Origin of the sequence: Qipengyuania gaetbuli (genome assembly GCF_020171365.1) — a bacterium.
Lineage (GTDB): Bacteria > Pseudomonadota > Alphaproteobacteria > Sphingomonadales > Sphingomonadaceae > Qipengyuania > Qipengyuania gaetbuli_B.
Genome location: NZ_JAIUZO010000002.1, coordinates 1,677,490 through 1,732,503, shown reverse-complemented (window position 1 = coordinate 1,732,503; position 55,014 = coordinate 1,677,490). Strand labels below are relative to the sequence as shown.

Below are 55,014 nucleotides of genomic sequence, written 5' to 3'. Positions count from 1 at the left end.
CCAAGGCTGCTTACGACAAGGGCACCGAAATGACCCAGGACGTCGTCGAATTCCAGAAGGGCAACCTCGAAGCTCTCGTTGCTTCGGGCAAGATCCTTGCTTCGGGCATGCAGGACATGGGCCGCACCTACGTCGAGGAAGCCAAGTCGGCTGCCGAGACTGTCCAGGCCGACGTCAAGAAGTTCGCCGCCGTGAAGTCGCCGACCGAGCTGTTCCAGCTCCAGGGTGAAATCGCTCGCCGCAACTTCGACGCCATGGTTTCGACCACCTCGAAGAACACGGAAGCCATGGTCAAGCTGGCCAACGAAGCTTTCGCTCCGCTGTCGAGCCGCTTCAGCCTCGCAGCCGAGAAGGTTCGCAAGGCCGCCTAAGGCACACGGACTTCAACCCGCCGGGCACTCTCTCCTCTCTCCCTCGCCCGGTGGTTGGACAGGACGGGTCGGACGACATCACTGTCGTCCGGCCCGTTTCCTTTTTTGCGATGCCCGAAGGCCGCATTTCGACGTTTTCTTAACCCGCGGGAACGCACAGGCATGCTCGCGCCTTGCGAATACGCCAATCGATACGATATTGCCGCTCGACCATGACCAAACCGATCCTCACCTTCCCGATTTTCGCCGCACAGGACGGCGATGACCCGCGCGAGGGTGACGGACAGGTCGGCATCGCGACCAAGACCCGCGCCAAGCCGAAGAAACCCAGCCAGTACAAGGTGCTGCTGCTCAACGACGACTACACGCCGATGGAATTCGTCGTGATCGTGCTGAAGCGTTTCTTCCGCATGGACATGGAAGAGGCGACCCGCGTGATGCTGCACGTCCACCAGAAGGGCGTCGGCGTATGTGGCATCTTCCCGTACGAGGTCGCCGAAACCAAGGTGAACCAGGTGATGGATTTCGCCCGCGAGAACCAGCACCCGCTCCAGTGCACGCTCGAGAAGGCGTGATCCGCCCTTCCCGCGCACGGGGGCATGACGCGCGCGATTTTTCCCGCTAGAGCCGCCCGACCCGCCAAGCAGACGGACCGCGCGTGTTCAATTTCATCCCCGCCATCGACCGCTACATTTTCCGGCTGGTAGTCGTGCCGATGCTGGGCGTGTTCGCGCTTGCCGCCTCGCTGCTCACGCTCGACAAGATGCTCCGCCTGCTCGACTTCGTCGCGGTGGAGGGCGGCCCCATCGGCGTGGTGTTCAAGATGCTGGCGACGCTGGTGCCCGAATACGCCAGCCTCGCGATCCCGCTGGGCCTGCTGCTCGGCATCCTGCTGGCATTCCGCAAGCTGGCGACGACGAGCGAGCTCGACGTCTTCCGCGCCGTCGGCCTCAGCTACGGCCGCCTGTTACGCATCCCCTTTCTCATCACCGCCTTCCTGATGGCGGTAAACGTGGCGCTGGTGTTCTTCGTGCAGCCAGTCAGCCGCTTCACTTACGAACGGCTCGAATACGAACTGCGTTCGGGTGCGCTGGGCGCATCGATCAAGGTGGGCGAGTTCACCACCCTTGCCGACCGCATGGCACTGCGCATCGAGCAGAGCGAGGACGACGGGCGCAAGCTGATGGGCATCTTCGCCCGCGTTTCCAACACCAAGGGGCAGGTTCTCTCGATCTCCGCGCAGGAAGGCGCTTTCCTGGCGACCACCGACGATCCGGATACGATCATCCTGCGCCTGACCAACGGCACGATCGTGCAAGATACCGGCAGCCAGACGCCGCGCGTGCTGACCTTCACTCGCCACGACTTGCCCATCGACCTCCCCGCAATCGAGGAATTCCGCGACCGCGGCGAGGACGAGCGCGAATATATCCTTCCCGAACTGCTCCGCATCGGCTGGGCCGACAACCAGACGGAGACCAAGCGCGATGCCAGCCAGGCAAGCTTCAATTTCCGCCTGGTCGAGGTGGTGATGATGGCGCTGATGCCCTTGCTGGCCGTATCACTGGGCATTCCGCCCAAGCGATCGACAAGCGCGCTGGGCGTCTTCCTGTCGATCATCATGGTCGTCGCCTACCACAAGATAAACCAGTACGGGGAGGACGTCGCCGCGCTGGGACTTGCCGATCCGATCCTGGCGCTGTGGGGGCCATTCGTCGTCTTCGCTGCACTGATATTGTGGATGTACTGGCGCGTGGCCCATGTCCCGGGCGGACAGGCCATCGGCGCGCTGGAGAACTGGTTCGCCAAGATATCTAAGCGCATCGGGAAGCTGTTCCGCAGGCGGCGGAGGCCGCTGATCGACGATCCCATGACGGCGGAGGGCTGAGACCATGCAGCTCGCATTCTTCCCCTCGCGTACGCTGACGACCTATCTGGCCAAGCTCTTCGTGGTTCGCATCCTTGCGGTGCTGATCATGCTCGTGCTCGTCCTCATGATGCTCGACCTCCTGTCGAACAGCGGCAAGATCCTGGCGGTAGAGGGGAACGGGCAAGGCGAACTTCTCACCTATGCCGGCCTCAGGATACCGCAGCTGATCCAGCGCTTCCTGCCTTATTCGGTTCTGCTGGCGACGCTGATCAGCCTCGTCACGCTCAACCAGAACAGCGAGGTCATCGCGATGAAGGCTGCGGGCCTGTCGGCCCACCAGGTGCTGGCCCCGCTGCTGCTGACCGCAGCAATCGTGGGAGGAGCCAGCTTCGTCTTCAACGAGCGCGTCGTCACCCGCGCAACGGCCACGCTAAAGGCGTGGGAGGCGGCGGAATACGGACCTATTCCCGAGGAATCGAACGTCCGCGCCAATGTCTATCTGACCGACGGCGAGAACGTCCTCACCGCAGCGCAGCTGGCGGGGTCCGGCAACGCAATCGCCATGCGCAAGGTCACCTGGTACCGCCGCAGCCCCGAAGGCGCGATCATGGAACAGGTTGTCGCCGACCGCGCAACCTATGCCGCCCCCGGCTGGAAGCTGGAAGACGTGGAACGTTTCGAGGTGGCCACCGCAACCTCGCGCAAGGAAGCCGAATTGCTCGTCGGCGAAGGCCTCACGCCTGACCAGATCGACCTCGCGCGGATCGATCCCGACGCAGTCCCTTTCTGGGAACTGGGCGCCTCGATCGACGCCTACGAGGAAGCCGGTCGCCGCACCGGGGAATTGCGCGCCAAGTGGTGGCACAAGCTTTCCGGCCCGCTTTCGTCCTTCCTCATGCCGCTGCTCGGCGCAGTAGCTGCGTTCGGCCTAGCGCGATCGGGCCAGCTGTTCCTGCGCGCGATCATCGGCATGGCGCTGGGCTTTGCCTATTTCGTGGTCGACAATGCTGCATTGGCGATGGGCAGCTTCGGCGGCTACCCGCCTTTCCTTGCCGCCTGGGCACCGTTCTTCCTGTTCCTGCTGATCGGCGAGACCCTGCTGATCCGCACCGAGGAATGAGCGACTTTTCGATCAGGCTCGCGCGGGTCGAGGATGCAGCACATCTTCCCGAGATCGAACTGGCGGCCGGCAGGCTCTTTCTGGACATCGATGGATTGTCGGGGGTCGCTGGCATGCACGCTATCCCCGCAGAGAAACAGGCTTCGCTGATCCGCAAGGGGCACTCCTTGGTCGCGGAGGCTGAAGGGCGTCTGGTAGGTTTCATCTCGACCGAACCGTTCCGCCGCGAGCTGCATATCCGTGAATTCTCGGTCCACCCGGACATGCAGCGACAGGGCGTCGGCTCGGTCCTGTTGCGGGCGCTTGGTATCGACGCGCGTAACAGCGGTTTCGTCTCACTGACGCTTACCACCTTCGTGGACGTGCCATGGAATGCCCCCTTCTACGCCCGCCACGGGTTCGAGACGGTCAGCGACCTCGATGCGCATCCCAGGCTCAAGGCGGATATCGAGCAGGAAGTCGCCCACGGCCTCCCGCTAGACCGCCGCTGCGCGATGATACGGTTTCTCGGATAGGCGGGAACCGCCACATTTCCGGCGCATTGATGCCCGAATGTCGCCACAAAGGAGATGTGACATGAAGAAGTTCGCAATCCCTGCCCTCGCTGCCGCCCTTGCCCTCGGCGCCTGCGCCGAAGCCAATGCGCCGGAAGCCGAGGACACTGCCGCTGCTGAAGGCACCGATACCACGGTCATCCAGCCGACCGCGACCGAAACCGTCGTGGCCGAGCCGGCTGAAGGTGAAGAAGGCTCGAGCCTGACCATCGACGGCGCCGATGTCGACGCCACCATCAGCGAAGACGGCGTGAAGGCCGAAATCGACGCCAACTAAGCGTTTCACAAAGGGTCGCAGACCCGTGACAGCGAAGGGCCGCCCCCATCTACCGAGTGGGGCGGCCCTTTTGTTTTGTCCCGTGAAGGAAAGCGCCTAGCGGCGGCCCATCGTGCTGCGGGCGATGCGGGCCACGAGCACGCCCATGCCGGAGTGGTTCGCGCCGTGATAGGTCGAGCTTTCGCCCAGTTCGCGCGCCAGGCGGCGATGCGCCTCGGGCAGCGAGTGGTAGGGCATCGAGGGCATCAGGTGGTGCAGCGCGTGATAGCGCAGGCCCACCGGCGCCCAGATCTCCGCAATGAAGCCGGGCGGCGGCACGTTGACGCTGTCGAGGAACTGGGCCGTGACGGTCATCGCCTCGCCCTCGTTCTCCCACAAGTGCGCCACAAGCGTCCGCAATTGGTTCAACAGCGCGACGGCCGAGGCCACGCCCAGCGCAAGCAGCAGCGGCTTCCAGCCAAATGCGAAAACGCTGCCGATCAGCATCCAGGACCAGACGAACCCGCCTGCCTCCTGCAGCAGGACGCGCGGTGCAAGTTCGCCTTCGGGTGCGCGGCGGCGGAAGTCGGGATTGATGGCGAGCGCACTGGCCCGCTGCCAGGTCAGACGGCGGATCGCAGGGATAATTGCACCAAGCGGCACCAGCACAGCGAAACGGATCAGCAGGGCGACCGGCGCGAGGATGGCAATGACCACGAAGAGCGGCAGGCTCCACGGCTTCATGAGGGCCAGCGGCAGATATTCCGGATCCTCGATCGTGCCGTACTGCGTGCGCTTGTGGTGCAGCGTGTGCACCTGTTCGTACATGAAGGACGGCGTCAGCATGGGAATGCCGACGAAGAGGTTCCATGCCGCGCGGAAGCCGGGCAGCGCACCGTTCCGGAAATGGGAAATTTCGTGGATGAACAGCAGCGCGCGGTAGAGCGCGAGAACGGAAACTACGGCCAGCGCGACAGCGACAGCGGTGTTGTTCGCCAGGATCGCCCCTGCCAGCGCGGCATAGCCTGCCACGGCAGAACCGACCATGTCGGTCCAGTAGATGGCGGCGCGGTGATCGGCGATATCCTTGGTGAGGTCGCGTGCAGCGCGCAGCATCGCCTTGTCGTCGGCGATTTGCGAATGCCAGCCGCGGCCATCGCGCAAGGGCGCGGCACTATCGGCAGAAATGGTCTGTTCGGCGTTCATGATCGGTTTTCCTGGGGGTGCCCTTAGTCGAATGGCGCGAAAAATGACAGTCTCACCTCTCGATCATAGTGATCGGGCGCGCGCGATTCCTTGACAAAGATCATATGCCATACGCAGGGCTAACCCCCGCTGAACAAGGGACCGGATGCGTGGCAGACCAGAATATCGTGATCGAGGAAGCGAATGGCAAGGCGGGGCGGGCAGCCTTCGTCGACCTTGGGCGGGAATTCGCGGCCAGTGTGCCGCATTCCGTACCGCAGATCCGCTCGGAACAGCTGGAGCTGATCGACCCGGGCAAGAACCCCTTCTTCGGCCACGCCAGGGTGCAGCTGTTCATCGCCTACCGCGCCGGCAAGCCGGTGGGGCGCATCGCGGCGCATATCGACCATCTGGCGCTGGAACTTCCCGTGGAACAGGGAATGGGCCCGGGCACGGGCATGTTCGGCTATTTCGATGCCGAGGACGAGGCGGTCGCCAATGCGCTGCTGGAACGGGCGGAGGCATGGCTGCGCGACAAGGGCATGACGCGCGTTATCGGCCCGATCTCGCTGTCGATCTGGGAAGAACCCGGGCTGCTGGTCAAGGGCCACGACCATTCGCCCATGATCATGATGGGTCACGATCCGGCGCACTACCAGCCGTGGATCGAGGGTGCGGGCTACGGCCATGCCAAGAGCCTGCTGACCTACGATCTGGACATCTCGAAGCCCTTCCCGCCGCTGATCCAGCGCATCGTCCAGTCGGGCGAGCGTAACGAGCGCATCCGCATCCGCCCGGTCGACAAGTCGCGCTGGCCGGAAGAAATCCGGCAGGTCCTCGAAATCCTCAACGACGCCTGGTCGGACAATTGGGGCTTCGTGCCCTTCACCGAGGACGAGATCGCCTATGCGGCCAAGAAGCTGAAGCCGGTCATCAAACCCGAACTCAACATGCTGGCCGAACTCGACGGGCGCCCCGTCGCCTTCATGGTCGTGCTGCCCGACATCAACGAAGTGCTCTCGCGAACCGGCGGCAAGCTCTTCCCCTTCGGCTGGTTCCACCTGCTGCGCGCGCTGGGCAATCCGAAGGGCCTCGGCATGCGCGTCCCGCTGATGGGCGTGCTCAAGGAATTCCAGAGCTCGCGCCTAGCCAGCCAGCTGGCCTTCATGCTGATCAGCAAGATCCGCGAAAACGCAAACGACCTTTACGGCTCGACCCGCGGCGAGATCGGCTGGATTCTCGACGACAACAAGGGGATGATCGCCATCGCCGATGCGATCGAGAGCAAGATCAATCGCGAATACGTGATCTACGAAAAAGCGCTCTGAGCTTTCCGCGCGTTGCAATCAGGCAACGCGGACGAAGAATGGTCGGAAAGCGGGAACTCACTCCCCCGCGCTGCCGTTGATTCCGAAAGGCGCGATCATTGCGCCTTGCCTACAGGATCGACTGCAATCGCCCGCACCAAGCCATCGAGGAAATCCCTGCCCGCCCACGTGTTGCTGGTGGAGGACGAGGCCGTGCTCGGCATGCTGATCGAGGACGCGCTGCGTGCCGCCGGCGTGGCAGAGGTAGATACCTGCTCCACCACCGACAGCGCGCTTGCCGCGCTCAGGCGCAAACAGCCCGATGCGATCGTGCTCGACGTGCACCTCGCAGACCGGGACGATGGGTGGGCGATCGCGGAACTGGTCAAGACGCTGGGCCCCGACAGTCCGCGTATCATCTTCTCGACCGGGCAGCCGGAGGATATTCCGGCCAACATCGCCGAGATGGGAAGCGTGCTCGAGAAACCCTACGAACCGGCAGTGCTCGTCGACCTGCTCTCACAGCCCGAAAAGCGCGGCGTGATCTCGCGATTGCGCGGCGCGCTGCGTCCCAGCTGATCCGCCGGAACCGCCCGGCCTTACCTCTGCAGAATTCCCACTCGCTCGTACGGGCAAGAAAAAAGGCCTCCGCTCACGGGGAGCGAAGGCCTTTCGGGATCGTATCACCAGCCGCTTGGACGGGAGGGGGGTCTCGGCGGTGACATAGGAGAAATGTCCGGACGGGAAGGTAGTTCCCTGCGACGAAAAATTTTTTTCGCGTGTCAGATGAAGGGCCTGACCGTCTTTCCGGACAAGTCGAAATCGGCGAATTCGGCAGCCTTCTCCATGTCCGGCACGCAGATCTCGCGCGAGCTCCACTGGACCAGCCCATCGCGGTCCAGCGCGCGGATGGTGCGATTGGTATGGACGAGCGATAGCCCGAGCATATCGGCGATCTGGGTCTGGGTAATCGGCATGGCGAACTTGTTGCCTTCGCGCGCAATGCCAGTCGCCAGCGCTCGGTCGAGCAGCCAGACGGCAAGGAACACCACACGCTCGCGCGCGCTGCGTTGCCCGAGCGAGACGAGATGGCCCTCCAGCGCGCTTTCCTCTTTGGCAGCCAGCCAGGTGATGTCGTAGCCGAGCCGGGGATGTTCCTTGATCAGCGCGACGAAATCATTGCGGCGGAAACGGCAAAGGCGCAGCGGCAGGATCGCCTCGACCGAATGGCTCACGACATCATCGAAAGCGCCCTGCAGGCCGATGAGGTCGCCCGGGAACATGAAGTTGACGATCTGCCGCCGCCCGTCATCCAGCGTGAGGAAACGGATCGCCACCCCTTCCAGGATGGTGAAGAGGTAATCGCAGCTTTCCTGTTCCTGCAGCACGGTATCCCCGCGCTCGAAACGGTATTCCCCGGTCTTGATAGTCTGGATGTAGTCCAGCTGCCGCTCTTCCAGCGGTCGCAGCCCCGGACAATGCTGCAGGGGACACTCCCTGCACGCATAAGGTTTCGCTACTTCAAACATCCCGGCTCTCCCCAGCAACCAGAATTCCATCGAGCGCCCGCGGTTCGTTGATTTCCCGGCTCGGTGCTTTTTGATCGGAACGCGGATTTTTCCTGCGTCGGAATAGGAACCACCATCGCAATGGGACGTTCCATGCGCGCAAACCACGGAAGGGGTTATATGTCGCTTGGTGATCAAATCGCGAAAAATCTGCCTTACCTGCGCCGCTATGCGCGCGCGCTGACCGGCTCGCAGGCAACGGGGGACGCATTCGTCCGTGCCACGCTGGAAGCCGCCCTGGCGGACGACCAGCTGAAGGCTTCGCTGGAAGGTGGCCGGGTGCCGCTCTACCGCGCGTTCAACAAGGTCTGGGCCAGCGCTTACATGGATGTGCCCGAGCCGGTCGGTGAAGGTCATGAAGGCGCTGCGCAGGACCGGTTGAAGTCGATCACCCCGCTCAACCGCCAGGCATTGCTGCTGACGACGCTGGAAGACTTCTCGGTCGAACAGGCCGGCGAGATCATGGACCTCGCTCCCGACCAGATCGAACGGCTGGTGCAGGAAGCGGTCAGCGAAATCGACCGCGAAAGCGCGACCAGCGTGCTCATCATCGAGGACGAGCCGCTGATCTCCATGCAGCTCGAAGACCTCGTGACCTCGCTCGGCCATGAAGTGTGCGGCACCGCTGCCACGCGCACGCAGGCACAGGAAGTCGTCGCCCAGAAGACGCCGGGCCTCGTGCTGGCCGATATCCAGCTGGCCGACGGCTCCTCGGGCCTCGACGCGGTGGACGACATCCTCGCCATCGACAGCGTGCCGGTGATCTTCATCACTGCCTATCCCGAGCGCCTGCTGACCGGCGACCGTCCCGAACCGACCTACCTGGTGACCAAGCCGTTCCAGGAACAGACGGTGCGTGCCGCCATCAGCCAGGCCCTGTTCTTCGGATCGAGCCGCCCGCTGGGCTGAATCGCCAGACACTAAACGAAGAGGCCGCCCGGACCATCGTCCCGGCGGCCTTTTTCGTGCCTGCGATCAGGTGACGGGCTTGATCAGTGGCCCTTCTGCGGGGGCGGGGCGCTGCGCAGCATGAATTCATTGGGTTCGCGCACCGGGACCAGCAGCTTGCACCGCACGCCGGTCGGCAGGAATTCCAGCTCCACCGGATGGCGCAGTTCGTGGGCGACGATCTTCTCGATGAGGTCGGTACCGAACCCGCGCTTCTGTGGCTCGGTCACGCGCGGACCGCCGCTTTCGGACCAGTCGATCCGGGCAAGCCCTTCGTTCACCAGCGTCCAGATCACGGTGACCTTGCCGCCTGCACGGCTCAATGCACCGAACTTGGCGGCATTGGTCGCCAGTTCGTGGATCGCCAGCCCCATCGACAGCGCATCATTGGGGGCAAGTTCGACATCCGGCCCTTCCATGACGACCGTGTGGTCCTCTGCATTGGCATAGGGTGCCAGTTCGACCTCGATCACCGAACGGATCGGCGTGGTGCCCCATTCGGACTGGGTGAGCAGGTCGTGGGTTGCCGACAGGGCGCGGATGCGGCTGTCGATGCCTTGCGCGAACTCGTCCAGATTATCCGCCCGCCGCCGGGTCAACGACACGATCGACAGCACGTTGGCGAGCGTGTTCTTGACGCGGTGGTTCAGCTCGCGGGTCAGCGAATTGCGGATCGAGTTCTGTTCGGCGAACCATTCGAGCGAACGGCTGTCTTCCTGCGCCTGCTGGGTCAGCAGGCGGGCGACGACCAGCAGGAGGCTCGCAACCGCGAGGCCGAACAACAGCGTGATCATCGAAAGTGGAGAAAGGACATCTGCCGCGCTGGACTGGACGACAAGCAGCATCTTGCGATTGGCCAAGTCGATCTCGCGCTCGACCGAAGGCACGTCCTGCTTCCAGCCCGGCAGTTCCGCCATCAGGTCGCGCTTGTCGGCACCGATGTCGTAGAGCCGGACCCCGGTTTCGTCATCGCCGACGAGGTCCGCCGCCGAGGCGAGGAACTCGCCTGCATTGAAGGGGCTGTAAACGAATCCCTTGAGCACGCGGTCGGTGATGCCGCCGTCGAACACGGGCATGTAGATGAGGAAGCCCGGTTCCTCCACGCCGCCTTCCTGCACCAGCACCACGTGGCCGGTCGCTGTGGGCCGCGCGGTCTTGGTCGCCTCGTCCAGCGCTTCACGGCGGACGGGCTCGGAATACATGTCAAACCCGAGCGCACGGCGGTTCCGCAGCGTGTCGGGCTGGAGATAGAGCACCGGGACGAGCTGCGAGCGCGGCTGGTCGACGATGCTGGGCGTGATCCTCACACGGCTGACGCGCCCATCGCTCAGCAGGTCCTCGGTCTTCACGATTTCGCTGGAAGAGATAGCCGGAGCCCAGCCGATGCCTTCGGCGCCGCGGTAATCCGCATCGAGCCGGAGTTCGGTGACGAATTGCCGGAAGCTGTCGCTGCTGACCTCGCCTTGCGAACTGAACAGCGCTGCAGCCGCCCTGAGGAATGCAGAATTGGAATAGGCGCGCCGCTCGATCGCGGACACCATCGACTGCGCCTTGCGGTTGAGTTCGGCCTCTTCGCGGACAGCCTGCCCGCTCTCTATCGCGACGACGCTGACGAAGGTGACGGCCGCAACCAGCAGGAAGATGGCGAGGGGCACCATGCGCGGGTAATCGACCAGCCACCGCCGGCGCCGTCCCCTGCGCAGAATCCTGTTCTCTTCCAGCATCCGTCCCCGAAGGCTCACAACCTGTGATGCTTTATATCCGCAAGGGGCTGTAAGGTTCCTTCGGAGCGGAATTCCAGCAAAAAAGCGTTCCAATCGTGGAACCTGCGCGCCTTCACTGCGTTAGCGGTGCACCAAAGGGATCGTTATGCTTATCCGCCCGGGCGCGCCCCGGCGCGCGATAGGGCAAGGCAAGGACGAATTTTAGACACGATGACCTCTTCAGCATCTTCCGACAATCAGGGCGGGAAGGCGAAACCGCAGGGCGAAAAGCAGCCCGAGTGGGCCAACGGCCTGCGCAAGCTGTACGATTCCGTCGTCGACGAGCCCCTGCCCGACGCCTTCAAGGACCTGCTGTCCAAACTGGACTCGAAGGACTGATGGGGGCCGAGAAACGCACGGCCTCCGAGAAGGCCGACTTCAAGCGCGAACTGACCGAGGTCGTTCCGCACTTGCGTGCCTTCGCACGTGGCCTGTGCGGCCGTGCGGACATGGCCGACGACCTCGTCCAGGAAACTCTGCTCAAGGCCTGGGCCGCGCAGGACCGCTTCCAGCCCGGCACCAGCATGCGCGCCTGGACCTTCGTGATCCTGCGCAACGCCTATCTCACCGACATGCGGCGCAACCGCTTCCGCGGCGAATATGACGAGACGGTCGCCGAACGCGTCCTGACCGCGCCTGCCGGACAGGAAGAGCCGATCCACCTCGCCGACATGCACCGCGCGCTGCTGACCTTGCCGCCGGAACGGCGCGAGGCGCTGCTGCTGGTCGGTGCCGGCGGCTTCTCCTACGAAGAAGCGGCCAATATCTGCGGCTGCGCCGTGGGCACGATCAAGAGCCGCGTGGGCCGCGCCCGCGCAACGCTCAACTCGATGCTGCAGGAAGGCTCGATCCCGAGGCGTTCGCTCGACGACGATACCGCGCACCGCGCCATCCTCGAGGAACTCGACGATGTCGCCGCCGGGCTCGGCGTCGCGGCGCGCAGCTGACCTCGCCTTACGACCCGCTTGCCCGGCAACCCGCGTCGCGGCAGATAGACAGGCGATGAGCGAGAGCGAACCCGACAAGCGGCCGCAAGAAGGCCCTGCAACGCCGCACCATATGCCGCGTTACGCCTTCGCGCAGCAGGAACTGCGCCTGATTTCCGCGCTGGTGCTGATCCTAGGTGCGGGGCTGTTCCTCGCCTTGCCCTTTGTCCTGTCGATCGGGTCGGTCGTGTTCCTGCCGGTGGTCACCGCGGTCATCCTGACCGTCATCCTCTCACCGCTGGCGGACAAGCTGAACGGCTGGGGCCTGCCCAACGCGCTCGCATCGCTGGTTTCGCTGGTCGTGTTCTTCGCGATTTTGCTGCTCGCGCTCGCGCTGATACTGCAGCCCGCGATCACGCTGTTCGACGAGCTGCCCGCGCTGGTCCAGCGCGTGGGCGAACGCTTCCTCGAATTGCGCGAACGATTCTCGTGGATCGAGCAGATCAACCGCCAGCTGGTCGAGCTGGTCGAGCGTGACGGCCAGCCGCGCGAAGTGGTTCTGGCTACGCCCAGCTACCTCGAGGAACTGGCCTTTGCGACGCCGACCGTCATCATCGAGGCGATCCTGACGCTGCTGATGGCCTATTTCATGATCGAGGCGCGCGTGCGCCTGCGCCAGAAACTGCTGTTCGGGCGCACCAGCTTCGGGTCGAGCATCAAGGCCGCCCGCGTCATCCGCGAAGTGCAGGACCGGGTCGCCGCCTACATACTGACCGTTGGCTGGATCAACGCGTTGGTCGGCGTGATAGTCGCGCTCGGGGCATGGGCACTGGGCGTCGATGCGCCGATCATGTGGGGCGGCCTTGCCGCGATCCTCAACTTCCTGCCCTATATCGGGCCCACCGTGATGGTCGGCCTGCTCGCCCTGTTCGGGATCGGCACGGCGGACACGGTCCTGCTCGGCCTCGTCCCCGCGCTCGCCTATCTCGGCCTCCACACGATCGAGGCCAATGTGGTGACACCGTCGATCCTCGGCGCGCGGTTCACCATGAACCCCGTGCTGATCCTGATCGCACTGTCCTATTTCACCTGGATCTGGGGCGCGTTCGGCGCGCTACTGTCGGTGCCCATCCTGCTGATGCTGACCGCATTGTTCGACCATGTCGGCCGTCCCAATCTCGTCGGCTTCATTTTCGGCGAGCCGCTATTCCCGGGCAGCATATTGGGCGAGGAAGACCACACCCCCGAAAACTGAAAGGCCCGCCGCGCATCGTCAGCGCAGCGGGCCATCTGTCTCAGCCTTGTGGCTCAGCTCAGGAAGGATACTTCCAGGTGCTGCCGCGCGACAGATTGTCGTGCGCGAAGCTCCAGTTAAGCTTGCCGTTGACGGCTTCGAGATATTCCGGGCGGGCGTTCTGGTGATCGAGGTAATAGGCGTGTTCCCACAGGTCGATCACGAGCAGCGGATTGACGCCGTCCTGGTCGGCCAGCGTGTCGCCGTCATGGGTTTCCTCGATCGTCAGCTTGCCGTCCTTTTCGGCCAGCCAGACCCAGCCGCTGGCAAAATGGCCGGTGCCGCGTTCCTTGAGCTTGGCCTTGAGGTCGGCAACCGAACCGAAAGCGGCTTCGATCATGCTCTTCAGTTCGTCGGAAATCGAAGTTTCCGAAGCAGCCATCGAATGCCAGTAGAAGCCGTGGTTCCAGCTCTGCGCGGCATTGTTGAAGAGGCCCTGGTTGCTGCCGCGCGCGGCAGCGATGACGTCTTCGAGGCTCTTGCCGGCAAGATCGGTGCCTTCGATCGCGGCGTTGGTCTTGTCGATATAGGCCTTGTGGTGCTTGCCGTGGTGGTACGACAGCGTGCGGGCCGAAACCGCCGGTTCCAGCGCGGTGTCGTCGTAAGGCAGGTCGATCAGCTCAAAAGCCATGGATGGTTCCCCTTTTGGTGTCCGTGTTCGTTTCGCGATTTACCCAGCCAACGCATGGGCGCGCGGGTGGTTGCATAGCGGCTGGGAAAATCCGCGCCATGGCTTTTATTCCGCGCCATTCGCGGCCAAGACGTTAGCGCAAAGAAACGGAGCGCAAATTCAATGGCACGCAAGTTCTTCGGCACCGACGGCATCCGCGGGCGGACCAACGAAGGCGTGATGACCGCGGCCACCGCCATGCGTGTCGGCCAGGCGGCGGGCACGCATTTCCTGCGCGGAGGACACCGGCACCGGGTGGTAATCGGCAAGGACACGCGCCTGTCGGGCTACATGATGGAAAGCGCGCTGGTGGCCGGCTTCACCAGCGTGGGCATGGACGTGGTGATGACCGGGCCGTTGCCCACCCCCGCCATCGCGCTGCTGACCCGCGAAATGCGCGCCGACCTCGGTGTCATGATCTCGGCCAGCCACAATCTATACGAGGACAATGGCATCAAGCTGTTCGGTCCAGACGGCTTCAAGCTGTCCGACGAGGCCGAGGCGGCGATCGAGCTGCTGCTCGAACAGGAGCCGCTTCTGGTCCAGCCCGACCGCATCGGGCGCGCCCGGCGGATCGACGATGCGCGCGGGCGCTACATCCACGCGATCAAGCAATCGGTCGCCTCCGACATCCGCTTCGACGGGCTGAAGGTGGTGGTCGATTGCGCCAATGGCGCGGCCTATCAGGTGGCCCCCTCGGCCATCTGGGAACTGGGCGCGGACGTGATCGCGATGGGCATCGAACCCAATGGCACCAACATCAACCAGGGCGTCGGCTCGACCTCGCTCGATGCGATCAAGGCCCGCGTGGTCGAGGAGGGCGCGGATATCGGCATTGCCCTCGACGGCGATGCGGACCGCCTGATCGTGATCGACGAGAAAGGCCAGGCGGTCGACGGCGACCAGATCATGGCATTGATCGCGACCCGCCTCCACGCCCGCGGCGACCTCAGGGGCGGCGGCGTGGTGGCGACGGTGATGAGCAATCTCGGCCTCGAACGCTACCTTCAGACACAGGGCCTGACGCTGGAACGCGCCAAGGTCGGCGACCGCTACGTGCTCGAAAAGATGAAGGAAGGCGGTTTCAACGTCGGCGGTGAACAGTCGGGCCACATGATCCTGCTCGATCACGGGACCACCGGCGACGGCACGGTTGCGGCGCTGCGCGTGCTTGCCAGCCTCGTACGCTCGGGCAAGCCGGCCAGCGAATTGCTGCACGTCTTCGACCCCGTACCCCAGCTGCTCAAGAACGTGCGCTATTCCGGCGGCAAGCCGCTGGAAGCCGACAGCGTGAAGCAGGTCATCGCGGATGCGGAAAAGGAGCTGGAAGGCACCGGCCGCCTTGTCATTCGCCCCTCCGGCACCGAACCGGTCATCCGTGTCATGGCGGAAGGCGACGATGCGGCGCAGGTCGAACGGATCGTCGACCGGATCTGCGATGCGGTGAGGGAGGCCGTCTGATGCTGGAAATGCGTCCCGATTGCGAACGCTGCGGTGCCGATACGCCGGCAGATGCGCCCGGCGCCTTCATCTGCAGCTTCGAATGCACGTTCTGCGCGGACTGCGCCGAGGCGCTCGACGACCTGTGCCCCAATTGCGGAGGCGAGCTGATGGATCGCCCGACCCGCGCGCGCAAGCTGCTCGACAAGTTCCCCGCCTCGACCGAGCGGAAGTCCAAGGGATGAGCGGCGCCCCGCCGCGCGTGCTGACCATTGCCGGCTCCGATCCTTCAGGGGGCGCCGGCATCCAGGCCGACATCAAGACCATCACCATGCTCGGCGGCTATGCCATGAGCGCGATCACCGCCGTGACGGCCCAGAACACCACCGGCGTGCAGGGGGTGGAGGTTTTCTCGCCGGACTTCGTGATGCAGCAGGTGGAAAGCTGCCTGTCCGACATCGGTACCGATGCGATCAAGATCGGGATGCTCGGCTCACCCGAAATCGCCATGCGCCTTGCCGAAAGGCTCGACACCTTTTCCGGCCCCATCGTCTTCGATCCGGTCATGGTGGCGACCAGCGGGTCCGAGCTGGCAAGCGCGGAGACCGTCAATGCCTTCGGCGCGCTGATGGATATCGCCACCGTCGTCACGCCCAACCTGCCCGAACTCGCGGCACTGACGGGCCGCGCCGACATTCCCGACGACGAGGTCTTCGACGCCGCGCGCGTCCTGGCGGAAAAGCACGATACGGTGGTGCTGGCCAAAGGCGGCCACGGCGAAGGCGACGAAGTGCTGGACCGCGCCGTGTCCTCGACCGGCAAGCTGGCGAGCTTCGGCCATGCGCGCATCGATACGCCGCACACCCACGGCACGGGCTGTACGCTGTCGGCGGCGCTTGCGACCTTCCTCGCCTACGGCCAACCGACGACGCACGCCATCAGGCTGGCGCGCGGCTTCGTCTATGCGGCAATTGAGAATGCCCCGGGCTTCGGCGCAGGCTCCGGCCCGCTCGGGCACCAGGCGGTGCGCAAGCTGGGCTAGGCCTGCCTCAGCAGCCGAGGTTGTAGAAGTCGCAGAGGTATTCCCACGCCTCTTCCGCGGTTTCGCACCAGCGGAACAGCTCGAGATCCTTCTTCGAGATCGTGCCTTCTTCCGCGATGGCTTCGAAGTTCACCACCCGCGTCCAGAAATCCTTGCCGAACAAGAGGATCGGGATCGGCTTCATCTTGCCGGTCTGGATCAGGGTCAGCAACTCGAAGAATTCGTCGAACGTGCCGAACCCGCCCGGGAAAACGGCCACCGCCCGCGCACGCAGCAGGAAGTGCATCTTGCGCAGCGCGAAATAGTGGAAGTTGAGCGACAGATAGGGCGTCACATACTGGTTGGGCGCCTGTTCGTGCGGCAGGATGATGTTGAGGCCGATGGATTCCCCGCCCGCCTCGCTCGCACCGCGATTGGCCGCTTCCATGATCGAGGGGCCGCCGCCCGAGCAGACGACGAACTGGCGCTTGCCGTTCTCGATGATCGACTTTTCCGTCGCCAGCTTCGCCAGCTTGAGCGCCTCGGTATAATATTTGGACTTCGCCACAAGGCTCTCGACCACCTTGCGGTCTTCCTCGGGCAGGTCCTTCGCGCCTTCGAGCGCGGTTTCGACAGCTTCGGGCGGGGGGATGCGGGCGCTGCCGTACATCACCAGCGTCGAGCCAATGCCTGCCTCGTCGAGAATCATCTCGGGCTTGAGCAGTTCGAGCTGGAAGCGGACCGGCCGCAATTCCTCGCGCAGGAGGAAGTCCTTGTCCTGGAAAGCGAGCTTGTAACTGGGGTGTTCGGTCTGCGGCGTGTGGACCTCGAGGCCCTTCTTCTCGAACTTGGCTTCCTGTTCGGCCGCGTAGAACTTGCGGTCCTGGATGCCGCGCTTTTGCTTTTCTTCTTCTGTCATGACGGGCGCAGTAGGCCCCGCCGATGAAAGCGACAAGTCATTGAAGAAAGGAAATGGCAGGGGTGACAGGATTCGAACCCGTGGCCCTCGGTTTTGGAGACCGATGCTCTACCAGCTGAGCTACACCCCTGCAGCCGAGGGCGCGCATTAGTCGCTCTGTGCGCTGCTGGCAAGCCGCGTATCGCATGGAAATGCAAACTGCTAGGATGGTCCCTGCCATGCATGCCCCCGTGCCCGAACTGATCCCTGTCGAGCTGCTGCTGCACGCCTATCGCAGCGGCATCTTCCCCATGGCCGACCACCGCGGAGACCGCGAGGTGTACTGGGTCGAACCGCGCGAGCGCGCGATCATCCCGCTGGGCGGCTTCCGTTTCTCCAAGAGCCTGCGCAAGGTAGTGAAACAGGACCGCTTCCGCGTGACCTGCGACCACGATTTCCGCGCGGTCATCGCCGCCTGCGCCGAGCCGCGCGAGGAACACGCGGAAAGCTGGATCAGCTACCAGATCGAATCGAGCTACATTGCGCTGCACGAGGCAGGCCATGCCCATTCCATCGAGGTGTGGGACGACGGCGCGCTGGTCGGCGGGCTCTACGGCGTGGCCTTCGACCGGGTGTTCTGCGGCGAGAGCATGTTCAGCCGCACCGACAATGCCAGCAAGACCGCGCTGGCCTGGCTGGTCGCGGCCATGCGCGAGGCGGGTTATGCGCTGCTCGACTGCCAGTTCATGACTGACCACCTGGCAACCATGGGGGCGGTGGCCCTGCCCCAGTCGGCCTATCTGGAGAAATTGCGCGAGGCGCGCGGTCCCGCGTCAGGATCGATACCGCGGGCCGTGGCCGCGGCGAACGCTCATTCCTCGCCCGGGAATTCCATCGCGCAGTCCTTGACCCAGATGTCGTAGATCGGGTGCTCGACCACGTTCAGGCTGGGCGAGTTCTTGAACAGCCAGCCCGAAAAGATCTTGCGGAACTGGTTCTCGCTGCCCCGGTCGAGGACGAGGACCTGCACGAAAGCGCCGGTTTCCTGCGACATTTCCCACGGCGCGGTGCGCTCGCAAGCCGAAAGGCGCACGATCACGCTGCCCACGCGCTGCTGCTGGCCGGGCTTCAGTTCGAGCTCGCGGGTCTCGTTGTTACGCTTGTTGAGCAGGCCGATCGTCGCGACCCGGTCTTCCATCGGCGTGCCGATCGCGGCTTCAGCGGCGGCTTCGACCTTGGGCAGTTCGACGCGCTTCAGCTCGTCGGGAATTTCAGTGCTGACAGCTTCCGGCTCGGGCGGGTCCTGCGAACAGGCAGCCAGCAAGGCCAGGCTGCAAAGGATCGCACCGGCGCGGAGCACGATCAGGCGTCCGGCGACCAGGCTTCGTAATCGCCGACGGCGGCGGCGCGCTTGCCGCCGCGTTCGAGCGCGCCCTGCGGACGGTATGCAGAGGCGGTGCCGGTGGCATTCGGCGTGTAATCGGCTTCCCAGATGCGCGGCGCGGGCAGGAAGCTTTCCGGCACGTCGTCACCCGAACCGTGCAGCCAGCCGTGCCATTCGGCCGGCACGCGGCTGGCATCGTTGGTGCCGGCGTAGATCACCCAGCGGCGTTCGCGCTGGCCTTCGCCGCGCTTCTTCGAACGGTAGTACTTGTTGCCCTGCGCGTCGGTTCCGACGTGTTCGCCGTTGCGCGAGGACCACAGCATGGTGCCGATGGTGGCACCGTCCCACCAGGTGAAGATCTTTCCGAGTACGCTCATGGCCGCGCGCCTAGCCGATTCCCGCGCGTGCGCCAAGCGCGCGCATGCGGGAAATCGCCTACCATTCGACGAGATCGCCCGGCCCGATGCCGAGTTCGGCCGCCAGGCCGCCGCGGATTTCCAGCACGCCGCTGGTGAGCCCGTCCGAATAGACCGATTCGAGCGAATAGGGTTCGGTCATGGCGGCGATGTTGAGGATGCGCCCGTCGGTGCCGATGAAAATGATGTCGAGCGGCAGCGGCGTGTTCTTCATCCAGAAGCTGCGCGCGGTCTGCGGCACGCTGGGGAAGATCATCGCAGCATCGTCGGGCAGTTCGGTGCGGAACATCAGCCCCTTGCCCTGCGCCTCGCGCGAATCGGCCAGTTCGGCGCGGAAGACGTGCTTCACCTTGCCCTTGGTCACGGTGACCGGGATGATCTTGAGGCCGGAGATCGGATGCACTTCGTCCTGCGCCTGCTGCGAGGCCGAAGGTGCCGGCTCGTTTGCCGTGCCCTGCTGGGCGCAGGCCATCAGCGCCAGCGGGAGTGCACAGATCAGCGCGGAGCGGAATTTCATGCCGTATTTCCTGTAGTTGGGCCCGGTTATTCGCCCTCTTCGAGCCATTCGTCGAGAGCGCTTTCGTCGCGGGCGGACAGTACCGCCTGCGCATGGGCGAAGGTGTGGCCTGCACGGACCATCGCCGCAAGCTGCTTTTCGCGCCGCTTGTGGCGCTCTTCCACCGGTTCGTCTTCGTGGCCGACACCGAAGGGGCCGAATCGGCGCCGCCTGGCAAGCGATATGGCCGCCTGCCGCGCCTCGCGTTCGGCCGGAGCGAGCTCGTCGCGCAGCCCCTCGTCGAGACCCGCCGACCGTAGCGTCTCGTCCACCCGCCGTGCGCCATAGCCGCGGGCGAGCAGGCCGCTGGCCTTCATTCGTCCGAACCCGCGATCGTCGACATAGCCGCGATCGACGAATTTCCCGACCAGTCCATCAACATCGGGGCCTTCATCGCCGTCCCAGCCGCGTTCGCGCAGCTTGCGATTGAGATAGGTGCGCAGCTTGCCCGCGCTGGTGGCGAACCGCGCGACATAGGCCAGCGCGAGATCGTTCAGGCGCGTGCGGTCGAGCGGTTTGGGCGTGCGACGACTTCGCCGCGATGTTGCGTTACGTTCAACCATCGGCCATATTCGTGCCACACTCCTTATCGAATGGAAAAGCTCGATAACGCGCCGGCTCGGGTTGCACGGCGTACGGAACAATGGGGATGGCCGCAAGGCACTGACTTTTCACGGGAATCGTAATAAAAATGACCGACGCCGCATTGACGCCGACGCCCAATGACTGCGACCTGCCGAGGCGCAGGGCCGATTTCGACACCTTCAACGAGGCGGTCGATTACGCTGCGCGCAGCGAAAAAGGACTCAATTTTCACGATATGCGCGGCGACCTCGTGCGCCCCTATCCCTTCAGCGAGATGCGCGAAGACGCGCTGAAGTTCGCGCGCCAGCTGGTCGCTGCCGGCATCGGCAAGGAAGACCGCGTCGCGCTGATCGCGGAAACCTGCCCCGAATTCGCCGCCCTGTTCTGCGCCTGCACCTATGTCGGCGCCTGGCCGGTCCCGCTGCCCCTGCCCACCGGCTTCGGCGGCAAGGAAGGCTATATCGACCAGCTGTCGGTCCAGCTGCAGAGCAGCGATCCCAAGATGCTGATCTATCCCGGCGAGATCGAGGAGATGGCGCAGGCCGCTGCCGAACGGCAGCGCTGCGAAGGCCAGAGCTGGCAGGACTTCAGCCAGCGCCCCGACCCGGAATGCGAACTGCCCGAAGCCCGGCCCGACGACATCTGCTACTTGCAGTATTCGTCCGGCTCGACACGCTTCCCCACCGGCGTTGCGGTCACCCACCGCGCGCTGCTGCACAATCTCTTCGGCCATTCGACCGGCGTGGACCTCGGCGTCAACGACCGCGTGGTCAGCTGGCTGCCGTGGTACCATGACATGGGCCTCGTCGGCTGCCTGCTCTCGCCGATCGCGAACCAGGCATCGGTCGACTATCTCAAGACCGAACACTTCGCCCGCCGCCCGCTGGCGTGGCTCGACCTCATCAGCCGCAACAAGGGCAACACGCTCAGCTATTCGCCGACCTTCGGCTACGACATCTGCGCGCGCCGCATCTCCAGCCAGAGCCACGTGGGCGACCGCTTCGACCTGTCGCGCTGGCGCACGGCGGGCAATGGCGCGGACATGATCCGCCCCGACGTGATGCAGAGCTTCGTCAATGCCTTTGCGCAGGCCGGTTTCAAGGCCAGCGCCTTCACGCCCAGCTACGGCCTTGCCGAAGCGACGCTGGCGGTCACCGTCATGCCGCCTGGCGAAGGTATCCGCGTCGAACTGGTCGAGGAAGAACGCCTGTCGGGCCGTCCGCGCAATCTCGACAATCCGGCGCGCTATCGCGCCATCGTCAATTGCGGCAAGGCCCTGCCCGGCATGGAAGTCGAAATCCGCGACGAAAACGGCAAGGCCAAGGGCGACCACCAGATCGGCAAGGTCTGGTGCCGCGGCACCAGTGTCATGCATTCCTACTTCCGCAACGAGGAAGCGACCAACGAGTGCCTCGTGGACGGCTGGCTCGACACGGGCGACATGGGCTATCTTGCCGATGGCTACCTGTTCATCGTCGGCCGCGCGAAGGACATGATCATCATCAACGGCAAGAACCTCTGGCCGCAGGATATCGAATGGGCGGTCGAACAGCTGCCCGGCTTCAACCACGGCGACATCGCCGCCTTCTCGATCGAGACCGAGAACGGCGAGGAAGCGCCTGCCGTGCTGGTCCATTGCCGCGTGTCCGATCCGGAAGAGCAGGTCCGCCTGCGCGACCAGATCGCCGACAAGGTTCGCGGCGTCACGGGCATGAGCTGCGTCGTCGAACTGGTTCCGCCGCGCACGCTGCCGCGCACCAGCTCGGGCAAGCTCAGTCGTGCAAAAGCCAAGCGGCTTTACCTCGCCGGCGAAATCCAGCCGCTCGACCTGGCGGCCTGATTCAAGGCGATCCGTCGCAATTCAACGTGCTGTCCTGCGATGGCACCTTGAAACTCGTGTTATAGAGACCTAATACAGAAGGAAATCTTCTGGGAGGCCTCTTGTAGTTCCATGAGTGACGAAAAACCTCAGGCAGCCGCCGCTCCGTCCGCAGCCAAGCCCGCCGCCACGGCGACCATGGCTCCGCCCGAATTCGACCTGACGCCGCCCGATCCGGTGCCGGCCGTCGCGCCCGAGAAGGCCGCCGGGCTCGTTCCCGTGTCGGACGAGGTGAAGAGCAAGCTCGAAACCAAGGTCGACGGCTTCGTCGCCGACCTCATCGCGCAGGACGCCAATTCGCCCGAATTCGGCAAGAAGGTCGACCAGCTCACCAACATGGGCCGCAAGGAAATCATGGCGGCCGCCGGCATGTCCAACCGCTTCCTCGACCGCCCCGTGCGCGCGATGGACAAGGACGAAGGCGTGGGCGCCAACCTCGCCGAACTGCGCCGCGTGGTGGAAGATCTCGATCCGGGCAAGCGCGGCAAGCTGTCGGGAACGCGCAAGTTCCTCGGCATCATTCCCTTCGGCAACAAGCTGACGAATTATTTCCGCTCGTACCAGAGCGCGCAGACGCACATCCAGTCGATCCTCCTGAACCTTGCCAGCGGCAAGGACGAGCTGATCATGGACAATGCCGCGATCGACGTCGAACGGCAGAAGCTGTGGGAGGCGATGGGCAATCTGGAACAGATGATCCACATCTCCAACACGCTGGACCAGAAGCTGGAAGAAAAGGCCGCCGAACTCGACGCGACCGATCCGGCCAAGGCCAAGGCCGTGCGCGAGACTGCGCTGTTCTATGTCCGCCAGCGCACGCAGGATCTGCTCACCCAGATGGCGGTGAGCGTGCAAGGCTATCTCGCTCTCGACCTCGTCAAGAAGAACAATGTCGAGCTGGTGAAGGGCGTCGACCGCGCCAGCACCACCACCGTCGGCGCGCTGCGCACGGCTGTGACGGTCGCGGAGGCGATGACCAACCAGCGCCTCGTGCTGGGCCAGATCACCGCGCTCAACGAAACGACTGCCGGCATCATCGACTCCACCAGCACCATGCTGCGCGACCAGACCGGCAAGATCCACGAACAAGCCGCCGCCAGCACCATCCCGCTGGAAACGCTCCAGCGCGCCTTCCAGAACATCTACGACACGATGGACGAGGTCGATGCCTTCAAGCTGCGCGCGCTCGACAGCATGAAGCAGACCGTGACCCTGCTAACGAGCGAGGTCGAGAAGTCGAAGGGGTATATCGCACGCGCCGAAGGGCAGGCCCAGGCGCAGAAGCAGGTCGCTGAAAGCGGCCTGCTGAGCATCGAGGGCTGAGGAGCGAGCCTTGGGCGACCTTACCCGCGAAAGCCAGCGCCTGATCGAAGAAGGCCGCCGCCTGCGCGATGACAACCGTTCCGGCGGTCGTCACCGCCGCACCGTGTCCATCGGCGAAGGCTCGGCCAGGGAAAAGCGCAAGCACCTGATGACCAAGGCGCGCAACGTGGTCATCGCCCTGTTCGCCCTGTGGGTCGGCATGGGCGTGCTGGGCCTGATCGTCGACGGCATCGGCTTTGCCGGCATCATGGCCCTGATCGTTGCCAGCGTCGTCGCGGTCGGCATCTTCGGCAATTATCCCAAGATGAAGGTCCCCAAGCGCGCCGAGATCAACAAGGGGAATGTCCAGCAGATGGTCGCGCGCACCGAGCTGTGGCTCGAACACCAGCGCCCTGCCCTGCCCCCGCCGGCAGTAAACCTCGTCGACCAGATCGGCGTGCAGCTCGACGGGCTCGGCTACCAGCTCGACGGGCTCGACCAGAACCACCCCAAGGCGCGCGAAATCCGCAGCCTGGTGGGCGAGCAATTGCCGGAAATGGTCGACAGCTATCGCAAGATCCCTGCCCACCTGCGCACCGAAAAGCGCGCCGGCGTGACGCCCGACGAGCAGCTAACCGACAGCCTTTCCAAGATCAGCGGTGAAATCGATTCGATCACGCGCCAGCTGGCCGAAGGATCGCTCGACGACCTGGCGATCAAGCACCGGTACCTCGATTACAAGTTCGGCAGCGGTGCCGAGACCAGTCCGCAACTGGAGCACAAGAGCTGATGCGCGTCCCGATCGCCCACGAACTTCCCAAGGAGGAAGTCCGCCGCCGCCTGTCCGACCACAGTCACGAAATCGCCGAGGTCGTGCCCGGCGGCATGGCCGACGTGACCGTGTCATGGGCCAACGAGGACACGATGAACGTCGATGTCACGACCATGGGCCAAACGCTCAAGTCGCGCGTGCTGGTGGAAGACAACCAGGTCGTGTTCGAGGTGGATATCCCGCTCGCGCTGTCCTTCGTCGAACCGATGATCAAGGGCGCGATCAAGAGCAAGGGCGAGAAGTTGCTCGCCCCGCCCAAGGCCTAGACGCCACTCCTAGTTGAAGAACCGCTGCTGGTAATAGAAGGGCGCCGATACCGGCTGGCCTTCGGCATTGCGCGCGGGTTCGAACCGCAGCTGGTCCAGCGCCAGTCGGCACACAGTCGCATCGGTTTCCGGGAACGGGCTGGCGCGGTAGATCGAACAGGTCACTGCGCGGCCTTCCGCCGACACGGTCAGCTTCACGATCACGGACTTCCCGATCCGCGCCTCGCGCCCGCCGGGCGGGACGGGAAAGGCACTGGCGTCCGTGATCGCACGGACCAGCACCGGCTTCGTCGCAGCGACGCCGCCCTGCCCGCCGCCGCCGCGTCCCGCACCCGTGCCAAGACCGCTTCCGGCAGCACCGGTGCCATCGCCCGATTGGGTTGCGCCTGAATCGGTCGCGGTTCCGGTCGAGGAGGCGCGCGGCACGGGCCGGTCCTCGCGCACCTGCCGGCGCGGCGTTGGCGCGGTTACCGGCTGCGGCACCGCCTCGCGACCAGGATCACCCTGCGCGCCCTCGTCCGGTTGCGGCTCGACCTCGGGCGTTTCCTCTTCCGGCGCGGTGACGGTCACCGTGAAGGCAGAGACGACCTCGCGCTCCACCGTGGCGACGACGCCCGGCGCCAGGGCACGTATTAGTGCGTAGAAGATTCCCAAATGAATCAACAGTATGAGGGCGATAACCCAAGCGTTGGGCCGCCTCCTAGTCGTGCTGAACCGGGTTTCGCTTTCGGTCATTGCACCCCAACGGAAAAGGGGGCGCACCTGTTCCGACCCGCCCGCCGTTCGGGTCATGGCTAGGAGATCGTCCATGGCAACGCAACCACTGCGCCCCTCGCTGACGGGCTGGAGTCGCCGCATCGATTTGCGCATGCTTTTGGCCGCCCTGCTGGGCTTCGCGGGGTTCGCCCTGCTCGCCTATGCCAGCATCGACCTGACGCGCGGGTCCGGGCGGATCGCCGTCGTCTGGCTGCCGAATGCGATAGCCGTCGCGGTCCTATTGCGCGCCCGCATTTCCAACGAGCGCGTGTTCCTGCTTGCGCTGTTCGCGGGTAATCTGGTGGCCAACCGGATCGTCGGGGACGAGATATTCACTGCGCTGGCTCTCTCCCTCGCCAATGTCGTGGAGATCTGGATCGCGGTCGAAATCGTTCGCAAGCTGGCCGGTCCCCGTCCCCGGATGGGCGACACCGACGAGTTGATGCGCTTTGTATTCGGAGCCTGCCTTACAGCGCCGCTGGCTTCGGCGACTATCGCATCGCTGGCGCTGTCGGGCGGAGAGGCGACGCTTGCCGGGCTGCTGCAATGGGCCGCGTCCGATGCGCTGTCGATGATCATCATCGCGCCCTCTGTGCTGGTCTTCTGGGACGCGCTGGAAAGCCCGCGCTGGCCAACCGCCCGCGAGGTCCTCGAATGGACGTTTCTGACCACGCTTGGCACCGGTGTGACGCTGGTGGTCTTCCTGCAGACCGCCTACCCGCTGCTGTTCCTCGTGCCGCCGGTCATCGTCTGCCACGCTTTCCGCCTGGGCGTGCTTGGGACGGCTTTCTCGGTCCTGAAGGTGGCGACCATCGCGCTGGTCTGCACGCAGGCTGGCACAGGTCCGATCAATCTCATGCCCATGCCGCTCTACGCCCAGCTTCTGGTTCTCGAGGCATTTCTGGCCTCCTCGGTTCTTGTCGGCTTCCCGGTCGCCGCCATCCTTTCGACCCGCGAGCGGCTGCTGCGCGAGGTGCGCGAGGGCAAGAAGCAGATGGCACTGCTGGCGGACAACATCACCGATGCGATACTGCGATACGATTTGGAGGGCGTATGCACCTACGCCTCTCCCTCGACCCGCCACGTGCTTGGCGCGGACCCGCGCGAATTCGTCGGACGGCGCACGTCGGAGCGCGTCCATCCCGAAGCGCGCAAGGCTATCGCCGCAGCGCAGGAGCGGCTGCTGTCAGGAAGCAGTAGGAGCGAACGGTTCACCTATCGTCGTTTCCTCGACGATACGGCCGGAGAGGCCGTCTACATTGAAGCGGACTGCGCGCTGGCGCTGGATAGTGCGACGGGGGAACGCGAGGGCATCATTGTCTCGGCGCGCGACGTGACCAAGCGCGTCGCGCTGGAAAGGAAGTTGAAGCGCGCGACCCGCCATGCGGAAAACGCCGCGCGGGCGAAGGCGCAGTTCCTCGCAAACATGAGCCACGAGATCCGCACCCCCATGAACGGCGTGCTGGGTTTCGCGGACCTCCTCACCCGCTTGGAACTCGATCCGGAAGCCGCCCGCTATGCCGATCTCATTTCGCGTTCCGGCCGTTCGATGATGATGCTGCTGAACGATATCCTCGATATCTCGAAGATCGAATCCGGACAGCTGGTCATCAATTACGAGGACTTCGACCTGCCGGTCCTGATCGACGACTGCGTCAGGCTGCATATGGATGGCGCCGGCCAGAAAGGCATCGCGCTGACACTGTCCTGTCCGCCGGACATACCGCACCTCCTGCGCGGCGACCCGCTGCGCCTGCGCCAGATCTTGCTCAACCTCGTCGGCAATGCGGTGAAGTTCACCGAGAAAGGGCGGGTGGATATCTCGGTCCGGGTCGAAGGTTCGAACCTCGTGATCGATGTCGAAGACAGCGGGATCGGGATCGCCCCCGACCGGATCGACAATATCTTCGATCCGTTCGTCCAGGAGGAGGCGAGCACGACGCGCAGGTTCGGCGGGACCGGCCTTGGCCTCGCCATTTCGCGGCAACTTGCCGAAATTCTCGGCGGATCGCTGGGAGTGGATTCGATGCCTGGCGTCGGCTCGCGCTTTTCGCTGCGGGTGCCGCTGGAACAGGCCAAGGGCGCAGTGCCCGGTCCGCATCCGAAAGAACGGCGGGCCGGGCAAGTGCAGGCCCCAAAGGCGAACGGCCGCATCCTGCTGGCCGAAGATCACGACATCAACCGGATGCTCGTCGCTGCGATGCTCGAGGACCTGGGACAGAGGGTGCGCATCGCGCATGACGGTGCCGAGGCCATTGCGGCCGTGCTCGATGCAGCGGACAGCGGCGATCCCTTCGACATCGTGCTGATGGATATCCAGATGCCGGGCTGCGACGGCTATACTGCAACGCGCGAAATCCGCCGGAGCGGGATCACGCCGGGCGACCTGCCGATCATCGCGCTCACCGCAAACGCCTTTCCCGAAGACATCGCTGCGGCGCTGGAATCGGGGATGCAGGCCCACCTTGCAAAACCGCTCGTATTCGAGGAGCTGGCCGCATCGCTTGCCCGCTGGCTGCCGGTGAGCATCGTGCCTGACGTTGCCGCGACCTCGGGGCAGCCCGGAAACAGCGTGCCCGCGACCGGGCACTCACCCGAAATGCAGGAACGCTGGCTCGCGCGCCGCACTGAAGCGATCGAAGCGGTCGCCGCTGCGGTGGAAGAAGACGTTCTCGAAGGCGTCCGGGTCGAGGAACTGGCCCGCACGGTGCACAAGCTTGCCGGCACTGCAGGCATATTCGGCGAAGAAAGGCTGGGTGAAAAGGCGGCGGCGCTGGAACGTGCCCTGCGCTCCAATGTGGAGCCGCTCGTTCGGCGCAAGCTGGCCGAAGAACTGCTCGCGGCGGCCTGACCGTAAGTTCGGGCAAAGAAAAAGGGCGGCCCCGCATGGGAGCCGCCCTCTTCTTTTCGGTTCGCGATCCGGCTTAGTAGCCGATGATCAGCGAAATGCTGCCGGCGCGCGGAGCACCGATCTGTGCGAAGCCGAAGTCGTCCAGCGAGCCACCGAAGAAGCCGATGTAATATTCATCGAACAGGTTGGTGAGGTTCAGCTGGATGGCTGCGTCACCGCCGGTTGCGAATTCGCCGAGCGTGATACGCGCGTCGAGGTCGACCACGGTGTAGGACGGAGCCTTGTCCTGGTTGGTGTCGTTGATCCAGCGCGGACCGGTGTGCTTCACCTGGGCGCCCAGTTCGAAGTCACCGAAGGCGATCTGGCCGCGGCCACCGAACGAGTAGGTCGGGGTACCCGATTCCTGCTTGCCGGCGGTCGGGATCACGCCGTTCTCGTCAAGCACGTCGTCCTGGATTTCGGAGTCGTTGTACGAACCGAAGACATACAGGAGCGAGTTGCGCGACGGACGGTAGGCGATCGAGCCATCGATGCCCCACTTGTCGACCTTGCCGAGGTTACGGAAGACGAACTCGCCTTCGCCGTTGTTGGCAGTCGGGTCGAACGCAACCGCGAGGCGGTTGTTGTACTTGGTGTAGTAGGCACCAAGCTGGGCTTCGATGTCACCGTTCTGGTAACGCATGCCGAGGTCGAAGCTGTCGGTCGTTTCCGGAACCGGACGAGCGAAGTCTTCATCGGCGAAGTACAGCGAATCGTACAGCGGGTCGGTGCCGGGGACCGAGAGGCCCTTGGCGTAGTTACCGAACACCGACATCGCGTCGCTGATGTCGTAGGTGAAGCCGACGTTCGGCAGCAGTTCGTCATACTTGTAGGTACGCGACTGCGGCGCGGCGTGGTCGTCGTTGAACGAAGCGTTCACGTAGTTCGACAGGTCCGCACCCGGGTTCGGACAGTCGACGAAGCCGCCAGCCGAGGTGGTGAAGCAGTTCTGGTTCAGCTCACGGGTAAAGAACGGAGCGCGCAGGGCGAGCTTCGCGGTGAGGTCGCCGAACTGGCCGGTGTACTCTGCCGAAACCTGGTGCAGGATGGCATAGGACAGGCGGTCACGCTTCTGGACGGGGTTGCCGTTCACGTCGAGCACCGGCTCGTCGATCGCGAACACGTTCCACGGTTCACCGTTCTCGTACATGCCGCTGATTTCACCGGTCTGACGGTGACGTGCACGGTCCCAGGTGTAGGTCAGACGCGCACGATGGTTGTCGGCGATGTCGTAGATCAGGTTGGCAATGACGCCGTAACGGTCGGTCGTGGTCTGGCTCGGGTCGGTACCTGCCAGGCGGTCGAGCAGGTCGCCGTCGCCGTTGAGGTCGCGGCCGAAGTAGTAACCGCCGTTGAAGGCACCCGTGTAGGAGCCGCCGTTCACAGTGAAGAACTGTTCACGCAGATCGTCGGGGCCGCCACCGTTCGCCTTGACGTACTGGTAGCTCGGATCGAACGTGAAGGTCAGGCTGTCACCGATGCTGAAGCGCGAGGCGCCGCGGATGTTGCCCGTGTTCGACGGGTTGTAGCGACGGTAGAATGCCGCGCCGCAACCGTTGCGATCGTCGTAGCGGTCGCTGACGCCGGGGTTGCCCACGCCGCCGACCAGTTCGTCGGCCGCGATGCTGCAGGGATATTCGCCGTTGGTCTCGTAGATCGAGAAACGGCCTTCCTTGTCGTTGTAGGTGACGCCGTTGATTTCGACTTCGCCATCTTCAGCCATCGGCAGGAGGAAGCGCAGGCTTTCCGAACCGGCGAAGTTGTTGCGGTTCTCGTTGTAGTGGCCCGAAACCGCCACGAAGTCGCCGTTCGAACCCAGGTCCTGCCAGATGCGGGCGTTGAACTGCTTCTTATCGATCTTGCCGTACGGGTTATAGGGAACGCCGTAGCTGGTGTAGCTGGCCGAACCGAACATCTTGAGGCCGTTGCCGGTGATGTCGCCGGTGTCGAGCATCACGAAACCGCGCATGTAGACGGTGTCTTCTGCGCCCTTCGAGAGGACATCGCCGAAGGTCATCGTCGCGGTGATGCCGGCGTCGTCGCTGGGCTCACGCGTACGGATGTTGATCGTGCCGCCGGTTGCCGAAGCAGTCGGGCTGTCGACGTCGGTGGTGCCGAGGTTGACGTTGACCTCTTCGAGGACTTCCGGGTCGACCTGCTGGTTGGTGTAGAGGGCGTAGTTACCCGAATCGTTCAGCGGCAGGCCGTCGAGGGTCTGCGAAACGCGGTCCGAGCTGAAGCCGCGGATGGTGAAGCCACCGCCCGACGAACCCCAGGGGTCGTTGTTCTGGAAGCTGACGCCGGGAACCAGGTTCACGATGTCGTTGACCGTCTGGCCCGGACGCTGGCGACGGATGATCTCTTCGTTGAGGACCTGCTTCGCCTTGGTGGTGTTCGGGATTTCGACGCCGCCGACACCGTTATCGGTGGTGCCGGTAACGATGATCACATCGTCATCGAAGTCGATCGAACCGGTCGACTGGGCTGCGGCGGGCATTGCGCCTGCAGCTGCGATACCAGCCACCGACGTGGCCAGGAGATATTTGAACTTCATCGAGAAGACCCCTTCGTCTCTTCGGGTGAATACTTGATGCTTTACGGAAGCGCAGCCCCGCTAGGCCGTGCATGTTTCGGCAAAGCGATGCTTTTGTGACAGAGTCAAGACAGCCACCGGGGGCTGTGAATCAATTGCGCCACAAAAGGGGATAAATTCAAGTAATTCAGTAACTTAGATAAGTTGCAAAATTGCACCATTTGGAATTTATCTTGCCGGCCGGGTTCCGCCGCGGATTTGGGCCCACGGCGGATCGGGGTTGTCCGGATCAGGCGAGATTGATCTCGCGCAGGCGCTGCAGCAGGAAATCGTGGCTGGAAATCGGCGCCGGATGGTCGTCCGGACGCGCCGGATCGATGCAGCTTTCCAGCGTCTCGATCGTGTAGTCCGGGCGGAAGTGCAGGAAGAAGGGCATCGAATAGCGCGCCCGGTATGCCGCCTCGCCGCGCGGATTGACCACGCGGTGCGTGGTCGAACGCAGCTTGCCGTTGGTCAGCCGGTCGAGCATGTCGCCGACATTGATGACCAGCGCGCCTTCCGGAACGTCCACGGCCTTCCATTCGTCCTGCTTGGTCAGCAGTTCGAGGCCGGCCTCTTCCGCGCCCAGCAGCAGCGTGATCGTGTTGATGTCGCCATGCGCTGCGGCACGGATGGCTCCTTCGGCTTCCGCGCCTTCGAGCGGCGGGTAGCGCAGCAGGCGCATGACCGAATTGCCGTCCTTGACGGTGGCGGCGAAGAACTCGCGCGGCAGGCCGAGATGGAGCGCGATCGCCTCCAGCACGCGGCCGCCGGCTTCCTCGAAGGCCGTGTAGAGTTCGGTGAAGGTCTCACGGAAGCCGTCGACCTCGTCCGGCCAGACATTGGCGGCCATGTATTCGGCCAGCTCGTGCCCTTCGGGAAGTTCGCGCCCGACGTGCCAGAATTCCTTGAGGTCGTGGACCTTGGCATCCTTGGCCTTCTCGGTCCCGAACGGCGTGTAGCCGCGTGCGCCGCCCCCGCCCGGGATGTGGTAGGCGCGCTTGGCTTCGTCCGGCAGCGCGAAGAATTCCTTCGACAGCGCTTCGGCGCGGTCGATCAGCTCCTGCGGGATGCCATGGTCGCGGATTACGGCAAAGCCGTATTCCTGGAAGCTGCGGCCAAGTTCGTCGGCGATGTTTTCGAGCGGCTGTGCCAGCGACACAACCGCGATATCGGTGTTGGAATCGGTCATAATGGAAGCGGCCCTTAATACGGTAGGAAGAGTCCCGCCAGTGCCGCGCTCATCAGGTTGGCGAGGCTACCGGCAGCCAGGGCGCGGATACCGAGCTTGGCGATGACCGGTCTTTGATTTGGCGCAAGGCCGCCCGTCACTGCCATCTGGATGGCGATCGAGCTGAAATTCGCAAAGCCGCAGAGCGCGAAAGTGATGATCGCCCGGCTGCGTTCGGTAAGGACAGTCGCGTCCATCGCGCCCAGTTCGATGAAGGCGACGAATTCGTTGAGCACGATCTTGGTGCCGAACAGCCCGCCGGCAGCGCCAGCCTGCTCCCACGGAATTCCGATGAGGTACATGACCGGCGCGAATACATAGCCGAGCAGCTGCTGGAAGCTGATGTCGGGATAGCCGAACCAGCCGCCGATGCCGCCAAGGATGCCGTTGGCGAGCGCGACCAGCGCGACGAAGACCATGACCATGGCACCGACGGCAACCGCCAGCTTCACGCCGGTCTGGGTGCCTTGGGCCGCTGCCTCGATGACATTGGCAGGCTTGTGGCCTTCCTCGAAAGTCTCGGCCACTTCGACCTCGTGCGGCTTGCCGCTTTCTGTGAGAGCCGCCGGCCCGTCGCCGCTGATGCGGGCATCGGGCAGCTTGACTTCGGCCATCTCGGCCGCGTCGCGTGCGAGATCGCTCTCGTCGTCGGGCATGATGATCTTGGCCATCAGGATACCGCCGGGTGCCGACATGAAGGCGGCTGCAAGCAGGAAAGGCACGGCCTCTGCGCCGATGAAGCTGGCATAGGCAGCCAGGATCGTGCCCGCCACGCCGGCCATGCCGACGCTCATCAGGGTGAACAGGCGGCTGGGCGTGAGCGCTGCGAGATAAGGGCGCACGACCAGCGGGCTTTCCGACTGGCCGACGAAGATATTGGCCGCACTGCCGAGCGCTTCCACCTTGGAGATACCCGTAATCCAGCCGATCGCTCCGCCGACCCAGCGCACCAGCCGCTGCATGATACCCCAGTGGTAGAGGATCGAGACGAGCGCGGCGAAGAAGATGATCACCGGCAGGGCGGCGATCACGAAGGTGTTGGTGAAGGGATTGCCCTCCATCGGGCCGAAGATCGCGGTGATACCCGCCTTGGAATAGTCGAGCAGGGCAATGACGCCGTTCGACATCGCCTGGATCGCCTCGACACCCCAGGGCGTGCGCAGGACGAGCAGCGCCATGAGCGCCTGCAATGCGAAAGCCGCGCCCACGACGCGCAGCTTGATGCGGCGCTTGCCGGTGGACAGCAGGAAGGCGATCAGGAGGATCGCGAGGATACCGGCGATATTGACAATGAAAGGCGGCATTGCGGACCCCTTCGCGATGCGACAAGTTGCGGATGAAATCAGCCGCTACCTTGCGCGGCGGGTCCGCTTAGTCAATTTCTGCGCCCTCCGCCAGCGCGCGCTGTCACCAGTTTGAAAGATTGCCCTACCCCGTCATGACCGAAAGCCCGGCCAACGAAACCCGCCTTGCCGCAGCTGCCATGCCGCTCGGCCTGTTCGTCTATATCCTGCTTTACGGGGGCATGACCGTGCTCGCGGGCGTGCTTGCGTTCAAGCAGGTACAGCTGTGGCCGACCGACCTTGCGGTGGAATCGGGCATCTTCGCCTTCCTCCTGCTGGTGGTGATTTCCAGCACCATCGCCCAGCTCTACGGGGAAAAGCTCGCCAACCGGATCGTGTGGTTCGGCTTCGTCCCGTTGCTGATTTCGGGCCTCTTGATGCAGCTCGTGCTGAACCTGCCCGCATCGCCTGAAATGATCGGCGGACGTGCAGAGGACCTGGCAGCGTTCGAGCGGGTCCATGCGACGATCTGGCGAGTCTGGGCGGCCGGACCTGCGGCCTATATCGTCTCGTTGCTGCTCAACGTGTGGATCTTCTCGCGCCTGCGCGGCAATGCCGAAGGCGGCGGCGCGTTTTCACTCATGGCACGCGGCGCGGTCGCGTCTGCGCTGAGCCAGGCAATCGATTCGGTGATCTTCATCACGCTGGCTTTCTACGGCCAGTTCCCGATCACCAACCTCCTCATCGGACAGGTCATCGCCAAGGTGACGCTCAGCATCGTGCTGGTGCCGTTCCTCATCACGGGCGGCGTCGCGCTGGCGAAGTGGCTGGACAGCCGCAAACGCGCCTAGGCCGAGCAGCTGGCCCCGCCCAGCACGCAGAAGCGCGCGCAATGCGGGTGGTTCAGGGCCACCTCTCCGCTCGCCTCTGTCAGCGTTGCGCCAAGGTCGAAACCCGCATCATAGGGGATGAGCGTGCAGGCCGCGACGCGTGGGCCCGGCTCGCCCTTGCGGTGCACGACCATGCGGCTCGATGCGCACATGATGTCGGAAGGTGACTTGCCGAGGATATCCCAGCACGCGGTGGTGATTTCCGCGATGTCCTTGCCTGCGTCCATTTCGGGGAACAGCACCAGCCGCGCAGGGTCATGCGCATCGATTGCAATCCCTTCGGCGGCGAACAGCGCGGCATAGGCGCGGCGCGCCTCCTGCTCGCCCTCGCCCGGCAAGAGGCGTCCGGCAACGGCGATCGAGAAGCCATGGTCCGACAGCCAGCGCAGCCCGTCCATGGCGGGATCCCAGCTGTTGGCACCGCGCTCCGCCTCGTGAACGGGCCGCGAATGGTGGTCGAGGCTCACACGCAGCGTCAGCCGCTCGCCGAACCTTTCGCGCAAGGTGAGCAGTGCGGCCTCGTGCCGTCGCATCGGCCGCATGGCATTGGTCAGGACCAGCGCTTCAAAACCGCGCGTAAGGCATTCTTCCAGCATCGCGAGCATATCGGGGTTCATGAAAGGCTCGCCACCGGTGAAGCCGATTTCGCGGGTCCCCATGCCTGCCGCTTCTTCGAGGAAGCGGTCCGCATCGTGGCTACGCAGATAGACCAGCGCATCATTGGTCGGACTGCTATCGATATAGCAGGTGGCGCAGGCCAGATTGCACAGCGTGCCGGTATTGAGCCACAGCGTATCGAGCCGGACCAGCGGCACGCTCGCGCGCGGTTCGCCTTTGGCAGTGAGCGCCGGATCGACGAATTTTTCGCGCGGCAATGCCGCGGCCTCGACCGCGAAGGGCGATGGGCCAGCCGGTGCGTTGCGGGAAGCCGAACGCGCGTTCACGAAAACCGCCGCCTCATCCGGGCCTGGAACCCGGCCCATTTCTTGGGCAGCGGTCCGAACACGGTCGGCTCCCATGCGGCAAAGGCAGTCGCCTTGGTGATCTCGCTGCGGGTGGGATAGGCGATGACCGCCGAACCTAGCGCGAAGGTGCTGCTCTTGCCGGTGATCGTCTGCGTGTAGGGCAGCAGCAGTTCGCCGACATTCTTGCCCACAAGGCTGGCGCCGACGACCTTGGTGCCCTTGAGCATCACCTTCGCCTGACCCTTGTCGTTACCTTCGGTCAGCGCGCGCTCGTTGTCGTGAAAGCTTTCGATGACGACCCGCAGCTTCTCGCCGTATTTCTCGCGTGCTTCCTGTTCGGTCAGGCCGATCTGGGCGACTTCCGGCTCGGTATAGGTGCACCAGGGCAAGGCCGAATAATCGACCTTGGCGGGCAGGCCGAGCGTGATCTCGAGCGCGACGTTGGAGCCTTCATAGCCCGACACATGGGTCAGGCGCGGCCCGTCGCGGCAGTCGCCGATGGCGTAGATCCCCTTCACCGAGGTGCGGCGGCGTTCGTCTGTCACGATGCCGCCGCGGCCCATCTTCACGCCGATGTCTTCGAGGCCGAAACCTTCGCACCGGGCCTTGCGGCCGGTGGCGATCAGCAGATGCGATCCGTCGATGACCTCCTCGCCGACATGGAGGCGGATAGCGCCATCGCGGCCCTCGACCTTGCTGGCGAGGCCCTTGACGAAGCGCACGCCCTCGCCCTCCATCACCTCGCGCACCAGCGCCACGCTCTCGCGGTCGTCGCGCGCCATCAGCTCGTCCGGCTCGACCACGGTAACGGCGCTGCCGAGGCGGCGGAAGGCCTGCGCCATTTCCATGCCGATCACTCCGCCGCCGACGATCACGAGGTGGTCGGGCAGCGCATCGATGTCGAAGATGGTCTCGTTGGTGAGATAGGGGACGCTGTCCACGCCCTCGATCGGGGGGATGGCCGGCTTCGAGCCGGTGGCGATGACGATCCGCGGCGCGCGCAGGGTGCGCCCGCCGACCTCGACCGACTGGGGCCCCGTCACTTTCGCCCAGTCGCGGATGACCTCGCAGCCCATTTCCTCGAACCGATCTTCGCTGTCATGCGGTTCGATCGCGGCGATGGCATCGCGGATGTGCTGGCGTACGCCGAGCCAGTCGACCTGGGGCTGGTCGAGCGTCACCCCGTAACGCGTGCCTTCGCGCGCCTCTGCCGCACGCTTGGCTGCGGTAATCAGGGCCTTCGACGGCACGCAACCATCGTTCAGGCACTCACCGCCCATCTTGCGCCCCTCGATCAGGGCGACTTCGAGGCCGAAAAGCGCGCAGCCGCCGGCAGCGACAAGTCCTGCGGCCCCGCCGCCGATCACGATCACGTCATGGGTGAATTTCATCGCTTGTCCCGTAACCGAAATTGCTCAAGATGCGAACTCTATCGCATTCCCCCGCCCCTTCGACGGACAGGTCCCATCGGTTACATGACGCAACGGCGCACCGCGTGAAGGTGCTGGTGACGGGAGCTGCCGGACTGGTGGGCGGCGAGGTCTGCGCGCGTCTGGTTGCGCGCGGCCACGAGGTGACCGGCCTCGTCCACCGCAATCCGGACGTGCGCGCAAACGACGGCGCCGCTGTCGAAATTCCCACTGTGAAGGGCGACGTATCGCAAGCGCGCCTGGGCCTGTCCCGCGAAGCATTCGCCGGGCTGTCGGACACGCACGACATGATCGTCCACTGCGCAGCCAGCGTGCGCTTCGACCTTGAGGAAGAGGATTACCGCGCCGCCAATGTCGATGGCGTGCGCCATGCGCTGGAACTGGCGGAAGCCGGCGGGATGGGCTTCCTGCACGTCTCGACCGCCTATGTCTGCGGAACGCGTGACGGGCCGATTGCGGAGGACGATCCCCTGCCGGAGGGCGGCTTTGCCAATGGCTACGAAGCCAGCAAGGCGGCGGGTGAGCGGCTAGTCCGGCAAAGCACTGCCAGATGGGCGATCGCCCGCCCTTCCATCGTGGTGGGCGCGGATGAGGACGGTGCTATCCGCCAGTTCGATACGACATACGCAGCCTTCAAGCTGATAGCCGAAGGGCGCGTGCGGCACATGCCTGCCCGCCTGGGTGCGACGCTCGACTTCGTTCCGATCGACCACGTGGCGGCAGGTATTGTCGCGCTGGCGGAACGCATGGAAGAGGCCGAGGGCGGCACTTACCACCTCGTCTCCGGCCAGCCGCTGCCGGTGGAGCGTTTCACCGGGGCTATCGGCGCCTACCCGCAGTTCCACGAACCCGAACTGGTCGCGCCCGAACACTTCGATCCCGCCCTGCTCCCCGCGCTGGAGCGGCGCTTGTTCAAGCGGGTGGCAGGGCTTTACGCGAGCTATTTCCAGCGTGACCCGCATTTCTCGGACACGCACTTTCGCGAAGTGACAGGCCTCGAATGCCAAGTGACGGGCGAGGACTATATCCGGCGTCTCATCGACCATTGCATCGCCGTGGGCTTCCTCGCAGGCGCCTAGCGCACGTCAGGATAGTGCTTTGCCATCCGGCTGCGCAGGCCGAACGCCCAGAGCATGCCGACCTTGAAATAGATCCAGTTCGCCTTGAGCGCGCCCCATTCGGCAATCCGCCGGTCGGAAGTGTAGACCCGCTGAGGCAGCATCCGCACCCGGCCGAGCCGCGCCAGCTTCACGCACAGATCTGCTTCCTCCATCACCGCATCGCCCGGCGTGCACCCGCCGACGCTCAGGAAATCGGCGCGGCGGAAGAACATGGCATGGTCGCCGAACAGCAGTCGCACTCCGCGAAAGAACAGGTGCGGTCGCGTGATGAGCGGCGCGTACCAGGTCTTGGCCCAGTTATGGATGGTCGTCCCCCAGCGCGTCCGCTCGGGACCGCGGATGACCGGGCTGAAACTGGCAAGCGCAGTGCGCCGGTCCTGCATCGCATGCTCTATCACCTCCACCATGTCGGTCGGCGGCAAGGTGTCTGCATGGAGGACGCAGACGATCTCTCCGCGCGCTGCCTCTACTCCGGCATTGATCTGGAGCGCCCTGCCCCGCGCTGTCTCGAGAATGCGCCATCCCGCCTCGCGCGCGATGGCGACCGTCGCATCGCTGCTGCCGCCGTCGACCAGCATGATCTCGGCAGGTGCGGGATCGAGACTGGCCAGCCGCTCCACCAGCACGGGCAGCGCCTTTTCCTCGTCCAGCGAAGGAACCAGCAGGGTGACGCTCATTCGAATTCGGGCCAGGCGGCGAGGTCTTCCGCCGTATCGATGTCAGCCAGCTCGGGCAGGATTGCAGGGCCGATCCGGCGCTCTGCCAGCCGTGCGAGCGTTTGCGACAGGACCTGCGGCGTGCTCCACTCCATCGCCTCGAACAGGAAGGGCATCGGCTCGGCCAGTCCGACGAGGTAATAGCCCCCGTCATTGGCAGGGCCGAGCACGACCTTACGTTCCGCCAGCGCGCCTGCCGCCGCTTGCAGGAGCGGCACGGAAATGGCCGGACAGTCGCTCCCGATGATGAGGCAGGGCGCGGGCACGCCTGCCATCCTCGCTCCCAGATCGCCTTCACCCTGGTCGACCACCTTCACATCGGCGCCGAAGAGCTCGTGAAACGCCGCTTCCTCGCCGCCTGTCACCCGCAGCTCGAACTCCAGCCCGCTCGCTTTCGCGACCTCGACCGTATGGGCCAGAAGGCGCGCATAGAGGCGTGCCGCGCCCTCTTCGCCGAGAGCAGGGATCAGCCGCGTCTTGACCTTTCCGGGCACTGGCAGGCGGGCGAAAACGGAGAGGCGCGGAGCGTTCATCGCTGTCTCGTAACGAAAAATCGCAGGCAGGTGCAAGCAGGCCATGACGCGCATGGAAACGGCTGCTAGGCGGCTGCTTGTCATGACAAAGGTCTATCCAGTTATCCTTTGCGGCGGCAGCGGGACGCGCCTCTGGCCGCGCAGCCGCCGCGTGAAGCCGAAACCTTTCCTTCCGCTCCTGGGCGACCGGACCCTGTTCCAACAGGCGCTGGACCGCGTATCGGATACAGGGCTGTTCGAGGCACCCATCGTGGTGGCCGGGGAAGCGCATACCGGCTTCATCGCTGAGCAGGCGGGCAAGCACCGCCTGGTCGTCGAACCGGCGGCCAAGAATACCGCCCCTGCAATCGCGCTGGCGGCACGGCTGCTTCCCCGCGATGCGGTGATGCTCGTCTGCCCGAGCGACCACCACATCGCCGACGAGGCCGCCTTCCTTGACGGAGTGCGCACTGCCGCTTCGCTCGCGCAGGACGGCTATCTCGTCTCCTTCGGCATCGCGCCCGACCGTCCGGCAACCGGATATGGCTATATCAAGCGCGGCGAGACCGTCGGGGCTGGACACCGGATCGAGCGGTTCGTCGAAAAACCCGACCTCGAGCGCGCGCAGCAGTTCCTCGACGACGGGGGCTTCGTCTGGAACGGCGGCATCTTCGCCTTTCCGGCGGGAAGGTTGCTTGACGAGCTTGCGACCTATCGCCCCGAAATGGCCGAAGCGGTCGAAGCATCGGTCGCATCGGGCGGATGGGACGGCACACGTTTCGACCCTGAAGCTGCGGCATTTGCGCGCATCGCCGGGGAAAGCGTCGACTTCGCGGTGATGGAAAACACTTCGCACGCTGCCGTCGTGTCGGCGGATATCGGCTGGTCCGATATCGGCGACTGGAGCGCGCTGATGGAAGCTCGCCAATCGGACGAGGACGGCAATGTCCTGTCGGGCCGAACGCAAGCCATGGATTGCCGCGGCGTGATGGTCGACACCGATGGCCCGCGCGTTTCCATCGTCGGCCTGAACGACGTGATCGTGGTCGTCGATGGCGACGAGATCCTCGTCCTTTCGCGCGACCATGCCCAGAGCGTCGGCAAGCTCGACGGGGCTGCCAATCAATGAGCGCCCAGATCCTGCCGACCAAGCGGGTGGAAAAGGTCTGGGGTCGCAGCCCCTTGCCGCCACCCTTTGCGCTTCCCCAAGATGCAGAGCGGATCGGGGAAATCTGGTTCGAGCCGTCCGATGCGATGCCGGACGTTCTCGTCAAATATCTCTTCACGAGCGAGAAGCTCTCGGTCCAGGTGCACCCTTTCGGTGCTGCCAGCCCGACTGGCCGCGGCAAGGAGGAATGCTGGCTGATCCTGGATGCGGAGCCGGGTGCAAGGCTGGCCATGGGCTTCACGCAGTCGCTTGACGCCCAAGCCATGCGCGCCGCTGCGCTCGACGGATCGATCGAGGACCTGCTCGAGTGGCGGACGGTCGAGCCGGGCGATTTCTTCTACATCCCGGCCGGCACGGTCCATGCCATCGGCGAAGGCCTGACGTTGCTCGAAGTGCAGCAGAACACCGACATCACCTATCGCCTCTACGATTATGGTCGTCCGCGCGAACTGCATCTGGATGCAGCGCTCGAAGTGGCAGCGGGCGAGCCCTACCCTGCCGGACTGCACCGGAAGGTGGCGCCCGATGTGGAAACGGTGCTGGTGGACGGCCCGCATTTCCGCCTGTTCCAGCTCTATGGAGAGCCTTCGGCGGACATGCTCGGCAGGTTGAAGGGTCCCATACAGATCCTCCCGCTTTCCGGAGATATCGCAGTGTCGGGAACCCGCATCGCGCCCGGGTCGAGCGCAATGGCATCGAGCATGGACGAGGTCGAATTGGGCACTACGGCGCGCACGCTGATCGCGTGTTCGGCAGAACAATCCTGAGGGAAAAGGTGGTGAGCCCTGCTGGGTTCGAACCAGCGACCTACTGATTAAAAGTCAGTTGCTCTACCGACTGAGCTAAGGGCCCGACCACGAGGGGGCACCTAGGCATGCGATGGCGGGTGGTCAAGCGTGGTTTGGGTTGCTTTCCGGCAGCCCGGCAATTTAGTTTGGCCCGAGGCCGCGACAAGGAAGGGACGGGGTTGCAACCACTCGATGCACGCACTGCGCAAAGCCGCAGCGGAGGGCCGTCCTTCCCGCTCGTCTCGAGAATTGCGCGCGCCTTGTGGATGGCCGCCTGGTTTCTCTTCGCCCGCTGGACGCCCCCGTTCCTCCACCCGTGGCGCGCGCTGATCCTCAAGGCTTTCGGTGCGCGGCTCGGCAGCAGTTGCCGTGTCCATGCGAGTGCGCGCATCTGGTGGCCCGGCAATCTCGAGCTGGGCGACAACGCGCTGATCGGTCCGGAGGCGCTGCTCTACAACCAGGGGCATATCAGCGTGGGCAGCGACAGCGTGATCTCGCAGCGCGCGCACCTGTGCGCCAGTTCGCACGATATCGCCGATCCGCACTTCCAGCTGGTGCTCGACCCCGTGACTATCGGCCGCGGTTGCTGGGTGGCCGCCGAAGCATTCGTCGGCCCGGGCGTTACCATGGGTGAAGGAGCGGTCCTGTCTGCGCGCGGCGCCCTGTTCTCGGACGCAGAAGCCTGGACGGTCTATCGCGGCAATCCCGCTACCGCGCACAAGCCGCGTGCGCAGCCAGCTGCCGGAGGGTAAGGCCCGTCACGGGATCGCGCCAGTCGGGTGCAATCTCGGCAGCGGGACGCAGCACGAAATCGCGCTCGCGAAACAGGAGGTGCGGGATAACGAGGTCGCGCGCGAACCAGGCCCCGCCGCTCCAAAGAACGATATCGAGATCGAGGCTGCGTGCCCGCCAGCGCGCGCCGCGCCTGTCGCGCCCGAATTCGCTCTCCACCGACTGCAGCAGGGCGAGCATCGCTGGTGGATCGAGCGGAGCGGACACGATTGCAGCGCCATTGGAATAGCTCCTGAGCGAGGGGCCGACCGGGCGACTGGCCCGGATACGCGAGACGGCTTCGACCTCCGCGCCGCTATCCGCCAGTTGATCCAACGCGCCCCGCAACACAGCCCGCGGCGCGCCGATACCCGGCACGCGCATGTTTGAGCCGAGCGCGATAACGTAACGGTGGCTGCTTGCCTGCCCCATGGCCTGCGCCTAGCGTGCCGTCACGACAAGGCAAGGGAGATTGCGATGAAGGGGATCGGGGCAGCCATCGGCTTCGCGCTGCTGGCAGGCGCGGCGCCGCTTTCGGCGGACGGGCATGAACGCAGCGCGCATGAGCAGCGCAGCTACGAAATCTACCGTGACATCATCGCCTTCCGCACCGCTCGCGGGCACGGGCAGGTGGACGACATGGTCGCCTATCTCGCAGGCCGCCTGTCGAAAGCAGGCTTTGCTTCCGGGGACATCATGGTCACCGACTACGACAGCGAAGGCGATCCGACGCAGGGCCTGATCGTACGGTATCGCGGCGATGGATCCTCGAACGAAAAGCCGATCGCGCTGCTTGCGCACATGGACGTGGTCGATGCCCTGCCCGAGGACTGGGAGCGCGATCCCTTCACCCTAACAGAGGCCGACGGCTATTTCTACGCCCGCGGCACGCAGGACAACAAATACGGGGTGATGAACCTCACCAGCACCTTCATCCGCTTGAAGGAGGAAGGCTGGACGCCGAACCGCGATCTCTATCTCGTGTTCTCGGGCGACGAGGAGACGGGCATGGTCTCGACCCGCGCGCAGGCGAAATGGATCGCGGAAAACGTGGATCCTGCCTATGTCCTCAATTCGGACGCCGGCGGCATCGGGCTGGCCGACGATTTCTCGCCGCTCGCCCAGCAGGTCCAGATGGCCGAGAAGACCTATGTCACTTTCGATCTGACCGCGACCAATCAGGGCGGCCATTCCTCCCGCCCGCGCAGCGACAACGCCATTTACGACCTGGCGGCGGCACTGCTGAAAATCGCCGAATACCGCTTCCCCGTGCGCGATACGCAGCTGACCCGCACCTATCTCGGCGCGCTTGGCCAGAGCATGCCCGGCGAACTGGGCGACGCACTGAAGCGCTTCGCCGCCGACCCTTCGGATGCCTCGGCCATCGAGATCATCCGCGCCGATCCGAGCCTGGTGGGCACGCTCGGCACCACCTGCGTGGCGACCATGCTCAAGGGCGGGCATGCCCAGAACGCGCTACCCCAATCGGCCAGCGCGGCGGTCAATTGCCGCGTCTTTCCGGGCGACGGGGTCGACAATGTGAAAGCCCAGCTCGCCGCGGCGATCGGCAATCCCGAAATCGCCATCGTCCAGCGCGCCGAAGCGACCGAAAGCGGCGTCAGCGAGTTTCCGGACGAAGTTCGCGATGCCCTGTCCAAGGCGCTGGTCGCACGGTTCGGCAAGCCCATTCCGATGTTGCCGCACATGTCTTCGGGCGGCACGGACGGCATGCATTACCGCACGCTAGGCTATGATACCGTAGCTATCGGCGCAGGCGCGAGCAGGCCGCAGGACATCTACGCCCATGGCCTCAACGAACGGATGCGGGTCGACGCCTTCTACGCCGGCCTCGACCACTGGACGATTATCCTGAAGGAGCTCGCCGGCGGCTAGAAAATCGTGTTCTCGGCCGGGCTGGAGGTGAACTCGCCCAGCGACAGGCGGCGGCGACGCCTGATCAGGCCTTCGGACGAAAGCGCAAAAGGCACTTCCACGTCCTGGCTGTAGTTCGGCGCTCTCAGCTGGACGAACAGCCGGGCCGTCTCCGTGCAATGCCTGACAATGGCAGCGGCGCGGATGAGGCCGTCCTGCGCCCGGCTGCGCAGGAGGTCGGACAGCCTACCGAGCACGCCCTCGCTCCCGCTGATCGGTGCCGCGTCGAGGACGGCGACATTGTGGATCACCCCGTTGGACCGCAGTTCGAAGACGAGCGGGAAAAAGTGCCCGTCTTTCTCGATCCGCGCGATGCCGGCTTCCAGTGCGGCAGTGAACAGCTGGTCCAGCTGCCCCTGGTCGATCCCTGCGCCGGTGCCGGTCACCGTCAGCTGTCCTCGCAGATCCTGCCGTAGAGCTGCGGTCGGCGGTCGCGGAAGAAACCCATTCCCGCGCGGTGCGTGGCGGCACGGTCGAGGTCGAGCGTGGTCACCAGCACTCCGGTTTCCTCGCGCCCGTATTCCTCGACCAGGTCGCCCCATTCGTCGGAGATGAAGCTGTGGCCGTAGAAGCTTTGCTGCCTGTCCGCCGGGCCTTCGTGACCGATGCGGTTGGCGGCCGCGACCGGCATGCAGTTCGAGACCGCGTGCCCGATCATGGCGCGGCGCCACATTCGGCTGGTGTCGAGATCGGCGTCATAGGGTTCGGACCCGATGGCCGTGGGGTAGAAAAGAACTTCGGCGCCCTTGAGCGCCATCACGCGGGCACATTCGGGATACCACTGGTCCCAGCAAATCCCGACGCCGATGCGCGCCGTGCCGCCGCTGCAGGGCACGTCCCACACCTTGAACCCGTCGTTGCCGGGCCGGAAATAATACTTTTCCTCGTAACCCGGGCCGTCGGGAATGTGGCTCTTGCGATAGGTGCCCATGATCGCGCCGTCGGGCCCGATCATGGCGAGCGTGTTGTAATAATGGTGCCCGTCCCGCTCGAAAAAGCTGGTCGGGATCGCCACCGAATGCTTCGCCGCCAGTTCCTGCATGACCAGCACAGAGGGGTGCTGCGCCGTCGGGCGGGCAAGGCTGAACAGCGCTTCGTCCTCCTCGCGGCAGAAATATTCGCCCGAGAACAGCTCGGGCGGCAGGATGACCTGCGCGCCCCTGCCCGCCGCCTCCTCCACGAGGGCGGCCACTGCGGCCACGTTCTCGCTCTCGTCCTTTCGGGCGAGGGCAAGCTGGAGGACTGCGACGGTCAGTTCGCGCATTGCAGGCCTCAGGGCCGCTTCTTGAACAGCAGCGTCATGCGGTCGCTTTCGCCCTTGTCGGCGAGGTCGGCGCGCTTCGTGCTCTGGACGGGGGGCATTTCCCACACGCCGCCTTCGTGGTCGGCGGTATCGTTCGGATTGGCGTTGATCTCGCTCGCAGCGACGAGCTCGAAGCCGTTGAGGCGCATGAAATCGATCACGTCCTGCTGGCGCAAATAGCCCTTGGTGCCGTTGGCATAGGACCACGGCGCGTCTGCCTTGGCGCGGTGCTGGACGATGCCGAGATAGCCGTCGTCCTTGAGCAGTTCGCGCATCGCACGCATCTCGGTGTCGGCAATGCCCGTGCGCGTGATGCCGTGGAGGCCGCGGATCACCAGGATGCGGTCGAAGGTACCCTTCTGGTCCTCGGGGATCGTCTCCAGCGTCATGCCCGAGAAGTTGTCGGCGGGAAGTCCGGTGTAACCTGCCACTTCCGCGCCGAAGCCGGCAGCGGCAGCGCGGATGCGGTCCTGCCGCTCTGCGTCGCTCGCAGCGTTGAGCGGATTGGCATAGATGCCGACCAGCTTGCCCTCGCCGCCGAGATAGTGGCCGAGCAGGCGCGAATACCAGCCGCCGCCGGGGGCGTATTCACCCACCTTCATGTGCGGGCCAACGTGGAAGAAGGCGAGCGTTTCGGCCGGGTGGCGGAACTGGTCGCGCTTGCGGTCTTCGGCGCGCGTCGGATGGTTGATGGCACCCGACAGCGCTTCGCCGTGGTGCTTCATGAACATGGCGGTGTCTTTGACATGCTCGGCCATGTCGTGCTGGCCGTGATGGCCCCCATGTTCGCTCTTGTGTTCACCCTGCCCATGATTGTGGGCGGCGGCAGGCGCTGCGATCGCGATGGCGGCAGCGGCAAGCAGGTAACGCATCGTGTGTCTCCTTCGAACTCCCCGCGCGCCTCCTGCCCTCACATCGGGCAGATGACAAGCGCCCACAGGCTTCCTATCTGCCTGTCCAACAAGGAGACTGACTACATGGCGCAGCAACAGGCGATTGTCGCAGGCGGGTGCTTCTGGTGCACCGAAGCGGTGATGAAGGACGTGATCGGCGTGAGCGGGGTCGAAAGCGGATATATCGGCGGGACCAAGCCGAATCCCACCTACAAGGAGGTCTGCACCGGCGACACCGGCCATGCCGAAGGCGTGCGCGTCACCTTCGACGACGAAACGATTACCCTGCCCCAGATCTACGACGTCTTCCTCGGCACCCACGACCCGACCCAGCTCAATCGCCAGGGCGGCGACATCGGCACGCAATACCGCAGCGCCATCTTCCCGCTCGACGATAGCCAGCGCGCCGAGGCCGAGGCGGCCATTGCCCGCTGGAACGAAGACCATCCCGGCCAGAACGCAGTGACCACGATCGAGACCGGCGAATGGTATCCGGCCGAAGATTACCACCAGGAGTATTGGGAAGGCGAAGGCCAGCGCAATCCATACTGCCTCGCGGTCATCCCGCCCAAGCTGATGAAGCTGCGCAAGAGCTTCCAGCAGTACCTCAAGCCCGAGGCCTGAACCAAAGGCGACGCTTGTAGCGCGGGCCTTGGGGTGCAATCTTCCCGTCCATGCCGGGAGCGCACACCAAGGCCTTTACCAGCGACCACGTCGTCAATCCCGACGGCAGCGTCGAATTCGCCTGTTCGCAGGACGACACGCTGTGGCCGTGGTTGCGGATCGGTCCGCATCATCCAGGAGCGATCCAGGCGGCAAGCTACTGGCTGAGCGTCGAAAGCGCGATGGCTCTTGGCGGCTGGGACCCCGACAAGTGGTCGGCCCTCACCTGGACGCACTGGCGCTGCGGCGAGCCCGGCGTCGGCCGCATGGCCCGCGGGCGCTACGAACGCACGCGGATCGAGGGCAAGGAAAGCTTTTCCATCCATCTTCATGACGCATCGGGCGCGCTGGTCTGCCGCCTCGACGGGCGCGGCGTCGTGTTCCGCACGCGCGACTTCGAGAAATGGCGCAGCGGAGCCAAGGAGCGTGACGACAAGGTTTCTTCCGCCGATTTTCCCTATGCGGACCGGGCTACGCTCGGCCTCGGCGAGGAGGAATTCCCCTTCCTCGGCCCGCTGGACGGCATGCTGGCAACGGGCCTCCTCGATCCCGCCAATGCCATGCCTCCCGCCCACCCCTGGCTCGACGGATCGGGCGACCACGTGAATTCGGCGCACCTTGCCGAAGTAGCCCGCCAGTTCGCCAGTCTGCTGCGCGGCGGTGACTCCTTCCGGGTGAGCGAAGCCGAAATGCGCTTCGACCGCTACGTCGAACTCGGCGTCCCATTCGAGGTCGAATGCCTTGCCGACACCGGAGACCGTATCTCCATGCAGATCCGCCAGTCGGGCAGGGACTGCACGTCGATCGAATACTGCATCGACAGCTGATCCCCGGGCGCATTTGGCCGCGCGCGGTGCCCGAGGCAGGCTGATCAGTCCGCGCGCCAACGGGCGATGAAGAAGCCGTCGAGGCCGCCTTCATCGCTCAGCATTCCCGGGTCGGTGCGCAGATAGCCTTCGGCAGTGGGGACGACGCCCGCTGGCAGTTCGTCGCTGGCGATGGGAAGCGTTGCCATGCCGACTTCGGCTGCCTGCGCCTCGCCTTCCTCGCGCTCTAGCGAACAGGTGGCGTAGACCAACATGCCGCCGGGCTTGAGCCAGCCTTGAGCGCGTTCGAGGAGCGCAGCCTGCAACTCGGCCATTTCCGCGATATGGCGCGGTCCGATGCGGTGCAGCACATCGGGGTGGCGGCGCGCGGTCCCGGTTGCCGTGCAGGGCGCGTCGAGCAGGATTGCATCGAACTGGTGTTTCGGTTCCCAGGTGAGCGCATCGGCGCGCACGGTTCCTGCGGCAAGGCCGGTGCGCTTGAGATTGGCTTTCAAAAGATCGAGGCGGCGCTTGGAAATATCGAGCGCAGTGACCTTCCACCCTTGCGCGGCCAGTTGCAGCGTCTTGCCGCCGGGCGCGGCGCACAGGTCGAGCGCGTGGCGGCCCTCGCCCGCACCGAGCAGGCGCGCCGGAATCGAGGCGGCAAGGTCCTGCACCCACCAAGCCCCGTCCGCAAAACCGACCAGCTTCTCGATATTCTCGCCGCGCGGCAGGCGCAGATGTCCCGGCATCAAGCTGTCGGCGGCAAGCTTTGCCCTCCACACCTCGGTCTCTGCCGGATCGCGCAGCGTCAGGTCGAGCGGCGGCGGTTCGGCGAGGCCGGCAGCGATGGCCGATGCCCTGTCGCCCCAGCGCGCGGCCACTTCGGCGGGCAGGGTAGGCGCATCGGGCAGCGCGATCTCGCGCTTGGTCAGCGTGGAGAAGACCCCGTGCGCCAGCCTGCGCGGACCACCGGCAAGCAGCGGCAGGCCGGTCGCGATTACCGCATGGTGCGGCGTTTCGAGGCGCAGCCACTGGGCCAGCATCATGCGCAGGACAGTGCGCACCTTGGCATCGTGGGGTAGTTTCTGTTTCGTCGCGCTGTCGATGGCTGCGTCGAGATCGACCAGCCAGCGCAGCACTTCGCCGGCGATGGCGCGTGCCAACGCCTTGTCCTCGAACTTGCGCACGTCGCTGGTGGCTGCGCCAAAGGCGACGTCGAGCGTCTCGCCCCGGCGAAGAACCGCGTCGAGCAGGCGAAGCGCGGCCTTGCGCGCGTGTATTCCCTGAGGCTGTGCCATTTCTGCTGCGCCCCTACCCCCACTTGAAACCATGCGCCAGCCTGCGCATTTTACCCGCATGACCGAACGCGTGACCAAGCGGCCCGAGAAATTCGAAAAGCCCGAATACTGGAGCAGCGAACCGCCGCCCAAGCCCAAGAAGGGCGAGGTCGACGAGGACCTCTGTCCCACGCGCTACGGCGACTGGGTCAAGGACGGCATCGCGATAGACTTCTAATGATTTGCGCGCACCGTCGCGGGTGCATCCTCGCAAGATGCGGGGCTAGCGGCTCGCGAAACTATCCCGCTTAGATGCTTTTCAGCCTGATCCGCAGGCCGTCCTTCGGCTTGGGGATCGGCCAGGGCTGCCATTCGGGATCGCCTGCAACCAGTTCGATCTCGTAGCGCGGCAGCATCTGGGCCAGCAGGATCTTCACCTGCATGTAGGCGAAGTGCAGGCCGAGGCACATGTGCGCGCCGCCGCCGAAGGGGACCCAGGCATATTTGTGCCGCGCCTTCACCGATTCGGGCGTGAAGTGCATCGGGTTGAAATCGTTCGGCGTTTCCCAGTGTTCCGCCATGTGGTGGACCATGTGGGCGTTGATGCCTACCGCCGTGCCCGCAGGGATCGTGTAGCCGCCATATTCGAAATCCTTCAGCGCGCGGCGCGGGGTCGAAGGGACCGGCGGCACCATGCGCAGCGCTTCCTTGAAGGCCATTTCCGTCAGCTCGAGCTTGCCGAGATCATCGTAGGCGAGGTCGCGCACCTTGCCCTTGGCATCGACGCCGCCGGTCACCGAAATGACTTCCTGGCGCAGTTTTTCCTGCCATTCGGGATGTTTGGCGAGCAGCCAGATGAGCGAGGTCGCCGAGCTGGTGATTGTGTCGTGCGCGGCCATCATCAGGAAGTTCATGTGGTCGACGACCTCGTCGACCGGCATCAGGTTGCCGTCCTCGTGCGTGGCGGTGGCGAACTGGCTGAACATGTCCTGCCCGCCGCCTTCCGCGCGGCGGCGATGCGTTTCCTTCGTGAAGTATTCGACGAGGAATTTGCGCCCGTCGACGCCCTTTTTCATCTGGGTGAAGGGCAGCGGCTTGCGCACCGGCGCGACGCTGGCCTGCACCATGTCGATGAAGGCGGTGTTGATCTTGTCGGCTTCCGGACCCCATTCGATGCCGATGAAACTGTCCGCTGCAAGATCAAGCGTCAGTTCCTTGATCGACGGGTAGAAGCGCATCTCGCCCTCGCCCCACTGCTCCATGCGTTGGGCGATACCGCGATTGAGGCTGCCCGAATAATGGCGCATCGGTTCGGGCTTGAAGGCGATCGACAGTGCACGGCGGTCGGCCCGGTGATGGTCGAAATCGAGCAGCATAAGGCCGCGCGGGAACAGCTGGTCGAGGATCGGGCCCCAGCCCTGTTCGCTGGAGAACAGTTTGCCGCGGTCGAACAGCATCAGCTCGTTGGCATCGGCGCCGATCAGGGCAACCTGCCAGCCGCCAAAGGCCCAGTTCTTGTAGACCGGCCCGTAGGTCTCGTACATCCGCCGCGCAAAGCCGTGCGGATCGGCCAGCATGCGGAAAGTATTGCCGACAACCGGCCAGCCGCCCTCGCCCGGAATATGATCGAGCGCGCCGTCCGGCAGGCGGTCGCTCCAGTGGGTGAACTCGACAGGCTTGTGCTCGGCTAGCGTGGCCATGAAATAGGTTGCTCCTGACTACTTACTTCCTTGTAAGTAATCCCGGGACCTAAATCCAGCCCGACAATTCGCGCCGCAGCACGCTTTCCAGCATTACGAGGCCAGCGTCGGAGGCATTGAGGCAGGACAGGGCCGCAAAATGCGTGCCGCCGCCGTCGAGAAACTCGTCGCGGCCTTCCATTGCCAGCTCTTCCAGCGTTTCCAGGCAATCGGCGGAAAAGCCCGGTGCGGCAATCGCGAGACGCTTCGTGCCCGCTGCCGCTTCTTCCTTCAGCACGGTGTCCGTCGCCGGCTCCAGCCATTTTGCCGGACCGAAGCGCGACTGGAAGCTGGTGCGGAACCGAAGCCCGCGACCAGCCAGCCGTTCCTGCAGGAGGCGCGAGGTCTTCTGGCAATGGCAGTGGTACGGATCGCCCAGTTCGAGCGTGCGCTGCGGCATGCCGTGGAAGCTCAGCACAAGCACCTCGGGTGCGAAATCGAGCGCGTCGAGCTGGCGGACAAGGTCGGCCTCCAGCGCCTCGATATAGGCGGGATCGTCGTGATAGGGCGGCAGTGTGCGAAGGGCGGGCTGCCAGCGCATCTTGCGCAAGGCATCTGCCGCCTTGTCCACCACCGTCGCCGTCGTCGCGCCGCTGTATTGCGGATAGAGCGGGGCGAGCAGGATGCGGTCGCAGCCCGCGTCCATCAGCGCCTGCAACCGCTCGGCAATGGCGGGCTGGCCGTAGCGCATGGCATGATCGACCATCACGCCCTGCCCCAGCCGTTCCTGCATGGACGCGGCCTGCGTACGGGTGATCACCGCTAGCGGGGACCCCTCCGGCGTCCAGACCTTGGCATAGGCTTTCGCGCTGCGTTTTGGCCGGGTGTTGAGGATGATGCCGCGCAGGATTGGCTGCCAGACGATGTCGGGGATCTCGACCACGCGCTTGTCTGACAGAAATTCGCCGAGATAGCGTTTCACCGGCCCACGCTCGGGCGCATCGGGCGTGCCGAGATTGACGATGAGCACTCCGATCCGGCCCGATTTGACAGGCGGGTGATCGGCGGGAAGCTGCTGGTCCTGCCAAGTCACTGCGCGAACCTCATAAACCCTCCGAAAGAAGCGGGAGGCGGCGCAGGCGCAGGCCCGTCGCCGCAAACAATGCATTGCCGATGGCGGGTGCGGCCACCGCCACACCAAGTTCGCCGGGATCGAACGGTTCCGCATCGCTCGCGATGAAATCGACCACGATCTCCGGACAATCGGCCAGCCGCGGCAGTTCCAAGGCGCGCAGGTTGCGCGGGACCGGATGGCCGCTTTCGTATTTGACCGAGGATCCCAGCGCCAGCGACAGGCCGTAGACCAGCCCGCCCTCGATCTGCTGGCGGGCAATGTCGAGATTGACGATCCGCCCGATGTCGACCGCTGCGGTCAGCTGCGTCACGCGCGCACCGCCCGGGCCCATGCCGGCTTGCGCCACGCAGGCGACGTGCCCTGCACTCGCCGCGTCCTGCCCCATGCGAACCATCGCGATGCCCTGCCCGCTGCCGGAGCGCCCGCCATCCCATTCGCCGAGACGCGAGGCGCGGCGCAGGCATTCGGCCATGCGCGGAGCTCCGCCGAGCAGGGCCATGCGGTAAAGGAAGGGATCGCGCCGGGCCTCCACGGCCAGCTCGTCGATGAAGGTTTCGGTGAAGAAGGCGGTCAGCGCCTCGGCCCCGCCGCGCATCCGCGTGACCGGCAGGCGGATGCTGGCCGGCACGTGGTCCACCGCGACTTCGCCGATGCCATAGGGGGGAATCGCCCCGGCGACCGCCAGCGCATCGGCCTTGCCGCGGCTTTCCTCGCGCGCGGCCTCGGGTGTCAGATTGTCGAACAGGCGGTGACCCATCTCGCGCATGAAAGGCGGCGTGGTGATCCGCGCCCGCCAGGCGAGCGGCTGGCCTTCACCGCCCATGCTGGCCGCCATGTCCGCCGCTGCCGGAGCGCGCGGCGGCACGGCCTGGATATCCTGCACGCGCGACCAAGTGAGCTGGACCGGCCTGCCGATCTCGGCGGCGATTTGCGCGACCTCGATCGCGTGCTGCTTCTCGATCCGGGCATCGAAACTGCCGCCTGCCGCAACGGGGTAGAAGACCACGTCCTCGGGCGAGATGCCGATCGCCTTCGCCGCTGCCTCGCGCGCGGCTGCCGGAGCCTGAGAGGCCATCCATAATTCGAGCCGCCCGTCGACGAGCCGCGCGGTTGCGCTGGCAGTTTCGAGCGGAACGTGGACAGCGGGCGCTACATCGTAACGGCGCTGGAGTGAAGGCTTGCCCAGCGCGGCGTCGGGATTGCCGAGCTCGAAAATCCGCTCGCCAAGATCGGCGCGCCGTTCGTGGGCGCGCTCTATCTCTGTATCGAGCACCGCCTGCTCCAGCGCGCCAGGACCGGTAAAATGGGCACGCATCCACGCCAGCGCCTGGTCGGCAATCCACCAGCTTTCGGCCACCGCCGCCAGCCAGCGCTTCGACTTCACCACGCCCACGAGCCCGCGCATCCCCGCGACCGCGCTCTCGTCGAAGCGGAACAGTTCGGGCAGGCCCACCGGGCCGTGGCGGATCGAGGCGAAGACCATGCCGGGCAGGCGGATATCGCCTGCGAACAGATGACTGCCGTCCACCTTGGATGGCAGGTCGATGCGCGGGAAAGCGGTCGGTGCATCGGCCTCGCCGAACACCGGGTCCTCGAAGGCCGCGACCGGCAGCAGCGGCGCCGGGTCCGGCGGGTCCAGTTCGCGCGCGTCATCGACCAGTTCGCCGAAACGCAATTGCCCACCAGCCGAATGGCGCACGAAACCGCCGCTCACCTCGCACTCCTCGGCCGCGACGTCCCAGCGGTCTGCCGCCACGCGCACCAGCATGTCACGTCCGCTGGCGGCCGCGGCACGCAAGGGCGCCTCGTATGCGGCAAGAGAAGTACCGCCGACGGTTGCGCCGAACGAAGTTGCGCCGGCGAAGCGTTCGACGAGCCAGTCGTCTGGTTCGCCTGCAAGCGAGGGGAAATTGGCCCACAGCGGCGCCCATTGCGCAGCCAGGGGAAGGTTGGGGAAATGGCCCGAAGGCGAAACCGGTTCCGCCCCGACCTGCCGCCAGTCCGCGCCCAGTTCGACTGCCGCGATCTGCGCGAGCAGCGTGGTGACGCCCTGCCCCATCTCGAGCTGCGGGATGGCGACCGTGACCACGCTGTCGCGCCCGATGGTCAGCCACCCGCCGAACTCGGCCTCGCCTTCGCCCGGGACCAGCGAGGTCGGGTAGCTGCGCGGCCAGAGCGTCCACGCCAGCAGCAGGCCGCCGCCCGCCGCCGCGCCGACCAGCAATTGCCGGCGCGAGACTTCGGGCAGTTTCACCCGGCCAGCGGCTTCGGTCAGCTTCTTGCGGAAATCCATGCCGCCAGCTTTCCGGCAATCGAGAGGAAGGGTTCGGCCTGCGCGCTGTCGCCCGCCGCCGGCGGTTCGCCCGCATCGCTGCCCTGCCTGATTGCAAGGTCGAGCGGGATGCGGCCGAGGAAAGGAAGTTCGAGGCGCTGAGCTGCAGCTTCGACACCGCCCTTGCCGAAAGGATCGGAAAGCTCGCCGCAATGCGGGCAGGCATAACCGGCCATGTTCTCGACCAGTCCGATCACGGGGACGGATGCCGCATCGAAGAACTGCCCGGCACGCGCCGCGTCGATCAGCGCCAGGTCCTGCGGCGTCGAGACCAGGATCGCGCCTGCCGGCTTGTATTTCTGCACCATCGTCAGCTGCACGTCGCCCGTGCCCGGCGGCAGGTCGATGAGGATCACATCTTCCGCATCCCAGTGCGCATCGATCATCTGCGCCAGCGCATTGCCGACCATCGGCCCGCGCCAGGCGATGGCACGGCCGGGCGCGACCAGCTGGCCCATCGAGAGCATGCGCACGCCGAATTTCGTCTCCACCGGGATCATCCGGTTGTCCCGGGCATCGGGCTTGGCATCCTCCGCATCGAAGATGACCTGCTGCGAGGGGCCATATACGTCCGCATCGACGAGGCCGGTGCGAATGCCCTGCCGCGCCAGCGCGATGGCGAGATTGGCGGTCAGCGTCGACTTGCCCACGCCGCCCTTGCCCGACCCGATCGCGATGAGCGTGGGCGCCTTGCGCTCTGCCGTCATCACCACGCGCACCTCATTCACATCGCTGCGAGCGGAAAGCCGCGCGATAATGTCACGCTCAATCGCGGCGCGTTCGGCTTCGCCAAGGCCGGCCGCATCGAACACGATCAGCGCGCGTCCTTCCTTCAGCGTCGCTGCACTGACGCGTCCGGCAAATTCGGGTGGAAGATCGTCGGTAATTTCGCTCGTCGCCATGCTGCGGGCTGCTGTAGCATCGAAATCCGCACCGCAACCCCTGTTTTTCCGCCAAACCCTTCCTATAAGACATTCATGAGAATTCTGGACGGATTTGGACGGAGGATCGGCCTAGCAATGGCTGGCGGAAAGAACCCTTGGGGTAGCGGGGGCAGTTCATCGGGAGACGGTGGCGACAAGGACGAGCCCGAGGCAAGCAAGCCCAAGGGCCCCAAGAATCCGTGGCTGCCGCCTGGCAGCGGCGGTGACCGTCGCGGTCCCAATATCGAAGACATCTTCAAGAGCCGCGGCCCCGAAGGCCCGCGCCGCACCGGCGGACCCGGCGGGCCCGGTTTCCGGATGCCCCAGCGCCCCGGCGGCAAGAGCTGGTTCCCGGTCGCAGTGGCCGGGATCGTCGCGCTCGGCCTGCTTGCGACCAGCGTCCACCTGATTGGCCCCCAGCAGGAAGCCGTGGTCAAGACGCTGGGCAATTACACCCGCAAGATGACCCCGGGCCTCAATTTTTCACTGCCCTTCCCGATCGAAACGGTCGATGTCGAGGACGTGCAGGGCGTGCGGATCGAGCGCGTTCCCGGCTCCAACCAG

The 55,014-nt window shown here is 65.0% G+C and carries 57 protein-coding genes and 2 tRNA genes (2 of these 59 cut by a window edge); 31 read left to right on the top strand and 28 right to left on the bottom strand.

Annotated features, from left to right (window positions below; translation table 11 throughout):
* The 6 genes from LCL94_RS09200 to LCL94_RS09175 form a co-directional block, all read left to right on the top strand.
* Positions 1-371, top strand: the end of a protein-coding gene (locus LCL94_RS09200; RefSeq protein ID WP_224831940.1) for a phasin family protein. It extends 406 nt beyond the left edge of the window; only the last 371 of its 777 coding nucleotides appear in the window; the start codon falls outside the window, past its left edge; the stop codon is at positions 369-371.
* A 212-nt stretch (positions 372-583) separates the two neighbouring features.
* Positions 584-946, top strand: coding sequence for an ATP-dependent Clp protease adapter ClpS (gene clpS, locus LCL94_RS09195; protein WP_199800472.1), 363 nt, complete (start codon positions 584-586; stop codon positions 944-946).
* An 83-nt stretch (positions 947-1,029) separates the two neighbouring features.
* Positions 1,030-2,259 (top strand): LptF/LptG family permease, encoded by a 1,230-nt coding sequence (locus LCL94_RS09190; RefSeq protein ID WP_224831939.1) that lies wholly within the window; start codon positions 1,030-1,032, stop codon positions 2,257-2,259.
* A 4-nt stretch (positions 2,260-2,263) separates the two neighbouring features.
* Entirely contained in the window at positions 2,264-3,361 is a 1,098-nt protein-coding gene (gene lptG, locus LCL94_RS09185) for an LPS export ABC transporter permease LptG (protein WP_224831938.1), read from the top strand.
* Positions 3,358-3,876 (top strand): GNAT family N-acetyltransferase, encoded by a 519-nt coding sequence (locus LCL94_RS09180; RefSeq protein WP_224831937.1) that lies wholly within the window; start codon positions 3,358-3,360, stop codon positions 3,874-3,876. The genes lptG and LCL94_RS09180 overlap by 4 nt, the downstream gene beginning before the upstream one ends.
* A gap of 61 nt (positions 3,877-3,937) precedes the next feature.
* Positions 3,938-4,192, top strand: a complete 255-nt coding sequence (locus LCL94_RS09175; protein WP_224831936.1) for a hypothetical protein — start codon at positions 3,938-3,940, stop codon at positions 4,190-4,192.
* A 96-nt stretch (positions 4,193-4,288) separates the two neighbouring features.
* On the opposite strand, the gene LCL94_RS09170 is transcribed toward LCL94_RS09175, so the two are convergent.
* Complete coding sequence (locus LCL94_RS09170) at positions 4,289-5,377, bottom strand: fatty acid desaturase family protein (protein ID WP_224831935.1); 1,089 nt, start codon at positions 5,375-5,377, stop codon at positions 4,289-4,291.
* A 149-nt stretch (positions 5,378-5,526) separates the two neighbouring features.
* Between LCL94_RS09170 and LCL94_RS09165 the strand changes: the two genes are divergently transcribed.
* Both LCL94_RS09165 and LCL94_RS09160 read left to right on the top strand, forming a co-directional pair.
* Positions 5,527-6,684, top strand: coding sequence for an N-acetyltransferase (locus LCL94_RS09165; RefSeq protein WP_224831934.1), 1,158 nt, complete (start codon positions 5,527-5,529; stop codon positions 6,682-6,684).
* Positions 6,685-6,789: 105 nt separating this feature from the next.
* Entirely contained in the window at positions 6,790-7,242 is a 453-nt protein-coding gene (locus tag LCL94_RS09160; RefSeq protein WP_224831933.1) for a response regulator, read from the top strand.
* 203 nt (positions 7,243-7,445) lie between these two features.
* Here the strand turns inward: LCL94_RS09160 and LCL94_RS09155 are convergent, their stop codons facing one another.
* Positions 7,446-8,192, bottom strand: a complete 747-nt coding sequence (locus LCL94_RS09155; protein ID WP_224831932.1) for a Crp/Fnr family transcriptional regulator — start codon at positions 8,190-8,192, stop codon at positions 7,446-7,448.
* A 159-nt stretch (positions 8,193-8,351) separates the two neighbouring features.
* Between LCL94_RS09155 and LCL94_RS09150 the strand changes: the two genes are divergently transcribed.
* Positions 8,352-9,140, top strand: a complete 789-nt coding sequence (locus LCL94_RS09150) for a response regulator (protein WP_160608995.1) — start codon at positions 8,352-8,354, stop codon at positions 9,138-9,140.
* An 83-nt stretch (positions 9,141-9,223) separates the two neighbouring features.
* Here LCL94_RS09150 and LCL94_RS09145 read toward each other — a convergent pair whose 3' ends face one another.
* On the bottom strand, positions 9,224-10,921 hold the full coding sequence (locus LCL94_RS09145) for a CHASE domain-containing protein (protein WP_224831931.1): 1,698 nt from the start codon (positions 10,919-10,921) through the stop codon (positions 9,224-9,226).
* Positions 10,922-11,113: 192 nt separating this feature from the next.
* On the opposite strand from LCL94_RS09145, the gene LCL94_RS09140 reads away from it, so the two are divergent.
* From LCL94_RS09140 to LCL94_RS09130, 3 genes are read left to right on the top strand one after another with little or no spacing between them, the layout of a single operon-like run.
* Positions 11,114-11,281: a NepR family anti-sigma factor gene (locus tag LCL94_RS09140; protein WP_160608994.1), complete on the top strand. Its 168-nt coding sequence runs from the start codon at positions 11,114-11,116 to the stop codon at positions 11,279-11,281.
* Positions 11,281-11,889 carry a sigma-70 family RNA polymerase sigma factor gene (locus tag LCL94_RS09135; RefSeq protein ID WP_224831930.1) on the top strand — a complete coding sequence of 203 codons (609 nt, stop codon included), beginning with the start codon at positions 11,281-11,283 and terminating at the stop codon, positions 11,887-11,889. The genes LCL94_RS09140 and LCL94_RS09135 overlap by 1 nt, the downstream gene beginning before the upstream one ends.
* Before the next feature lie 55 nt (positions 11,890-11,944).
* Complete coding sequence (locus tag LCL94_RS09130; protein WP_224831929.1) at positions 11,945-13,123, top strand: AI-2E family transporter; 1,179 nt, start codon at positions 11,945-11,947, stop codon at positions 13,121-13,123.
* 58 nt (positions 13,124-13,181) lie between these two features.
* Here the strand turns inward: LCL94_RS09130 and LCL94_RS09125 are convergent, their stop codons facing one another.
* The gene (locus tag LCL94_RS09125; protein ID WP_224831928.1) at positions 13,182-13,793 is read right to left on the bottom strand and encodes a superoxide dismutase; all 612 of its coding nucleotides are present in this window, start codon (positions 13,791-13,793) and stop codon (positions 13,182-13,184) included.
* A gap of 162 nt (positions 13,794-13,955) precedes the next feature.
* On the opposite strand from LCL94_RS09125, the gene glmM reads away from it, so the two are divergent.
* Genes glmM through thiD form a run of 3 tightly spaced genes read left to right on the top strand, consistent with a single transcriptional unit; the run spans position 13,956 to position 16,314 of the window.
* Positions 13,956-15,293, top strand: a complete 1,338-nt coding sequence (gene glmM, locus LCL94_RS09120) for a phosphoglucosamine mutase (RefSeq protein WP_224831927.1) — start codon at positions 13,956-13,958, stop codon at positions 15,291-15,293.
* Entirely contained in the window at positions 15,293-15,517 is a 225-nt protein-coding gene (locus tag LCL94_RS09115; protein ID WP_224831926.1) for a DUF1272 domain-containing protein, read from the top strand. The genes glmM and LCL94_RS09115 overlap by 1 nt, the downstream gene beginning before the upstream one ends.
* The gene (gene thiD / locus LCL94_RS09110) at positions 15,514-16,314 is read left to right on the top strand and encodes a bifunctional hydroxymethylpyrimidine kinase/phosphomethylpyrimidine kinase (RefSeq protein ID WP_224831925.1); all 801 of its coding nucleotides are present in this window, start codon (positions 15,514-15,516) and stop codon (positions 16,312-16,314) included. Before LCL94_RS09115 ends, thiD begins: the two co-directional genes overlap by 4 nt.
* Before the next feature lie 7 nt (positions 16,315-16,321).
* Here the strand turns inward: thiD and LCL94_RS09105 are convergent, their stop codons facing one another.
* Together LCL94_RS09105 and LCL94_RS09100 are read right to left on the bottom strand one after the other, a co-directional pair.
* The gene (locus LCL94_RS09105) at positions 16,322-17,212 is read right to left on the bottom strand and encodes an LOG family protein (RefSeq protein WP_224831924.1); all 891 of its coding nucleotides are present in this window, start codon (positions 17,210-17,212) and stop codon (positions 16,322-16,324) included.
* Between the two features lie 54 nt (positions 17,213-17,266).
* Positions 17,267-17,342 (bottom strand) — tRNA-Trp (locus LCL94_RS09100).
* 88 nt (positions 17,343-17,430) lie between these two features.
* Between LCL94_RS09100 and aat the strand changes: the two genes are divergently transcribed.
* Positions 17,431-18,114, top strand: a complete 684-nt coding sequence (aat, locus tag LCL94_RS09095) for a leucyl/phenylalanyl-tRNA--protein transferase (protein WP_224831923.1) — start codon at positions 17,431-17,433, stop codon at positions 18,112-18,114.
* On the opposite strand, the gene LCL94_RS09090 is transcribed toward aat, so the two are convergent.
* The 4 genes from LCL94_RS09090 to LCL94_RS09075 are packed head-to-tail and all read right to left on the bottom strand — an operon-like array spanning position 18,063 to position 20,110.
* Complete coding sequence (locus LCL94_RS09090; protein ID WP_224831922.1) at positions 18,063-18,551, bottom strand: DUF2155 domain-containing protein; 489 nt, start codon at positions 18,549-18,551, stop codon at positions 18,063-18,065. The two genes, aat and LCL94_RS09090, sit on opposite strands and share 52 nt — an antisense overlap.
* 2 nt (positions 18,552-18,553) lie before the next feature.
* Entirely contained in the window at positions 18,554-18,952 is a 399-nt protein-coding gene (locus LCL94_RS09085) for an NADH:ubiquinone oxidoreductase subunit NDUFA12 (protein ID WP_224831921.1), read from the bottom strand.
* A gap of 58 nt (positions 18,953-19,010) precedes the next feature.
* Positions 19,011-19,508, bottom strand: coding sequence for a DUF192 domain-containing protein (locus LCL94_RS09080; RefSeq protein WP_222554632.1), 498 nt, complete (start codon positions 19,506-19,508; stop codon positions 19,011-19,013).
* A gap of 26 nt (positions 19,509-19,534) precedes the next feature.
* Positions 19,535-20,110, bottom strand: coding sequence for a regulatory protein RecX (locus LCL94_RS09075; protein ID WP_224831920.1), 576 nt, complete (start codon positions 20,108-20,110; stop codon positions 19,535-19,537).
* A 128-nt stretch (positions 20,111-20,238) separates the two neighbouring features.
* Here LCL94_RS09075 and LCL94_RS09070 point away from each other — a divergent pair, with 128 nt between their 5' ends.
* The 4 genes from LCL94_RS09070 to LCL94_RS09055 all read left to right on the top strand — a co-directional run bounded on the left by LCL94_RS09070 (position 20,239) and on the right by LCL94_RS09055 (position 24,411).
* Positions 20,239-21,972 carry a fatty acyl-AMP ligase gene (locus tag LCL94_RS09070; protein ID WP_224831919.1) on the top strand — a complete coding sequence of 578 codons (1,734 nt, stop codon included), beginning with the start codon at positions 20,239-20,241 and terminating at the stop codon, positions 21,970-21,972.
* A gap of 111 nt (positions 21,973-22,083) precedes the next feature.
* On the top strand, positions 22,084-23,334 hold the full coding sequence (locus LCL94_RS09065) for a toxic anion resistance protein (protein WP_407692161.1): 1,251 nt from the start codon (positions 22,084-22,086) through the stop codon (positions 23,332-23,334).
* A gap of 10 nt (positions 23,335-23,344) precedes the next feature.
* Complete coding sequence (locus LCL94_RS09060) at positions 23,345-24,103, top strand: hypothetical protein (protein ID WP_224831918.1); 759 nt, start codon at positions 23,345-23,347, stop codon at positions 24,101-24,103.
* Positions 24,103-24,411: a polyhydroxyalkanoic acid system family protein gene (locus LCL94_RS09055; protein WP_224831917.1), complete on the top strand. Its 309-nt coding sequence runs from the start codon at positions 24,103-24,105 to the stop codon at positions 24,409-24,411. Before LCL94_RS09060 ends, LCL94_RS09055 begins: the two co-directional genes overlap by 1 nt.
* 9 nt (positions 24,412-24,420) lie before the next feature.
* Here LCL94_RS09055 and LCL94_RS09050 read toward each other — a convergent pair whose 3' ends face one another.
* Complete coding sequence (locus LCL94_RS09050; protein WP_224831916.1) at positions 24,421-25,065, bottom strand: energy transducer TonB; 645 nt, start codon at positions 25,063-25,065, stop codon at positions 24,421-24,423.
* 154 nt (positions 25,066-25,219) lie between these two features.
* On the opposite strand from LCL94_RS09050, the gene LCL94_RS09045 reads away from it, so the two are divergent.
* Positions 25,220-28,018 (top strand): ATP-binding protein, encoded by a 2,799-nt coding sequence (locus tag LCL94_RS09045; protein ID WP_224831915.1) that lies wholly within the window; start codon positions 25,220-25,222, stop codon positions 28,016-28,018.
* Between the two features lie 73 nt (positions 28,019-28,091).
* On the opposite strand, the gene LCL94_RS09040 is transcribed toward LCL94_RS09045, so the two are convergent.
* The 3 genes from LCL94_RS09040 to LCL94_RS09030 form a co-directional block, all read right to left on the bottom strand.
* On the bottom strand, positions 28,092-30,611 hold the full coding sequence (locus tag LCL94_RS09040; protein ID WP_224831914.1) for a TonB-dependent receptor: 2,520 nt from the start codon (positions 30,609-30,611) through the stop codon (positions 28,092-28,094).
* A gap of 268 nt (positions 30,612-30,879) precedes the next feature.
* Positions 30,880-31,821: an isopenicillin N synthase family dioxygenase gene (locus LCL94_RS09035; protein WP_224831913.1), complete on the bottom strand. Its 942-nt coding sequence runs from the start codon at positions 31,819-31,821 to the stop codon at positions 30,880-30,882.
* 14 nt (positions 31,822-31,835) lie between these two features.
* A complete protein-coding gene (locus LCL94_RS09030; protein WP_224831912.1) occupies positions 31,836-33,164 on the bottom strand; it encodes a NupC/NupG family nucleoside CNT transporter in 1,329 nt (442 codons plus the stop codon).
* A gap of 134 nt (positions 33,165-33,298) precedes the next feature.
* On the opposite strand from LCL94_RS09030, the gene LCL94_RS09025 reads away from it, so the two are divergent.
* Complete coding sequence (locus LCL94_RS09025) at positions 33,299-33,994, top strand: queuosine precursor transporter (protein ID WP_224831911.1); 696 nt, start codon at positions 33,299-33,301, stop codon at positions 33,992-33,994.
* Here the strand turns inward: LCL94_RS09025 and LCL94_RS09020 are convergent.
* Positions 33,991-34,977, bottom strand: a complete 987-nt coding sequence (locus tag LCL94_RS09020) for a radical SAM protein (RefSeq protein ID WP_224831910.1) — start codon at positions 34,975-34,977, stop codon at positions 33,991-33,993. The two genes, LCL94_RS09025 and LCL94_RS09020, sit on opposite strands and share 4 nt — an antisense overlap.
* Positions 34,974-36,389, bottom strand: a complete 1,416-nt coding sequence (locus LCL94_RS09015; protein WP_224831909.1) for a dihydrolipoyl dehydrogenase family protein — start codon at positions 36,387-36,389, stop codon at positions 34,974-34,976. The genes LCL94_RS09020 and LCL94_RS09015 overlap by 4 nt, the downstream gene beginning before the upstream one ends.
* A gap of 116 nt (positions 36,390-36,505) precedes the next feature.
* Between LCL94_RS09015 and LCL94_RS09010 the strand changes: the two genes are divergently transcribed.
* Positions 36,506-37,507, top strand: coding sequence for an SDR family oxidoreductase (locus tag LCL94_RS09010; RefSeq protein ID WP_318245576.1), 1,002 nt, complete (start codon positions 36,506-36,508; stop codon positions 37,505-37,507).
* On the opposite strand, the gene LCL94_RS09005 is transcribed toward LCL94_RS09010, so the two are convergent.
* Together LCL94_RS09005 and LCL94_RS09000 are read right to left on the bottom strand one after the other, a co-directional pair.
* Positions 37,504-38,226: a glycosyltransferase gene (locus tag LCL94_RS09005; protein WP_224831907.1), complete on the bottom strand. Its 723-nt coding sequence runs from the start codon at positions 38,224-38,226 to the stop codon at positions 37,504-37,506. The two genes, LCL94_RS09010 and LCL94_RS09005, sit on opposite strands and share 4 nt — an antisense overlap.
* Positions 38,223-38,798, bottom strand: coding sequence for a TIGR04282 family arsenosugar biosynthesis glycosyltransferase (locus tag LCL94_RS09000; protein ID WP_224831906.1), 576 nt, complete (start codon positions 38,796-38,798; stop codon positions 38,223-38,225). The genes LCL94_RS09005 and LCL94_RS09000 overlap by 4 nt, the downstream gene beginning before the upstream one ends.
* An 82-nt stretch (positions 38,799-38,880) precedes the next feature.
* On the opposite strand from LCL94_RS09000, the gene LCL94_RS08995 reads away from it, so the two are divergent.
* Both LCL94_RS08995 and LCL94_RS08990 read left to right on the top strand, forming a co-directional pair.
* Complete coding sequence (locus LCL94_RS08995; RefSeq protein WP_224831905.1) at positions 38,881-39,906, top strand: mannose-1-phosphate guanylyltransferase; 1,026 nt, start codon at positions 38,881-38,883, stop codon at positions 39,904-39,906.
* Complete coding sequence (locus LCL94_RS08990) at positions 39,903-40,712, top strand: class I mannose-6-phosphate isomerase (RefSeq protein ID WP_224831904.1); 810 nt, start codon at positions 39,903-39,905, stop codon at positions 40,710-40,712. The genes LCL94_RS08995 and LCL94_RS08990 overlap by 4 nt, the downstream gene beginning before the upstream one ends.
* A gap of 9 nt (positions 40,713-40,721) precedes the next feature.
* Here the strand turns inward: LCL94_RS08990 and LCL94_RS08985 are convergent.
* Positions 40,722-40,797, bottom strand: a tRNA-Lys gene (locus LCL94_RS08985).
* Positions 40,798-40,999: 202 nt separating this feature from the next.
* Here LCL94_RS08985 and LCL94_RS08980 point away from each other — a divergent pair.
* Positions 41,000-41,485 carry a putative colanic acid biosynthesis acetyltransferase gene (locus LCL94_RS08980; protein WP_224831903.1) on the top strand — a complete coding sequence of 162 codons (486 nt, stop codon included), beginning with the start codon at positions 41,000-41,002 and terminating at the stop codon, positions 41,483-41,485.
* On the opposite strand, the gene folK is transcribed toward LCL94_RS08980, so the two are convergent.
* On the bottom strand, positions 41,442-41,936 hold the full coding sequence (folK, locus tag LCL94_RS08975) for a 2-amino-4-hydroxy-6-hydroxymethyldihydropteridine diphosphokinase (RefSeq protein WP_224831902.1): 495 nt from the start codon (positions 41,934-41,936) through the stop codon (positions 41,442-41,444). The genes LCL94_RS08980 and folK overlap by 44 nt on opposite strands.
* Positions 41,937-41,981: 45 nt before the next feature.
* On the opposite strand from folK, the gene LCL94_RS08970 reads away from it, so the two are divergent.
* Positions 41,982-43,397, top strand: a complete 1,416-nt coding sequence (locus tag LCL94_RS08970; RefSeq protein WP_224831901.1) for a M20/M25/M40 family metallo-hydrolase — start codon at positions 41,982-41,984, stop codon at positions 43,395-43,397.
* Here the strand turns inward: LCL94_RS08970 and LCL94_RS08965 are convergent.
* From LCL94_RS08965 to LCL94_RS08955, 3 genes are read right to left on the bottom strand one after another with little or no spacing between them, the layout of a single operon-like run.
* Entirely contained in the window at positions 43,394-43,822 is a 429-nt protein-coding gene (locus LCL94_RS08965; RefSeq protein ID WP_224831900.1) for a hypothetical protein, read from the bottom strand. The genes LCL94_RS08970 and LCL94_RS08965 overlap by 4 nt on opposite strands.
* Before the next feature lie 2 nt (positions 43,823-43,824).
* Positions 43,825-44,700 (bottom strand): N-carbamoylputrescine amidase, encoded by an 876-nt coding sequence (aguB, locus tag LCL94_RS08960; protein WP_224831899.1) that lies wholly within the window; start codon positions 44,698-44,700, stop codon positions 43,825-43,827.
* 8 nt (positions 44,701-44,708) lie between these two features.
* Positions 44,709-45,611 carry a class I SAM-dependent methyltransferase gene (locus LCL94_RS08955; RefSeq protein ID WP_224831898.1) on the bottom strand — a complete coding sequence of 301 codons (903 nt, stop codon included), beginning with the start codon at positions 45,609-45,611 and terminating at the stop codon, positions 44,709-44,711.
* Between the two features lie 105 nt (positions 45,612-45,716).
* Between LCL94_RS08955 and msrA the strand changes: the two genes are divergently transcribed.
* Together msrA and LCL94_RS08945 are read left to right on the top strand one after the other, a co-directional pair.
* The gene (gene msrA / locus LCL94_RS08950) at positions 45,717-46,256 is read left to right on the top strand and encodes a peptide-methionine (S)-S-oxide reductase MsrA (protein WP_224831897.1); all 540 of its coding nucleotides are present in this window, start codon (positions 45,717-45,719) and stop codon (positions 46,254-46,256) included.
* A gap of 50 nt (positions 46,257-46,306) precedes the next feature.
* Complete coding sequence (locus LCL94_RS08945) at positions 46,307-47,122, top strand: hypothetical protein (protein WP_224831896.1); 816 nt, start codon at positions 46,307-46,309, stop codon at positions 47,120-47,122.
* A 44-nt stretch (positions 47,123-47,166) separates the two neighbouring features.
* Here the strand turns inward: LCL94_RS08945 and LCL94_RS08940 are convergent, their stop codons facing one another.
* Positions 47,167-48,402: an RsmB/NOP family class I SAM-dependent RNA methyltransferase gene (locus LCL94_RS08940; protein ID WP_224831895.1), complete on the bottom strand. Its 1,236-nt coding sequence runs from the start codon at positions 48,400-48,402 to the stop codon at positions 47,167-47,169.
* A 58-nt stretch (positions 48,403-48,460) separates the two neighbouring features.
* Between LCL94_RS08940 and LCL94_RS08935 the strand changes: the two genes are divergently transcribed.
* On the top strand, positions 48,461-48,619 hold the full coding sequence (locus LCL94_RS08935) for a DUF1674 domain-containing protein (protein WP_224831894.1): 159 nt from the start codon (positions 48,461-48,463) through the stop codon (positions 48,617-48,619).
* A gap of 70 nt (positions 48,620-48,689) precedes the next feature.
* On the opposite strand, the gene LCL94_RS08930 is transcribed toward LCL94_RS08935, so the two are convergent.
* The 4 genes from LCL94_RS08930 to LCL94_RS08915 are packed head-to-tail and all read right to left on the bottom strand — an operon-like array spanning position 48,690 to position 54,429.
* Positions 48,690-50,081, bottom strand: a complete 1,392-nt coding sequence (locus LCL94_RS08930; protein ID WP_224831893.1) for a cytochrome P450 — start codon at positions 50,079-50,081, stop codon at positions 48,690-48,692.
* 49 nt (positions 50,082-50,130) lie between these two features.
* Positions 50,131-51,153 carry a ferrochelatase gene (gene hemH, locus LCL94_RS08925; RefSeq protein ID WP_224831892.1) on the bottom strand — a complete coding sequence of 341 codons (1,023 nt, stop codon included), beginning with the start codon at positions 51,151-51,153 and terminating at the stop codon, positions 50,131-50,133.
* A 10-nt stretch (positions 51,154-51,163) separates the two neighbouring features.
* Entirely contained in the window at positions 51,164-53,488 is a 2,325-nt protein-coding gene (locus LCL94_RS08920) for a molybdopterin cofactor-binding domain-containing protein (RefSeq protein WP_224831891.1), read from the bottom strand.
* Positions 53,467-54,429, bottom strand: coding sequence for an Mrp/NBP35 family ATP-binding protein (locus LCL94_RS08915; RefSeq protein WP_318245575.1), 963 nt, complete (start codon positions 54,427-54,429; stop codon positions 53,467-53,469). Before LCL94_RS08915 ends, LCL94_RS08920 begins: the two co-directional genes overlap by 22 nt.
* 117 nt (positions 54,430-54,546) lie before the next feature.
* Here LCL94_RS08915 and hflK point away from each other — a divergent pair, with 117 nt between their 5' ends.
* On the top strand, positions 54,547-55,014 hold the 5' portion of the coding sequence (hflK, locus tag LCL94_RS08910) for a protease modulator HflK (protein WP_224831890.1). Its footprint extends 636 nt past the window's final position; 468 of the gene's 1,104 nt are visible here — the first part of the coding sequence; it begins with the start codon at positions 54,547-54,549; the stop codon falls past the right edge of the window.

Bases quoted from the DNA above. Each gene is read 5' to 3' on its own strand.
- clpS (WP_199800472.1), top strand. From the start codon at position 584: ATGACCAAACCGATCCTCACCTTCCCGATTTTCGCCGCACAGGACGGC.
- lptG (WP_224831938.1), top strand. From the start codon at position 2,264: ATGCAGCTCGCATTCTTCCCCTCGCGTACGCTGACGACCTATCTGGCC.
- LCL94_RS09180 (WP_224831937.1), top strand. From the start codon at position 3,358: ATGAGCGACTTTTCGATCAGGCTCGCGCGGGTCGAGGATGCAGCACAT.
- LCL94_RS09175 (WP_224831936.1), top strand. From the start codon at position 3,938: ATGAAGAAGTTCGCAATCCCTGCCCTCGCTGCCGCCCTTGCCCTCGGC.
- LCL94_RS09170 (WP_224831935.1), bottom strand. From the start codon at position 5,377: ATGAACGCCGAACAGACCATTTCTGCCGATAGTGCCGCGCCCTTGCGC.
- LCL94_RS09155 (WP_224831932.1), bottom strand. From the start codon at position 8,192: ATGTTTGAAGTAGCGAAACCTTATGCGTGCAGGGAGTGTCCCCTGCAG.
- LCL94_RS09150 (WP_160608995.1), top strand. From the start codon at position 8,352: ATGTCGCTTGGTGATCAAATCGCGAAAAATCTGCCTTACCTGCGCCGC.
- LCL94_RS09140 (WP_160608994.1), top strand. From the start codon at position 11,114: ATGACCTCTTCAGCATCTTCCGACAATCAGGGCGGGAAGGCGAAACCG.
- LCL94_RS09135 (WP_224831930.1), top strand. From the start codon at position 11,281: ATGGGGGCCGAGAAACGCACGGCCTCCGAGAAGGCCGACTTCAAGCGC.
- LCL94_RS09130 (WP_224831929.1), top strand. From the start codon at position 11,945: ATGAGCGAGAGCGAACCCGACAAGCGGCCGCAAGAAGGCCCTGCAACG.
- LCL94_RS09125 (WP_224831928.1), bottom strand. From the start codon at position 13,793: ATGGCTTTTGAGCTGATCGACCTGCCTTACGACGACACCGCGCTGGAA.
- glmM (WP_224831927.1), top strand. From the start codon at position 13,956: ATGGCACGCAAGTTCTTCGGCACCGACGGCATCCGCGGGCGGACCAAC.
- LCL94_RS09115 (WP_224831926.1), top strand. From the start codon at position 15,293: ATGCTGGAAATGCGTCCCGATTGCGAACGCTGCGGTGCCGATACGCCG.
- thiD (WP_224831925.1), top strand. From the start codon at position 15,514: ATGAGCGGCGCCCCGCCGCGCGTGCTGACCATTGCCGGCTCCGATCCT.
- LCL94_RS09105 (WP_224831924.1), bottom strand. From the start codon at position 17,212: ATGACAGAAGAAGAAAAGCAAAAGCGCGGCATCCAGGACCGCAAGTTC.
- aat (WP_224831923.1), top strand. From the start codon at position 17,431: ATGCATGCCCCCGTGCCCGAACTGATCCCTGTCGAGCTGCTGCTGCAC.
- LCL94_RS09085 (WP_224831921.1), bottom strand. From the start codon at position 18,952: ATGAGCGTACTCGGAAAGATCTTCACCTGGTGGGACGGTGCCACCATC.
- LCL94_RS09080 (WP_222554632.1), bottom strand. From the start codon at position 19,508: ATGAAATTCCGCTCCGCGCTGATCTGTGCACTCCCGCTGGCGCTGATG.
- LCL94_RS09075 (WP_224831920.1), bottom strand. From the start codon at position 20,110: ATGGTTGAACGTAACGCAACATCGCGGCGAAGTCGTCGCACGCCCAAA.
- LCL94_RS09070 (WP_224831919.1), top strand. From the start codon at position 20,239: ATGACCGACGCCGCATTGACGCCGACGCCCAATGACTGCGACCTGCCG.
- LCL94_RS09065 (WP_407692161.1), top strand. From the start codon at position 22,084: ATGAGTGACGAAAAACCTCAGGCAGCCGCCGCTCCGTCCGCAGCCAAG.
- LCL94_RS09055 (WP_224831917.1), top strand. From the start codon at position 24,103: ATGCGCGTCCCGATCGCCCACGAACTTCCCAAGGAGGAAGTCCGCCGC.
- LCL94_RS09045 (WP_224831915.1), top strand. From the start codon at position 25,220: ATGGCAACGCAACCACTGCGCCCCTCGCTGACGGGCTGGAGTCGCCGC.
- LCL94_RS09040 (WP_224831914.1), bottom strand. From the start codon at position 30,611: ATGAAGTTCAAATATCTCCTGGCCACGTCGGTGGCTGGTATCGCAGCT.
- LCL94_RS09035 (WP_224831913.1), bottom strand. From the start codon at position 31,821: ATGACCGATTCCAACACCGATATCGCGGTTGTGTCGCTGGCACAGCCG.
- LCL94_RS09030 (WP_224831912.1), bottom strand. From the start codon at position 33,164: ATGCCGCCTTTCATTGTCAATATCGCCGGTATCCTCGCGATCCTCCTG.
- LCL94_RS09025 (WP_224831911.1), top strand. From the start codon at position 33,299: ATGACCGAAAGCCCGGCCAACGAAACCCGCCTTGCCGCAGCTGCCATG.
- LCL94_RS09015 (WP_224831909.1), bottom strand. From the start codon at position 36,389: ATGAAATTCACCCATGACGTGATCGTGATCGGCGGCGGGGCCGCAGGA.
- LCL94_RS09005 (WP_224831907.1), bottom strand. From the start codon at position 38,226: ATGAGCGTCACCCTGCTGGTTCCTTCGCTGGACGAGGAAAAGGCGCTG.
- LCL94_RS09000 (WP_224831906.1), bottom strand. From the start codon at position 38,798: ATGAACGCTCCGCGCCTCTCCGTTTTCGCCCGCCTGCCAGTGCCCGGA.
- LCL94_RS08995 (WP_224831905.1), top strand. From the start codon at position 38,881: ATGACAAAGGTCTATCCAGTTATCCTTTGCGGCGGCAGCGGGACGCGC.
- LCL94_RS08990 (WP_224831904.1), top strand. From the start codon at position 39,903: ATGAGCGCCCAGATCCTGCCGACCAAGCGGGTGGAAAAGGTCTGGGGT.
- LCL94_RS08980 (WP_224831903.1), top strand. From the start codon at position 41,000: ATGGCCGCCTGGTTTCTCTTCGCCCGCTGGACGCCCCCGTTCCTCCAC.
- folK (WP_224831902.1), bottom strand. From the start codon at position 41,936: ATGGGGCAGGCAAGCAGCCACCGTTACGTTATCGCGCTCGGCTCAAAC.
- LCL94_RS08970 (WP_224831901.1), top strand. From the start codon at position 41,982: ATGAAGGGGATCGGGGCAGCCATCGGCTTCGCGCTGCTGGCAGGCGCG.
- aguB (WP_224831899.1), bottom strand. From the start codon at position 44,700: ATGCGCGAACTGACCGTCGCAGTCCTCCAGCTTGCCCTCGCCCGAAAG.
- LCL94_RS08955 (WP_224831898.1), bottom strand. From the start codon at position 45,611: ATGCGTTACCTGCTTGCCGCTGCCGCCATCGCGATCGCAGCGCCTGCC.
- msrA (WP_224831897.1), top strand. From the start codon at position 45,717: ATGGCGCAGCAACAGGCGATTGTCGCAGGCGGGTGCTTCTGGTGCACC.
- LCL94_RS08945 (WP_224831896.1), top strand. From the start codon at position 46,307: ATGCCGGGAGCGCACACCAAGGCCTTTACCAGCGACCACGTCGTCAAT.
- LCL94_RS08940 (WP_224831895.1), bottom strand. From the start codon at position 48,402: ATGGCACAGCCTCAGGGAATACACGCGCGCAAGGCCGCGCTTCGCCTG.
- LCL94_RS08935 (WP_224831894.1), top strand. From the start codon at position 48,461: ATGACCGAACGCGTGACCAAGCGGCCCGAGAAATTCGAAAAGCCCGAA.
- LCL94_RS08930 (WP_224831893.1), bottom strand. From the start codon at position 50,081: ATGGCCACGCTAGCCGAGCACAAGCCTGTCGAGTTCACCCACTGGAGC.
- LCL94_RS08920 (WP_224831891.1), bottom strand. From the start codon at position 53,488: ATGGATTTCCGCAAGAAGCTGACCGAAGCCGCTGGCCGGGTGAAACTG.
- LCL94_RS08915 (WP_318245575.1), bottom strand. From the start codon at position 54,429: ATGGCGACGAGCGAAATTACCGACGATCTTCCACCCGAATTTGCCGGA.